The organism is Hydrogenophaga sp. (assembly GCF_026125785.1).
Taxonomy (GTDB): domain Bacteria; phylum Pseudomonadota; class Gammaproteobacteria; order Burkholderiales; family Burkholderiaceae_C; genus Hydrogenophaga.
Window position 1 is genome coordinate 53,431 of sequence record NZ_JAHCKL010000009.1, and the last position, 54,898, is coordinate 108,328.

Sequence of the window (54,898 nt, forward strand, 5' to 3'; positions counted from 1 at the left end):
TACATGCAGAAGGAAATCTTCGAGCAGCCGCGCGCGATCGGCGACACGCTCGAAGGCGTCGAAGGCATCACCCCTGAGCTGTTCGGAGACAGCGCCTACCGCGTCTTCAAAGAGATCGACAACGTGCTCATCCTGGCTTGCGGCACCAGCTACTACAGCGGCTGCACCGCCAAGTACTGGCTGGAGTCCATCGCCCGCATCCCGACCCAGGTGGAAGTGGCCAGCGAATACCGCTACCGCACCAGCGTGCCCAATCCGCGCACCCTGGTGGTGACCATCTCGCAAAGCGGCGAGACGGCCGATACCCTGGCCGCCTTGCGCCACGCGCAAGGCCTGGGCATGAAGCACACCCTGACCATCTGCAACGTGGGTACCTCGGCCATGGTGCGGGAATGCTCGCTCGCCTACATCACCCGCGCCGGTGTGGAAATCGGCGTGGCGTCCACCAAAGCCTTCACCACCCAGCTCGCCGGCCTGTTCCTGCTCACCCTGGCGCTGGCCCAGGTTCGCGGTCACCTGAGCGAGGAGGCCGAGGCCGAGCACCTCAAGGCCATGCGCCACTTGCCCGTGGCCCTTCAGGCCGTGCTGGCCCTGGAGCCGCAGGTGATCAGTTGGGCCGAAGACTTTGCCCGCATGGACAACGCGCTCTTCCTGGGGCGTGGCCTGCACTACCCGATCGCGCTCGAAGGTGCGCTCAAGCTCAAGGAGATCAGCTACATCCACGCCGAGGCCTACCCGGCTGGCGAGCTCAAGCACGGGCCGCTGGCCCTGGTGACCGCGGCCATGCCGGTGGTCACCGTGGCGCCCAACGACGCGCTGCTCGAAAAGCTCAAGAGCAACATGCAGGAAGTGCGTGCGCGCGGCGGCGTGCTCTACGTGCTCGCCGACGCGGACACCCGCATCGCCAGCAGCGAAGGCATCCACGTCATCCGCATGCCCGAGCACTACGGATCGCTCAGCCCGCTGCTGCACGTGGTGCCACTGCAGATGCTGGCCTACCACACCGCCCTTGCCAAAGGCACCGACGTGGACAAGCCGCGCAACCTGGCCAAGAGCGTGACGGTGGAGTAAGGCGAGGGGCTCGTTCGCCGGTTGCAGGGAACTCCCCCCGTTTGACAGGCCTTTCCCCCCTTCCTAGACTCGCCGCATGTTCCACCTGCCCGCCACCGCGACCCATGCCCGCAGCCTTGCGCGGCAGCGTGTGGCCTTTGTTCGCCGTTCGCAGGTCCAACCTGTGCTGCGCTGTGGCCTGCCCTGTCAGGCCGCAGATTCCCCGGCCCGGCGATAAACCCTCTCCCTCTCTCATCACGCACACCTTCCATCGCCGGGCCAGAGCTCCGTGCGAAACCTGCCGTGGCCTTCGACGTTCCGAGGGTCCGGTGTCTGGAAGGAGTAGTCCGTGTGGTCGTCCCTGTCCCTTGGAAGGCGTCTCGCCGTCCCGCCGCTCTCGCGTCCTCCGTGGCGCTCGCTGTTGCCGCAGACGGGTGATGGCCAAAGCGGCGTGCCCTTGCCACGCGAGTCCGGGCCCATGCGCCTGGCCGCACCGCCCGCGCGGTGGCTGGTGCTGACCACGCTGCGCGCGCGGACCGGTGAACACCTGCGCAAGGTGGCGCGCCATGCGGTGGCCAAGGGAGCCCATCTGGTGCTGGCCTACTACGAAGGCCAGCATCCCAGCGGGCTGGTCGATCCGCTGGCTCGCCTGGCCCAGCGTGCGCGTTTCCTGCGGAGGCGGCTGGGGGTCTGCGTCGACCTCGTGGACGGTGTTCTGCGCAGCCGCCGCGACCTGCTGGCGCTGGTCGACGGGGCAGACCTGGTCTGCCTCGTCGACGCCAATGAGCCGCCCGCGGCGCGGGCGCTCATGCCGGACCTGTTGACGGTGTTGCTGCGCGCTGGATCCGCGCCGGTGTGGGTGGTGCAGGATGCGTCGGAAACCCGCTTCACCACGCTGCACTGCTGCACCCGCCTGAGTCCGGCCGATGCCGTGTTGCTGCCCTGGGCGCAGGCACTGGCGCCTGCCCGCGGCATCCACCTGGTGCACGTCCTGGAAACCACCATGCCGGTGCCCGAGCCGCGGGAGAGTGCGCAGCACGTGGTGTTTGACCACATGTTGCGCCAATGGCGCATGCGGGCCTACCAGTCGCTGGAGCAATGGGCGTTGCCCTTGCGCGCGGCGGGGTGGCGGCCGATGCTGACGGTGCTGCTGGGCAACGTGGAAGAGGTGCTGGCGCAACATGCTCGCAGTGCCTGGCACGGCGTGGTGCTGTTGGGTCATCGCCGTCGCCGCTGTTGGCCGGGAGAACGGTCTTCGCTGGTGCACCGCGTTGCCGCGCTGGGCATCGACGTTCTGGCCGTGCCGCTGCCTCGTCAACCCTGGCCACGCCGGGCCGGACAAGCACTGGTCCGCTGGCTGGGTCTGCGGGCGGCGCAAAGCCGCGGGGCGGCATGGCCATGAGCGCTCTGGAGATCTCCCGTCGCCTGGTCAAGGCCAAGAACCCGTGCGCGCAGGGATTTCGCTGGCTGCTGCGCCACCACCCCGACGGGCACGACTACCAGCCGCTGCTCGACGCGCTCGTGGCCGATGGCCGCGTGGACGATGCCTGCTGGCTGCTCGACCAGTTTGGTCCCACCCATGCGGTGCTGCGCCTGGATCGTCTGGCGGGCGAGGCCATTGTGTTCGCTGGATCTCTCGATGTGCGCGGCGACATCGATGTGGGCACGGTGCTGCGTGTGGGACGCACGCTGCGTGCGGGGGGATATGTCCGCGTGGGTGGTGCGGCCAGGGCAGGGGGCGACATCGTGGTGGACGGTGGCCTGGAGACAGGGTCGATCGAAGCGGGTGGCGACGTGCATGCCCTGCGCCTGGACATCGAGGGTGCCGTGCGGGTGGAGGGTCAACTGCGCACGACGCAGGACGTGGTCTGTCAACAGGACCTGGATGTTCGCGGTCGGGTGGCCGTCGGTGGGGCACTGGTGTCTCGCGGCAGGGTGCACTGCGGCCGCAGCCTGCAGGTGCGCGGCGACCTGCAGGCGGACGGTGACATTCGCGCAGGCGAAGGCATTCTCGTGTGCGGGGCCGTGCATGCCGGCGCGCACCTGGATGCCGGCCAGGGCATCCGGGCCGGCGATTCCATCGCCGCGGGCGGTGCCATCCGCGCCGGCGAGAGCCTGGCCTCGCCGGAGACCATCACCGCCGGGCCGGGTTATGGCGTGTTCGCGGGCCTGTGCGTGCAGCAGGATGAGTGGCCAACCAGTGCCCGCGTGCAGGCCCGCGTCAAGCCCGAGGGCCTGATGAGCGGTTGGTGGGAGAGCGTGCAGAACGCCGCCGACGGACCGGCGCTGGTGCGGCCATGAACCGCACCAGGGTGCGGATCATCCAGTCGGCGCAGCGCTGCGCCAAGCACGCGGCCGGCTGCGCGCGGAGCGTGTCAGCCGGGGGATCCCGCAAGGCCAGATGCTCGAATGCCAGGGACTCCAGCGCGGCGCGCTCCTGGGGGCTGAACGCCGGGTCTCCCGGCGCCAGCACCACCAGCAAGGCTCGCACGCCGCGCACTCGCAAGGCCTGAGCCAGCGCGGGCAACTGGCTTCGGCGGGGAGACCAGAAGACGGCTTCGCGTTCGCTGCGTGGCCGGCCGGTGTGCAGGACCGCCATGTCCTGGTCGGGCAGACGGGACAGCCATACCGATGCCTCGGCCTCGTCTGTCGCCCAGCCCGACCGAAGGCGCGGCGAGACGGGGCGCAGCGGCTGGCGCGTGAGCACGGTGATCTGGTGCGCCGCCTCGCAGGTCCATGCATCGCGCAGCAAGCCGCCGCCCAGGGGGCCGGCCGCGCCAGCCACCAGCACCCTCAGCGGAGCTGCTTCCCGCATTGAAGACCACGCCCTGCCGCTCAAGCGGACGCAAACGGATTCGCCAGCGCAAACCATATACCCAGGGCGACAGAGATGATGAAGGCACCGTCGAGCAGGCCGGCCAGCAGGAATACCTTGGGTTGCAGGGTGTCCACCATTTCCGGCTGGCGTGCGGCAGCCTCCAGGTACCGGCCCGCCATCAGGCCGATGCCGATGCAGGAGCCCAGTGCCCCCAATCCGATCATGTGGCCTACCGCCACCGGAAGTGATGTGATGTCGTTCATGGACTTCTCCTTGTCGTGTGCCATGGCCTCACTGTGCATCCGGGTGCGCGGACGGTCCATGACGCGGGAGGTCATGCGGTAGCGCCATAGGCGGCATGCCTGTGCCTGAGGCGCGTGGCTTCGTGGCCCTCCGCGGGAGCTTGAGAACTTCTGCAGACGGTCCGGTCCGCCCCGCGTAGCCTGCGGTCCGGATCGAACTTCCGTGCCGGCTTGCCAAGCCTGCCGGAGAAGCAGGGACATGCCATGAGCCTCCAACATCTCGTGCAAGGTGCGCGCCGCTTCGGGGTGTTTCCTCCCGTGCGCATGCACGGACTCGTGGCCGGCGTGGTGTGGCTGGCGTTGTTTGCGGGCGCCAACGGCCGCTGCTTGGCTACCGAGGAGCGGCAGGTGCGCGAGCACGCCGTGGCCGACTGCGTGGAGGCGGCCAGCCGCCGGCATGGCGTCAACCCCGATCTGCTCCTGGCCATCCTGCGTGTCGAATCGGACCTTGTTCCGCATGCGGTGCGCCGCAACGCCAACGGTTCGATCGACGTCGGCATTGCGCAGATCAACAGCATCCATTTCTCTCGCCTGCGGGAATACGGTCTGGAGAGCGCTCACCTGCTCGATCCCTGTGTGGGCACCTACGTCGCGGCCTGGCACCTGAAGAACCAGATCCTGCGCCATGGCAATACCTGGTTCGCCGTGGGGGCGTACCACAGCGTCACGCCCCGTTTCAACCAGCGCTACCAAGTGCGCGTTGCACAGGAACTGCGCCGCATGGGGCGGCTTGTTCCCTGATCCGCGTGTACGCCATGTCGCTTGGCGCCCTCTACTCGCTCCTTCATTCATGCATGGCTGTGGTTCGTCACAAATGGAACGAAATGCAATGCCGCTCTATAGACTTTTTTCCACTGCTTCCCTCTTTGTTGCATACCGATTTTTCAACCCGCCATGCCTGTGTGACCCAGGGAGGTTCATGCGGTAGGGCATCACACCAGGAGATCGCGTCATGAAGACCACCATCCAAACGGTCATGCGTCCGTTCCACCAAGACGAAGGCGTCATGCGCCTGTTCATGCTGTTCGCCATCGCCATGCTGCTGCTGGTGGCCAGCGACATGTCGCATGCGGCAACCGCTGGGGATGCATTTGCGGGCTCCACGCTTTCCGAGGGGTTGACCAACCTCATTGCCACCTTGAATGGCACGGTGGCGCGGTCCCTGGCCATCGTCGCCGTCATCGGAGCGGGTATCGCAGGCCTGACCGGGAAGATGGAGTGGACCCGTGTGGTCGTGGTGGTGCTGGGAGTGGGCATCGTTTTCTCCGCGACCAGCGTGATCGACGTTCTCTTTGTCGATGTTGCCGGTGTCCGGTGACGGGGTGGCATGCATGAAAGCCTATGCCCTTGCCCTGTGCGTCCTGCTGTTGCAAGCCTGCACCAGCGCTGAGTTGAATGCGCCGACACCACCGTGTGCATCCGTGTCGCGAGACTGTGGACCCTCCCGTCCGCTGAACCAGTCCTTCGCGCAGGCGGACGTACTGGCGGACAGCGTCCAGCAATAGTCCCAGCAACAGATGTCCATCCGGATTCTGCAGGAGGTCCGTTATGTCCGACAACCAGATGCAGTGCGAAAGCGATGCGGTGTTTCTGGCGCTCGCCCGCCCGCCGATGATGTTTGGCGTTACCGACATCTACGCCGTGATGATGATGATCATGGTCATGCTGATCTTCCTGGGCATCGGCGGGGGGAAGGGCATGGTCTACGCGGCCTTGTCTGCCCCCGCGCTGTACGTCTTCGGCTATGCCATGTGCGAGCGCGACCCGCGGGTGTTCCAGCTCTGGGGCGTCAAGCTGGCGAACTTCTCGGCGGGCCAGCGGCGTTCGGCCTACTGGGGCGGGGTGTCGTTCGATCCGGGAGGCTGTGCCAGGCCCGATGCCAGGTCTTCGGGCCGGCGCTGAGGAGATAAGCATGTGGAGTGGATTGGGCGGCAAGGACAGCGATGCCACGTTGCGCAAGCTGGAGCAGGAAGCGCAGGCGGCACGGTGGTGCATTCCGTATGTGACGCACCTGAATGCGCACACGCTCAAAACCCTGGACGGCAGCCTGATGCAGGTGTTGCACCTGGGCGGGCTGCCGTTCGATACGGCGGACTCGGACGAGCTCGACATCTTCAAGCGGGTGCGCAACCAACTCTGGAAGACCTTCAGCAACTCCAACTTTGCGCTCTACCACCACTTCGTGCGCCGTCGCCGCCATGTGCTGCCTGAGGGCGATTTCCCCCGCGAAAGCTTCCTGAACGACTTGAACCGGGCCTGGTGCGACCGCCTGGCGCAGCGCCGTCTCTACAGCAACGACATCTACCTGACCCTGGTCTACAAGCCAGGGCAGGGCGTGGCCAAGCGACTCGACCACTTTGCCCGTACCTTGTCCCAACGGCTGGACGACCGCGAGCGGGAAGCGTACGAGATCAAGTCCCTGCAGGCTCTGGACGATGCGATGCGTGCATTGACCGAGGTGTTCAAGCCCTACCTGCCCCGCAGGCTGGGTGTGGCACCCACCAAGGATGGCGTGCCCTGCAGTGAGCTGATGCAGCTGTATGGCTTTCTGATCAATTTGCAGGAGCGCAACTACGCCGTGCCCGACCGGCCCGTGTCAGAGGTGTTGCCGGTGGCCAGGACCATCTTTCGCAACGAAGTGGTGGAGCTTCGCCATACCGCCCGCACGCTCTACGCGGGGATGATCTCGGTCAAGGAATACCCTTCGCAGTCGGCCGCCACGCTGTACGACGGCCTGCTCACGCTGCCCTTCGAGTTCTGCGCCACGCAGTCGTTCCGTTTCGAGGAACGCACGCGCAGCGAGGCCGCCATCAAGCAACAGCGCAACCGCCTGCTGAACGCGGGTGACTCGGGGCAGAGCCAGATCTACGCGCTGGACCTGGCCATGGAGGAAACCAAGGGCGAGGCCGGCTTCGGCCTGCACCACCATTCGTTGCTGGTGTGGGATGAGGACGACACCACCATCGCCCCCCGGCTGGCCGCCATCGACGCGGCGATGGCCGAGCAAGGGGTTACCTGCGTGCGCGAGGACGTCAACCTGGAGGCTGCGTTCTACGCGCAGTTGCCGGGTAACTTCCGCTTCATTGCCCGTGGCGCGCGCATCTCCACCAAGAACTTTGCGTCCTTCGCGAGCTGCCACAACTACCTGGGAGGGCGAGCGAAATCCGTCTGGGGGCCGGCCATCACCGTGCTGCCTACCGCATCGGGCACGGCCTACCACTTCAACCTGCATGTGTCCGACCGGGGCAATACGCTGGTGCTGGGCCCGACTGGCCAGGGCAAGACCCTGACCACCTCGTTCCTGTTTGCCCAGAGCCTGAAACTGGGCGGGCGCCGCGTCTTCCTGGACAAGGACCGCGGCATGGAGATCTTCGTGCGCGCCATCGGCGGCGACTACTTCCGCATCGAAAGCCAGCGGCCTACGGGTTGGAACCCTCTGCAGCTCCCGGACACGCCCACGGCCCGTGGCTTCCTGGTGGACTGGTTCGAGGCCCTGCTGACCGACGAGGGCGGCGAACCCGTGAACACGACCGACCGGCAGCGCATCCGCCAGGTGGTATCCGGAGCCTTCGATCTCGAGCCCGCTTTGCGGCAGCTCTGCCACGTCGCACCCATGTTTGGCAATGCGGAGCAGGACAAGCTGGGCAAGCGGCTGCTGGACTGGTACGACCACCCGCGCTATGGCCGCGGCCAGCACGCCTGGGTGTTCGACAACCCCAAGAATGCGCTGGACATGCAGAACCCGGTCATCGGCTTTGACATGACCTATGTGCTGGACGCCAAGCAGATCCGGCCGGCCGTGCTGACCTGGCTCTTCTACATCGTCGAGACCTTGCTCGACGGGCAGCCCATGGCCATCTTCGCCGACGAGGGCTGGCGCATGCTGGACGACGAGATCGTGGCCCGGCGCATCGAGAACTTCGAGTTCGTGATCCGCAAGAACAACGGTCTCCTGGTGTTCGCCACGCAGACGCCGGAGACCGTGATGCAGTCCCACATCTCGGCTGCGCTCAAGCAGCAATCGGAGACCTTCATCCTGTTTCCCAACCCCAAGGCCGAGGAGGACGTGTACCGCGGCTACCTGGGCCTGAACGCATCGCAGTTCGAGATGATCCGCAACGACCTGCCCATGCGGCCCGGGCGTGGCTGGTTCCTGGTGAAGAACAGCCTGGGCGTGAGCGTCTGCCAGCTCGACATGCAGGGCATGGACGAGCACATCGCGGTGCTGTCGGGGAACAAGAACACGGTGGCCTTGATGGACGAACTGATGGAGTTGCACGGCAGTTCGCCGCAGGCATGGCTGCCGCATTTCAGGACCCGCTACCAGCAAGCATCCGGGGCTGCGGCCTCAGGGGGGCGGTCATGATCTTCTTTGTGCTGGACCGGGTCGATACCGTTCTGCGCGAGGACGTGATTCACGTGGGGTATGAGGCCCTCAGCGATTTCGTGGCGGCACCCCTTCGCAGCGGCATGATATTGCTGGTGATTGCCTACGGCTTCCGCTTCATGAAAGGGAATATCCAGGGGGAGTCGCTGCTGGATGCGGGGTGGCTGGTGGTCAAGATGGCCGTTGTTCTGGAGTTGACCCTGAACTGGCCGCTATTTGACCAATGGGTGCTCTCCATCGTCTGGGACACCTATGGCGGCCTGGCCGGCGCCATGGCCCGCCCGCTCGAAGCAGGGGGTGTCATTCCGGGCGCACCCAAGCTGTTTGCTTTTGCCCTTCATTACGACGCACCCACGTCTACCTGGGTGACCAGGTTTGATGGCGCGGTACTGGACAGAGCGTTCATGGGTCAACTGGAGTCTGCTTACGCCAAGATTGTCGGCATTCCGGACTTCACCACCTTGACGACGATTGACATCCCGATTCCTGGGTCAGGGTTGTTCGGCGGGATCACGATTCCCCTTCCTGTGCCCTTCCCCAACATCATGGGGAACATCGCCGGTGTCATCCAGCTGGTGATGACCATCGTTCTGTACGCCAGCGTGTTCATCGTGCTGTTGCTTTCCCGCCTGGGCTTGACGAGTTGCCTGGCGGTGGCGCCCATCTTCATCGCCCTGGCGCTGTTCAAGCCAACGCGGTCGTACACGGACGCTTGGTTCCGCGGCATGCTGGGTTTCATCCTGACGCCGATGTTGCTGGTGCTGGTGCTGCTGGTCGGGGAGGCCGCCATCAACATCATGGAAACGCACGGAGAGACCGCCTGGAGCGTGACATGGTCGAGTGGAGCGTCGGCAACGCTCAGGCTCTTCGGGCCGATCATCGCCACGCTGCTGCTGTACTACGCCCTGGCCAAGTCCGTGGCGCAGGTGCCGCAGTTTGCCTCGGGTCTGGTGGGGTCGCTGCTGGCCAACCTGGGGGACGACGCTGCCAGAGGGTTGGTCGGGCAGATCCACAAGGGCGTGGACGCCGGCGTGGGAGCGATCAAGGGCGGCGTCATGGGTGCGGCCGGTGGCCCCGCCGGCATCAAGGCTGGCGCCATGAAAGGCGCGGCCAAAGGTTTGGGCGGAGGCTAGCGACATGCCCTCCATGAATACGAGCGAGCCATGGTCGAGATGGCCCACAACACCCTCGTCGAACTTCTAGCCAACAAAGGAACTGCCTATGCCTCCCACTGAGAACGCGGACGGACCGTCGCCGGAGTCGCTCTACTACACCGCGGCAGCTCGCTGGGATGCGGATTTCGTGCGCAGTTCCAAGGTGGCTCGCAACCGGGCCTACCTGTTCGCGGCGGTCAGTTGGCTGCTCACGATCGCTGCATCGCTGGCGATGTTCGTGGTCTTCTCCCGTGAAAAGATCGAGGTGGTGACCATCGCCTACAACGATGCCACGCAGACGGTCCGCCATGTCCGGTACGACGTGGACGACGCACAACGGTTGACCGGCATGGATGCGGTGCGCAAGTTCCACATCAACCAGTGGATCCTGGCGGCGGAGACCTGGAGCGATGCCGACGTCCGTCAACGTGCGGACACGGTGCGGATGTTCGCGGGACCGACGTTGGAGCCCCGGCTGTCTGCGCTCTTCGGTGGCAGTCTTCAGGATCGCTCCATGGGGCCTCGCCTGCGCCGCGCCGTCAAGGTGCACTCGATCTCCTTTCTCAAGGACGGTGTCGCCCACGTGCAGTTCCAGTCCGAGGAGTCTGTCGATGGCCGCGTCACCGGAACCTACGAATGGGCGGCGATCGTCGAGTTCCGCTTCACGCTCAAACCCACGCCCGCGGGTGAACTCCTCAACCCGTTTGGCTTCCAGGTGACCAATTACCGGCGCGACGCCTCCAATGTGCGCACGCCGTGATGCCCGTTCGTTTTCGTCACAACCACCCACTTTTCCAGGGTTCACCATGAAAAAAATCGCTTGCCTTCTTGTTGCTCTGTGCATGGCCTGTGGTGCCCAGGCTTCCGAAAAGCTGTTGCGCAAACCGGCCAAGATCGCGCCGCCGTCGGTGGTTTCGACAGGCGTCGAGAGCAAACCGGTGCGCGTGGACGAGCGCATCCGCATGGTCGCCTACGACCCAGATGCCGTGATCCGTTTGCTGGGGGCCTATGGGTATACCCTGGCGGTGGAATTCGGTGCCGATGAACGCATCGTCGCCGTCTCACTCGGGGACACCGCGGCGTGGCAGGCGGTCACGCGGGAGAACGTGCTGTACCTGAAGCCGCACGAGGACAAGGCCGAGACCAACATGCTGGTGCAGACGACCCGGCGCGCGTACACCTTCAACCTGCTCGCCTTCCAGCCGATGGGCGTGGACGACGGTCGCCTCACCTACCGCGTGCGGTTCCGGTATCCGCAGGACGAGGCGCGGCAGCTGGAAGTGCAGACCCAGGTTGCCACGGAGGCCGCCGTTCGCGAGGCCCGGACCACGGTCGGGGCTGGCACCGGGTTGTCCATCGGGCAGACCCCGCAGGCGCGGCGCAAGTCGCCCACGCAATGGAACTTCAGCTACTCCTTCAAAGGCTCGCGTGTGGCCGCGCCGCTGCAGGTGCTGGACGACGGCGAGTTCACCTACCTGCGCTTCGCCCACTACGAGAGCGTGCCTGCCGTGTTCGAGGTGGACACCCAGAAGAAAGAAACCCTGGCCAATTTCCGGCGCGAAGGCGAATGGCTGGTCATCGAGAAGGTCACGCGCCAACTGGTGTTCCGGCTGTCGGGCAACGCCGAGATCGCCTGTGTCTTCAACGATGCCTATCCAGAACGCCCGGAAAGCAGCCTGAAGGAGCGGTGAACCTGCGCAGGCAGACATCCCTGCTTCGGCCATCGGTTGCTTTTTTGGAGGACGGAACACCATGCAGACAGAAGACGAATTTCCACGTGAGCAAGGGCCCTTGTCGGCGCCACGAGAGCCCATCAACAAAGCAGTAAGGCGCAAGCCCGCCCTTCTGGGCAGGCTGGTCTGGCCCTTGGTGCTGCTGGCCACCGGTGTGATCCTCTACATGGTTTTCACATCCGGCGGCCGCAAGGATGAAAAGGCGGTCGCGTTGCCCGAGCCCGAGTTGCGGCCGGTGCCGCGCACGTCGCCGCCACCATCCCCGCAGCCTGTGGAGCCTGTGTTCAAACCCGTTCCCGTCGCCGCGCCGGCGGCGTCGGCCGCGGTACCCCCCCTGCCGCCCGGGACGGTCCTGCCACCGGTCGAACCCGCGGTGAAGGCCACCGCAGTGCCGCAGGACTCGGCGGCCCGGGATACCCGGCGCGAGCGCCGCATGGCGCCGCTGATGGTCTCAGGTTCTGACGGCGCGGCCGCGTCGGCACCACCGTCGAAGGATGCCGGGGTGGCATCTGGTGCTCCGCTGGTCGCGCCGATGCCGGTCCCTGCCGCATCGATGCCTGCCGCGGAGGATCCGAACGCCGTGGTCGCGGACAGCCATCCCGCCGTACTGGAAGAAGCCAGATCGGCACTGGAGATGCAAATCCTGGAAGGCAAGATGATCCCCGCCGTCCTGGAGACGGCCATCCACACGGATCTGCAGGGGGCCGCGCGCGCCATGGTGGACGAGGATGTCTATGGCGAGACCGGCCGCATGGTCGTGATCCCGAGGATGTCGCGCCTGGTTGGACGGTACCGGAAGGACGTCCGCCCGGGACAGACGCGGGTGCTGGTGATGTGGCAACGCGTCATCCTGCCCGATGGCCGGAGCCTGAAGATCATGAGTCCTGGCACCGATGGCCTGGGCCGCAGTGGCATGTCCGGCGAGGTCGACAACCACTTCATGGAGCGCTTTGGCGCTGCTTTCCTGATCTCCATGTTGGGTCTGGCGGCAGAGACCGCTGCCGACAGCGCATCCTCAGATCGGAATGGCTCGGTGGTTGTCTGGGGGAGCGAGTCGCGCAGCCAGTCGCTCAAAGGCTTGAACTCGACCGTCGAGGGTGTTCTCAAGGCGCAGGAGAACGTCGGCCCCACGATCCAGATTCCACAGGGCAGCCGTGTCCGGATTCTCGTGGCGCGTGACCTGGATCTCTCCAAGGTGGCGCTGCCGCGCTGAACACCCATGAGCACCGCCGCCCTGCTCTCCTACCTGGCGCCGCTCAAGCCTTTGCTGGACAGCGCGCACATCGAGGAGATCATCGTCAACCGGCCGCGCGAGGTGTACGTCGAGTCCGGTGGTGCCTGGGTGCCGCTCGAGATTCCCGAGTTTGACCAGCGGCGGCTGACGCAACTGGCCGATCTGATCGCCACCTACTCGCACCAGACGGTGGGCGCGCGCCAACCCCTGCTGTCGGCCCAACTGCCAGAGGGCCAACGCGTGCAGGTGGTCATGCCGCCGGGCTGCCTGCCGGAGATGTTCGGGCTGGCGATCCGCCTGCCGTCCCAGAAACGCTTCTCGCTGGATGACCTGGCGCGCAGCGGATCGCTGCGGATGCGGTCAGAGGGCCACGGGACCTCGGAGCAGAGCGACGCCGAACTCACGGCCATGCTGGATGGCGGGGATCTCGTCGGGTTCCTGCAAGGGGCGGTCCGTTTGCGCAAGAACATCCTGATCTCGGGCGGCACGTCCACCGGCAAGACCACCACCATGCGTGCCCTGACCGACGAGATGCGCAGCGACGAGCGCATCGTGACCATCGAGGACGTGCCCGAGATCTCGCTGTCCCAGCACAACAAGCTCTCGCTGATCGCCAGCAAAGGTGGCCAGGGCGTGGCGAAGGTCGGAGTGACCGATCTTCTGGAGGCCAGCATGCGGCTGCGGCCGGACCGCATTCTCCTCGGTGAGATCCGCGGCGCGGAGGCGGCCGATTTCCTGGAGCTGATCAACTCGGGGCACCCCGGCTCCATATCCACCATCCATGCGGACAGTCCGCGCCTGTGCTTTGAACGCCTGTGCTTCATGGTCAAGCGGCGCGAAGGTTTCCAGGCCATGAGCGGTCCCGCCCTGCTGGCCTACATCCAGTCGGTGATCGACGTGGTGATCCAGTTCAAGCGGTTTGACAACGGTTTCCGGGGTGTGACGCAGGTGTGGTTTGGTCCCCGCGACCGGCTCAGCGCGCCAGGTCCGGAGATCACCTGACGAGAGAGAGGCACTGCCATGCGGCTGTTCTGGTTGGCGCTGGGTGGCCTCCTGTGTGGCACGGTGTTGAGCACTGGCCTCTGGATGACCTGGGTGGCTGCGGCTTTCGAGCTCAAGCCCCCCATGGGTGCGAATCTCAAGGCCGCGGCCATGCTGGCGTTCAGCGCGTCCAACCTGCTGCCCATCACCATCGGCAGCCTGGCGGTGGGCTACGGTCTCAGTCTGGTGGGCGTCTGGTTGGCCTGGCTGCTGGGCAACCCTCACATGAAACCTTCGCGTCATGTGCGCGGCGCCACCTTTGCTTCGGTGCCGGTGCTCAAGCGCATGACCAACGAACAGACGGTGCGCAACCGCTTTCTGCGCGTGAAAGCGGCTTTCCAGTTCGCGCACGAGAAGCCGGGTCCGGCGCAGATCTGGCGCGATTTCTGGCGCCACGTGCCGCAAGCCACCGTGGGCGGTGTGCCCATTCCTGTCGCGGTGGAGCCGCTGCACATGCTGGTCGCGGGCACCACCGGAGCGGGCAAGTCCCAGGCCATCAAGGAGATTCTCGCCGGTGCGGTGAAGCGGGGTGACCGTGTGCTGGTCGTGGACCCGAATGGCGACTACTACTCCATCTTTGCCCGGCCCGGCGACCTCGTGCTCAATCCCTTCGACCGCCGCACGCCGGGCTGGTCCATCTTCAACGAGATCCGCTCCACCTACGACTGCGAGCGCTTCGCCCGCAGCGTGGTGCCGGACGGTACGGGTGACATGCGCGAATGGAACGGGTATGCCCAGTTCCTGCTCAAGGAGGTGATGAACAAGCTCTGGTCACAGGGCTGCCGCGAGACCAGCGTGCTCATCAAGTTCGTCTGCGAACTGCCCATTCCCACGCTGGGTGAGTACATGGCCGACACAGCCGCCGCGTCGATGTTCAGCGAAGGTGCCGAAAAGACCATGGGTTCCACGCGTTTCATCGCCACCAAGCACCTCGGTCCCCACAAGCACATGCCCCAGGGGGACTTCTCGCTGCGCGACTGGCTGGAACAGGCGTCCGGCAATCTCTACATCACCTGGCGCGAGGACATGGCCGATGCCCTGCGTTCGCTCATTTCCACCTGGTTCGACGTCGTCATCACGGCCACCCTGTCCGCGCCGGTCCATGGGCCGCCACGCCCGACCTGGTTCGTCTGCGATGAACTGGCCTCGCTGGAGAAGCTCAGCAGCCTGGAGGCCGGGCTGACGAAGGGGCGCAAGCACGGCGCGCGCTTTCTCTGCGGCATCCAGTCGACCGCGCAGCTCGATGACCTGTACGGCAAGGAGAAGGCGGTCACGCTGCGCAGCTGCTTTCGCAACCTGCTCTTCCTCAATATTCCGCATACCGATCCGGCAACGGCCGAGGAACTGAGCAAAGGCGTGGGCGAAATGGAGTTCGTTCGCAAGGAAACCCAGCGTTCGGTAGGCTGGTCGCTGAAGAACAGTTCGCGGACCATCTCGCGCCGCAACGTCACGGAGAAAGCGTTGTTGCCCAGCCAGATCCAGGACCTGCCCAACCTCAAGGCCTATGTGTCGTTCGCCGGGGACTATCCCATCACCAAGCTGTCGCTGGCTTCGCACCTGTTCCCCAAGATCGGCGTGCCCTTCGAGGCGCGGCTGGAGGCGCCGCCCGCCGACCCCGTCATGTCGTCGACGTACGCGTCCGGCACGTCATAGCCAGTACTCCCACAGGCGCGAAAACCCTTCCAGGAAGCGCAGGTCGAGCGGCCGGCGCTGCCATTGCGCCAGCGTGATTTCCTGCGAGGCGGCCAGGTCGCGCTCGAACATCGCCTGCACCTGCGCTCCGAAGTCGGCTCCCAGGATCACGGCATTGAGCTCGTGGTTGTGCAGGAAGCTGCGCCAGTCCAGGTTGGTGGAGCCCACCGTGGCCCAGACGCCGTCGATGAGGCCCGTCTTGGAGTGCAGCACCACGCCCTGGCGTTCGAAGAGGCGCACACCTGCCCGCAGCAGACGTTCGTAGTGCGCACGGCCCGCGTGGAACACCAGCCAGGAATCTGTCTTGCTGGGCAGGATGAGCCGCACGTCCACGCCGCGCCCGGCAGCGGCCTCCAGCGCGGCCAGCAGTTGCGGGTCGGGCGCGAAGTAGGCGTTGGTCAGGTAGACGCTGCTTTCCGCGCTGCCGATGGCCGAGAGCAAGGTGGCGTAGATCTGGCTGAAGGGTTCTTCGGGCGAACTGCCGATGGCCCGCACCACGTCATTGCCCATCTTGCGCGGCGTGGGGAAATGCTCGCCGGGCGCCATGGGATCGCCCTTCTGCGCCGCCCAGGTGGCGAGGAACAGTTTCTGGAACTCGGCCACCACCGGCCCTTCGATCTGCACGTCGGTGTCGCGCCAGGCCTCCTCGCCATGCAAGGCACCGCGGGAGAAACCACCGCCGAGCGAACCGCTGGTGTAGACGCCGCTGATGTTGATGCCACCCAGGAAGGCGATGCGCCCGTCCACGATGAGCAGCTTGCGGTGATCGCGCTCGTTGAGCTCCCATTCCTTGCGCGCCAAGGCGGGGTTGACGGGGTTGAACTCCAGCACCCTGACCCCTGCGTCGCTCAGGCGCTGGAAGAACGCGGCAGGTGTGTTGAGCGTACCGACGCTGTCGCGGATCAGGTGCACCTGCACGCCCTGGCGTTGCCGGTCGATGAGGGCCTGGGCAAAACGCTGTCCGACCTCGTCGTCGTCCAGGATGTAGGTCTCCATGTGCACATGGTCGCGGGCCGACTCGATGGCCGCGAGCATTGCCTGGTAGGTGGCCGGGCCGTCCTGCAGCAGGCGCACTTTGTTGCCCGTGATCAGCGGGCTGCCGACGATGGCTTCTTCCAGGGCCAGATGCCGGGCGAAGATGCCGGAGTCCTGGCCACTGGCTCGCAGCCGGTCGAGCACCGCCTTGCTTTGCGAGGCCGTGAGCGGCCCACGCGCGCCCTCCATCTGCACCGGCCGCTGAGGCAGGCGGGTGGCCAGGTCCGGCACCACCACGGGCAGGCTTTTGCAGCCGGCGAGCCCGAGCAGGCAGGCCAGCAGCACCAGGATCAGCGTGGGCAGGCCTCTGGCGCCGCGTGCCAGGGGCTTGCGTGGGTGGGGTACTTCCATTCAGAGCTTCCAGGACGCCGGAAGAATACCCCCGACTGGAGCACAGGTCGCGTCCGGAGTGTTACTGAAAATATCAGACCATTGTGACATTGGACATATTTTCCTTTACGATACCTCGTTGTTGAAAAATCAACCTAACAGGGTTTGAGGCGGTGGAGATACCCCGTCTTGGATTCGCCGATCCGCCCGATCGAACCGTTACGAAGGAGACCTTTCATGCTCGACCGCCGAACCCTCATCAAGGCCGCCGCCGCCAGCGTGGCCGCCCCTGCGTTGCCCGCTCTGGCCCAGAACGTGACCACGTTGCGCGTGCACACCTTCGTGCCGGCCACGTCCAATGTCTGGAGCCGCGTGATCGTGCCCTGGATGAAGAAGATGGAAACGGAGTCGGGTGGCCGACTCAAGTTCGAGGGCTATGCCTCCATGCAGCTTGGTGGCACGCCGCCCCAGCTCTTTGACCAGGCGCGCGACGGCGTGGTCGACATGGCCTGGTCGCTGGCTGGCTACACGCCAGGCCGTTTCCCGCGCTCGGAGGTGTTCGAGCTGCCGTTCTTCACCTACGACGGCGAGGGGTCGTCCAAGGCCGCCTGGGAGTACCTCACCACCCAGGCCGCCGACGAATTCAAGGAGGTCAAGGTGCTGGCCTTCCACACCCATGGCCTGAACATCCTGCACAACAAGCGCCGCGCCGTCACCAAGGCGGCCGACCTGCGTGGCCTGAAGATGCGCGGCCCGACCCGCATCGCCACGCAGATTCTCAGCGCCGTGGGCGCGACGCCCGTGGGCATGCCTCTGCCCCAGATTCCGGACGCCTTGTCCAAGGGCGTGATTGACGGCGCCATCCTGCCGTGGGACACCGTGCCTGCCGGCAAGCTGGATCAGCTCACCAACTTCCACACCGAGTTCGCCAAGGGCATGCCCGGTTTCAACAACAGCATCCAGTTCATGGTCATGAACCGGGCCCGCTACGACTCGCTGCCACCGGATCTCCAGAAAGTCATCGACAACAACGCAGGCCTGGAGACGTCGGGCATGTACGGCCGGGTGATCGCCGAGTACGACCCGGTGGTTCGCAAGGCGGTGGTGGATCGCGGCAACACCGTTAGCGTGATGGGCCGTGCCGAGACCGAAGAGTTCATCAAGCTTTGCGACCCCATCGTGAGCCAGTGGGTGGACGATATGAACCGCAAGGGACTGGACGGCAAGAAGCTGCTCGATGCCGGCCGTTCCCTGATCCAGAAGTACCGCCCCAAGGCCTGAGCGCTGGCGGTTCCTGCGGCGCTTTCTTTTTTCGGACCGGCTCAGGGAGCGGCGGCCGCTGCGCGCAGGAAGGCGTCGTTCTCCGCCTGCGTGCCGACCGTCACGCGCAGGCAACCCTGCAGACCGTGCAGGCGGTCCTGTCGCCGCACCAGCACACCCTGTGTGAGCAGCGCGTCGAAGGCGCGCTGCGCATCGGGTGTTCGCACCAGCAGGAAATTGGCCTGTGAGGGCATGACCTGCCAGGTCGGGTGCGAGCGCAGCGCCTGGGTCATGCGTTCGCGCTCCCGCAGCGTGTGGGCGACGCGCTCGCGCACATAGTCCGGGTGCTCCAGCGCCACCAAGGTGCTGACGGTCTGCAGCACCGATACGCCAAACGGCGGCACCAGCTTGCGAAGCTGCCGTGCCACGTCGTCGCTGGCCAGCGCATAGCCCATGCGCAGGCCCGCCAGGCCCCAGGCCTTGGAGAAGGTGCGCAGCAGCAGCACGTGCGGATGGCGGCACGCCAGGTCACGGGCATCGCCATCGGCAAAGTGGTGGTAGGCCTCGTCGATCACCAGCAGCCAGCCCTCACTGGCCTGCGCCAGCGCCTCCAGTTCGCCGAGTTCGCACAGCGCCCCGGTGGGGGCGTGCGGCCGGGGCAGGAAGATCACGCCGCCCCGTGTGGGTGGTTCGGCCAGTGCCGTCCGCAGGCCGTCCATGTCGAGCGAGAAGTCGGGTTTGAGGGGGACTTCGGTGAGCGCGGCACCCAGCAGGCCCGCGTCCAGACCATAGAGCGAGAAGTTGGGCTTGACCGTGAGCACGCGTGCGCCCATGCCGGCCAGTTGAACCAGCAAGGCGATGAGCACATTGCTGCCGGTGGTGACCACCGTTCCCCTGGGGGACCAGCTCTCGTGGCGCGCGACCGCTTCGCACAGGGCCTCGGCGTTGAGGTCGGTGTAGCGGTGCCAGGGCAGGTCGCGCAGGCGCTGCAGCGCCAGCTCCTTGAGCTCCGCCGGGAAGTCGGCAAAGGACTCGTTCTGGTCGAGCTTGACCGGCGCATCGATGGCGTGGAAGGGGTAGTCGGGGCTGGCCGCAACAGCGGGTCGGATGGGCAATGGCATGGGGCCATTGTCGCCTTGCATGTTCGACGTCAGGTGGGTGCCGCCGCCGCGGCGGGGCTGGGGCCGGTCAGTGTGAGCAGGATGTCGGCGTACCAGGCGCAGTTCAGGCCCAGGGACTCGTCCAGCACCTGGTCGCGGTTGCCCATGTCGAGTCGGGCCGAATGCACGCCCAGCAGTTTCCAGGGCAGCGCGGCCGTGGCCAGGCTGGGTGCCGCATCGCGCATCACCACCGGGGCGCCGCTGATGCCGCGGTGCGTGCGCGCGTCGGTGAGGAAGTAGCCCTCGCCCTGGAAGCGCACGCCGAAGGGCGATGCGATCACCGCGTGGCGCAGCACCGGCAGGTGGTGGCGCGCGTCGTGAAACCCCAGGGGAAAACCCACCACCAGCAGCGAGGTGTCTGCCGGCACCGCCGAATAGGCCGTCTGCAGGTGCGACGGTGTGAAGGCGCGGACGATGGCACCGGGCGGCAGGGCCGCCCGTTCGAGGGCCAGCACCGCCACGTCGATTTCGCCACCGCTGTCGCGGCCCTGGCGCCAGGTGGCGACGCCATCGGCGTACAGCGGCACCGAGAAGCCTGTGGTCTGAGTGAGATCGGCCGCGTCCAGGTGCAGGGTCACTTCGATGCGGTCGGGCTGGTGGCCGCTGTCTTCGTCGATCACCACATGCCGGCTGGTGACGAGGTGGAGGCGGCCTTCGCGTTCGAAGAAGAAGCCGCTGGCGTTGGTGAGCGCACGGTCGCCCAGGAAGGTGGCCACCTTGGGTGCGGCCAGGAACAGCGGATCGACGGGAGCGGGCGAGGTGATCGTGGTCATGGCGGCAGTTTGGCAGGTTTTCCGGATGCAGGCCGGGGTGGCATCATCGGGGGTCCCCTTGTCGTCCCAGGAGTGCCCATGCTGAAAATCCTCATCCCCGTCGATGGTTCCGAACAGGCCTTGCTGGCCGTTCACCATGCGTTGCGTCTGGTGGGCGAGGGACTCAGGGCGCGCTTCCTGGTGGCCAATGTGCAGGCCTCGGCCAATCTGTACGAGCTGGTGGTCGCCCACGACCCGGCTGTGCTGCAGCAGGTCAGCGATGCAGCGGGGCGCGATCTGCTGCGTCCGGCCGTGGCGCTGCTCAGCGCCGCAGGCCAGCAGGTGGAGAGCGTGGTGGCCAGCGGTGATCCGGCCCAACTGCTGGCCGAACTGCTGGAGAGCCACGCCTGCGATGCGGTGATCATGAGCGCGCGCGGCGGCGGCTTGCGCGCGGCGGTGCTGGGCTCGGTGTCTCAGGAACTGGTGCAGCGCGCCAGCGTGCCCGTCACCCTGGTCAAGGTGCCTGACGGCCTGCCTGCCCCGTGATACGGCTGTTCGCGGCCCTGGACGCCCTCGGCGCCATGCGCTTCATCGGCGAGGTGGAGCGCGGCGGCGACTGCGGCTGCGTATGCCCCGAATGCGGCAGCCCGCTGGTCGCGCGCCAGGGATCGGCCTACGACTGGCACTTCGCGCACGAAGCCGCGCACGAGCGGCCCGGGTGCGATGCGGGCGCCTTGCGCATGCTGCGCCGCCTGATCATCGAGCACCTGCAGGAGCAGGTCCGTGTGGGCGCGCTGGTGTTGCCGGCCTACCGTGAAACCGTCGCCCTGCAAGGTTCGCTGGTTCATCTGCGGGAGCAGGTGCAATGGGGCGCGCAGCCCATGGGCGAATGGCAGTGGCGGGTGGACGCGGAGCAGGACGGCCCGGTGGCCCGCGCGCGGCTGGACACCGGCGTGGACGTGCGGCTGGACGTGCGCACCGTCGAGACCGCATCGTCGCAAGACCTGCCGCCCGCAGGCGATCAGGGCGACACCAGCGCACGCCTGGTCTTCCAGTGCCGTGTGCCGCCGGTCCAGGCGTTGCGGGAGCGTGCGCAGGCCGTGCAGCACCTGCAAACCCACGGCGAACTTGTGTGGGCCCATCACCCGGACACCTTGGGTCTGGTGCAGGCCGCGCGTCAGCGCCTGGCCGAGCGTGGCCGCAAGATCTACGGCAACTGGCTGTCCATGGTGGACGCCCAGCGCCAGGCGGTGGCCGACGCCGCCGCGCCGGCCGTACCCCTGTTCTACGGTCCGGCCGCGCCAGCCAGCCCCGAGCGGGCGGGTGTTCACGCCTGCGCGCCTTTGCACGCCGCCAACGCGACCTTCACCTTCTACCGCCTGAACGACCAGGAGGCCTGGCTGCTCTACCTGCTGGAGCGCGTGGGGCCGTCAGACTGGCGCACCGCCCAGCAGAAGTTCTATGCGCTCGCGCCTTTCCCCGGGCCTTTCGAGGGCTGGTCCCAGGCGTTGCCGCCCGCCGTGGGCCAGGCCGACGAAGCCGCGGGCATCGTGCGCCTGCACGGTTTTCTCGACGCGGTGACCTACCTCTCGCGGCGCGCGCACACCACGCGCAGCAGCCGCAACCCGGCGGATTTCGACGGCCTGTAAGCCGTGGCGCTGCTGCACGCGCCAGAATAGGGCGCCATGGAACCGCACCACCTTGCCCACGCATGCTGAAGACGCAGCGCCGCGACCGCGTGCTCACCTGGGTGCTGCCGCTGCTGCCGGTCACCGTGGCCCTGGTGCTGCTCGGGCTGGTGCTGCTGGCGGCCGAGCGCACCGTGGGAGAGGAACTCACGCGGCGCGCCCACTACCGGGTCGAGCAGGCCGGCGGTCTCTACGCCGACCAGCTTGCGCGCCTGCTGGCACGCCGCTCCGCAGAACTGGAACTGCTGGGGGCGTTCTCCCGGACCAGCATCCGCGACGAGGCCTGGCGCGGCCAGATGCAGCGCCTCAAGGCCACCTCCGGCTCCTATGTCTGGATCGGCGTGACCGACGCCTACGGAGATGTCCGCGTGGCCACCGACGGCGTGCTCGAAGGGGCTTCCATCGACGACCTTCCGCTCTTCCAGCAGGGACGCAATGGCCTGTGGTTCGGCAGCCTGCATGCGCCGATGGCGCTGGCGGAGCCGCTGCGCAGCATCGGTCTTCCGGTGCCTGCGGAGCTGGCGGATATTGCGTCACCGCTGTTTGACGACGAAGGCCACTTCGCAGGGGTCATCGCGGCCCACCTGGACGCCAGCTATTTCGAAGAGCGCCGCCAGGGCGTGCTGGGGCCGGTGGCGGCGCGGCGCCTGCTCGAAGTCGCGCTGGTGGATGCCGATGGCCGGGTTCTGCTGGGTGGGCGTCCCGCCGTGCCCGAGAATGTCTGGCGCAGCGCGTTGCTGGGCATCGAGGGCGCGACCAGCGTGGTGACCGACATGAATGGCCAGGCCGTGCTGCTGTCCCGCGCGCCCGTGCGTCCCGCAGATTCGGCGCTGCGCACCACCTGGCAGGTGGTGGCCTGGCAACCGCTGGACGCCGCGCTGCAACCCGTCCACCAGCTCGAGCGCAGCCTGGCCACCTGGGGCGGGCTGACCGCCCTGGCCATCGGGCTGATCGGTTTCGCCGTGTCGCGGCGCCTGGCTCGCCCGTACTCCGAGTCCGAAAAGCACCTGCGCGAGCAGGGCGAAGTGCTGACGGCGGTGATCAATGCCGCCAGCGACGCCGTGATCAGCGTGGACGAGCACGGTCTGATCGAACTCTTCAACCCGGCGGCGGCGCGCATCTTCGGGCACCCCCCCGAGCGCATGATCGGCCGCCCGCTGGACACGCTGCTGCCACCGGGCACGCGCGCGTCCCACGTGGGTTACTTGCGCCGTTTCGCCGACGCCCAGGCGACCACGCGCCCCATGGGCGCGGGCCGCGTGGCCGGTCTGCGGGCCGACGGGGAGACGCTGGAACTGGAGGCCTCTATTTCGCAGATCACCGTGCGCGGGCGCAAGCTGCTCACCGCCATCCTGCGCGACGTGACCGAACGGGGGCGCGCGGAACGCGCGCTCGAACGCTACCAGCACGAACTCTCCGAACTCACGCAGCGCCTGCTGAACCAGGAAAAGCAGACCACGCGCCGGCTGGCGCAGACGCTGCACGACCAGCTCGGCCAGACGCTGGGCGCCATCCGTCTCTCGTACGACGCCTTCTCCGGCCTGGTGCCGCAGACGCTTTCTCCCAAGGCCCGCGAGCGCGAGCGCAAGCTCGGGGACCTGATTGACCAGGCCATCGCCGAAGTGCGCCAGGCGCTGGTGGCCCTGCGCCCGCCGCTGCTGGAGGAGGCCGGCCTGCTGGCCGCGCTGGACAACGAACTGCGCAGCCGCGCCGTCGGTGCCGAGCCGGTGGGCCTGCGCCTGGACGTGGCGCCCGGGGCTTCCCGCGTGCGCTGGCCCGCCGACGTGGAGTACGCCGCCTTCATGGTGGCGCGCGAGGCGCTGGCCAACGCCCTGCTGCATGCCGATGCGGCCGAGGTGGTGGTGCACATCGACGGCACCGCCCGCTGGCTGCACCTGGCCATTACCGACGATGGCGTCGGCCTGGATGCCTCCCTGGCCGCCGGCCGGCCCGGGCACCTGGGCATCGTCGGCATGCGCGAGCGCGCCCACGCCATCGGCGCGCAACTGGTCGCGCGCCGCTGTGCCGAGGGCGGCACCGTGATCTCCCTCACATGGGGACATCCTCCCGAGGGGACATCCCCCGGATAGGTCAGGGCGTCTGTGCCGGCATGCGCTATCCTGCCCGGTGCCATGAGCGACATCTATCTGGTTGACGACCACGCCATGATGCGGGACGGTCTGCGCGCGGTACTGGAAGGCGCGGGGCACCGCGTGGTGGGCGAATCCGACCAGCCCACACAGGCGCTGGCCGATATCCTGCGGCTTTCGCCTGGCGTGCTGCTGCTGGACCTGCACCTGGGCCTGCGCTCGGGGTTCGAGGTGCTGGAGCAGATCCAGAAGCGCCGGTTGGGTACCCGCACCATCCTGCTGACCATGTCGGCCCAGCCGCGCCACGTGGCCGAGGCCATGCGCCTGGGGGCCCAGGGCTATGTGCTCAAGGGCTCGCCCTCGCGGGAGGTGCTCAGTGCCGTCGAGGCGGTCTCCCAGGGGCGCAAGCACCTGGGCACCGGTGTGGCGGAGCTCGCTGTCGAGGGCCTCATGCAGGACGCCACGCCCGGCAGCATCGAGTCCCTCTCCGCCCGCGAGCAGCAGGTAATTCGCATGGTGGTCAATGGCATGACCAGCGTGGCCATTGGGGAACAACTGCATCTCTCGCCCAAGACGGTGGAGTCCTACCGCAGCCGGCTCATGGCCAAGCTGGGCGTGAGCGACCTGCCGGCCCTGGTGCGCCTGGCGATCCGCGAAGGCCTCATCAGCGCCGACGACGCCTGATTCCGACCGGCGATGTCGCGGACGGGACAGCTGCCGCATGCCAGGGTGTGGCGTTCGGGTCATTCCACCCCCGGGTATCCAGGTTTCCCGGCATGCGAATGGCCGCTCCGGCGGCACAGTGGGGTCCCCGCCCGGCATTCCGCCCGGGCTGCCTCGGAGTTGCCATGTACGCGTCCCACGAACCTGTCTCGCCCGGCTGCCTGCCCCTGAAGGTGCTGCTGGTCTGCCCGCGTGGGGAGTACGTGGATTCGATGCGCAAGCTGGCGCGCAACCTGCTGCCCGACACACAGGTCCTGTGGGTCGACAACGCCGATGAGGCGGTGCGCCGCGCGAACCATGCCGCGCCTCAACTGGCCATCGTGGACGCGCGCCTGGACCGCGCCAGCGGTTCATCGTTGGCCCGCCAACTGGAAGACTGTGGCGGCGGCATCGACGTGATGCGCTTTGACGAGCCGCAGGCCACGGCCGTCCGCGAGAACAGCGTCTGGCACTGGTCGGAGCTGCCGCGTGCCGTTGCCTGGTGGGTGCGCCACCAGCGCTTGCCGGTGCCGGCTCTGCTGGCCCGCTGAGCGCGCCGGCTGTACGGCGGACTCAGCGGAAGACGCTGACCGCCTCCACCAGCCGCTGCGCCTGCTGCTGCAGGCTTTGCGAGGCGGCGGTGCCCTGTTCCACCAGCGCCGAATTCTGCTGCGTCACCTGATCCAGGTGGCCCACCGCCTGGCTGACCTGCTGGATGCCGCCACTCTGCTCGATGGTGGCCGCGCTGATCTCGCTGATCAGGTCCGAGACGCGCTGGACCTGCACCACGATCTCGTCCATGGTCTTGCCGGCCTCATCCACCAGGCGCGTACCGGCCTCCACCGTGTCCACGCTGGCACCGATGAGCTGCTTGATCTCCTTGGCGGCTTCGGCACTGCGCTGTGCCAGGCTGCGCACCTCGCCGGCCACCACCGCGAAGCCCCGGCCCTGCTCGCCCGCACGGGCCGCCTCCACCGCCGCGTTGAGCGCCAGGATGTTGGTCTGGAAGGCGATGCCGTCGATCACGCCAATGATGTCGCTGATGCGGCGCGAGCTCTCGGTGATGCGGCCCATGGTGTCGACCACCTGGGACACGGCCTGACCACCGCGGCTGGCGGCTTCGCTGGCGGTGCTGGAGAGCTGGTTGGCCTGGCGCGAGGTGTCCGCGTTCTGGCGCACGGTGGCCGTCATCTGCTCCATGGAGGCCGCCGTCTGCTGCAGGCTGGACGCCGCCTGCTCGGTGCGCTGGCTCAGGTCGTTGTTGCCCTGCGCGATCTCGGTCACCGCGGTCTGCACCGTCAGCACCTGCTGGCTCACGTCGTCGATCAGCCAGCGGAACATCAGACCCAGTTGGCCGACCGTGCGCAGCGTCATGCCGATCTCGTCCACGCGGTCCATGTGCGCCACCTGCTGCGTATCACCGGTGGCCACGCGCAGCGCCTGCTCGCGCAACTGCTCCAGCGGGCCGGCGATCTGGCTTTCCAGGAACCAGCCCGCCAGGCCCACGGCCACCACCGACAGAGCCGCGAACGTGCCCCACTGGGCAGCGCCCAGTCCCAGGGCGGCGGCGCCACCGAGCAGCGCCACCAGCAACACCGCCAGCGGCAGGCGGATGCGGCTGCGCACGCGCATGGTCTTGAAGACGGACCTCAGGCCGGCCAGGCCCGTGCGCAGCAGCAGGCCCTTGTGCAGGCGCAGGTGGCCGGCGCGGCCCTCCCGCATGTCGGCGTACAGGCGTTCGGCCGCCGCGATCTCCTCGCGCGAGGCCTTGGTGCGCACCGACATGTAGCCCTGGTGCCGGCCCTGGCGGATCACCGGGACGGCGTTGGCGCGCACCCAGTAGTGGTCGCCGTTCTTGCGGCGGTTCTTCACCAGCGCGGTCCAAGGCTCACCGCCCTTGAGCGTGGCCCACATGTCGGCGAACGCTTCCCTGGGCATGTCCGGGTGGCGCACCAGGTTGTGCGGCTGACCCTGGATTTCCTCCAGGGTGAAGCCGCTCACCTCGACGAAGGCGGCGTTGGCGTACGCGATATGGCTTTGCGTGTCCGTGGTGGACATCAGCGTCGCGTTGTCTGGAAACTCAAATTCGCGCTGGGTGACGGGGTTGTTGACGCGCATGCGGGACCTCTCTGAAGACGTGGGGCGGATGGTTCTATTGGTATGTGTCTCTTCGGCCCGAGCCGGACTTTCTTGTGTAGGGGAACGCTGCACATGAAGGCCAACCGACGAGCGGTGACCTGAAGAGCGAAAAAGACCTCAAGTTCGCGCCCAGGCCGTCGACATCTTCGCCAGAACCCCGGGCTTGTCGCAGGTGACGGCGCGGGATTTGATCGAAGGGGAATGCCGTGATCCAACTGACAAGCACCCATGCCGTGTCCTGGCCGACGCCGCCGTCGGCCGCTGTCGCGCCCGTAGCGCCGGTGCCGGTCGTGCAAGCCCTGCCCGGTGGCGGGCAGGGCACGCAGACCGGCCTCGGTTCGGGTCGCGAGCACCACCGCGGGTTCGCCGTGGCGCAGCCGCGTGGCGACTCGCCCGGTGCGGGGCAGGGGGCCGCTGGGTCCCCCCGGGAGGCTGCGGTGGCCCAGGACGCCGCCACCACGCAGGCGACCGCGCAGGCACAGGCCAGCCAGCGACAGGCCGAGCAGGCCGCGCAACATGCGGAACGCGAGCGCGATCGCCAGGCCATGGAGCACCTGCGCAGCGTGCTGGCCAATGTCTGGCAGGCCAGCGCCTCGGTGGTCGACCGCGCGCTGGGCCGCGAAGACACCTCGTCCACGCCCGGCGCGCAGAGCGACACAGCGCCCGATCTCTCGCAAGTCGCCGCTTCGCTGGTTTCTCGGCGCACTTTGTTCCACCCGGGGGCACGCAGCGCCGCCAACCCAGCCCTGGCCTCGCCTTCCCAGGGCTGGACGCAGTCCGCCGAGCCCAGCGATGAGAGCAGCGCCGCGCTGGACCGGCGCGCACTGGGCGACGTGCAGGCCTACGACGAACGCGGCAACAGCAGCTTGGCGCCTCTCGAATCCGGTCGCCTGGTCAGTCACCGCGTCTGAGTGGCCGCGAGCGGCCGGCGCGCAACCGTGGCGCGCGTTGGCCCGCCAGGCCCGCGCATGCGGCGTTTCGTGAACGCGCGTCCGCGCAGGGCCCGCCGCACCTATGCTGGCCTCTCCGTGCATGGAGGCCACACATGCCCAAGATCGCACCCACGCCCGTCCTGCGGCACTACCTTGCCCTGACACCCCGCACCGGTGGGCGCCTGGCGCCCCTGCCCTGGCCTGGGAGCATGGCGCTGTATGCGCGGGACCTGCACCAGGCCGTGGGCGCGGTCGACCTGCCGCCTGTGCTGGCGGGGCGCTGGCGGACCACGGCACGCACACTGGAGCGGCTCGAAGAAATGGACCAGCTGTATGCGCTGGACATGGAAAAGCGCGGGGAGGTCAGGGACTATGCGGACTTCGTCATCGACCCCGACCGGAGAAAGGACCTCCAGGCCCGCGTGGACCGCCTGCGGGCCGACCCCGAGCTCTGGCAGGACCTCACGTCGCCGCAGGGGGCCGGCCTGAATGAAAGCCACCTGCTCGCCCTGATCGACCGCCTTCATTTCGGCCACATGGGCGTGTTCCAGGCCACCACGCCCGCGGCGCCGCTGTGGTGGCATGGCCAGCCAGCGCTGTTGCACGCGTTCGCGCCCTCGGTTCTCCTCGTGGAGCAGGCGCTGCAGGGAATGGCCGAAAGCGGCCGGTTTCCATTGGAGAAATCCCACTACCGAAGCAAGATGAGCTGCCTCTTCCGCGGCGTCGACAGCCTGGCTTCGGTGTTTCCCGAAGGCGAGCCCGCGCCGGGCGGCAGTGCGCTGGCGATGACGCTGCAGTCCTGCGCGGCGACACCCGGGGACTCCTTTGCCGCCACCAAGCCGCGCAAGCGCCCGCATGAACTGGTGATGCTCCAGCCCGACCGGGTACCCGCCGTGAACATGCGCCGGGTGATCGATGCCGGGTTTTCTGCCGAATTCTCCTGGAACGAGACGCTGCTGCCGATCCGCAGCAGCGGCCTCACCGTGGTGGCGGATCAGGCGCGGGCGCGGGCGGCGCTGGCGGCGGAAAACATCGAACCGAAGGGCCAGCGGCAGCTGTTCGTCACGCCCTTCACACTGCCCGAGGCGACCATGGAGGCGCTCACGAAGGAGCTCGACAAGGGCATGCGGCCGGGCGGTGCGGCGACCGCGGCGGCGGCCGGTTCCACGCCCACCTGGCAGCAGGTGCTGGCGCGCGAGGGGAGTGGTGGTGCCGCACCCTCGGGCGGCGCGGCCCGCGCGGCCGTGCTCTGAGGCGGCGGCAGGCCGCGGACCTCAGGCGGTGGCGGCCAGGGCGTCCGGTGAAAAGTGGGCCAACGCGTCCTGGGTGCGCGCCATGTCTTCCCGCAGCCGCTGGCGCAACGCCGTGGCGGGTTCACCGTCCTCGCGCAGTGCGCGCCGCTCGATCTCGCCGGCCGTCTCCTGTATGGCGCGAAAACCCAGCAGCATCGCCGTTCCCTTGAGCTTGTGGGCGTTGTAGGCGATGGCCGCGGGCTCGGCCCGGTCGAGCGCTTCGAGCAGCACATGCACCGTACCTTCCGGCGGAGCGAACAGGGTGTCCAGCAACTCGTTCATGGTGTCGGGCGGCATCATGCCCATGATCTCGGTGAAGGACTCGCTGTCGATCAGGCCGGCCACGCTGGCGTGTACGTCGGGCAGGGGCGCCGGTGGTTCCTGCGCGGTCGGCGCGCGCAGAGCGGCTTCGTCACCCGACAGGGGTTCCAGCAGGCCGCAGCGCTGCAGCGCGCGCTGGAGGTCCGCCGCCTGCAAGGGCTTGCTGGCGAATTCGTTGACGCCCACTTCCTGGGCGCGCTTGCGCGTGTCGTTGACCACGTCGGCGGTGACCAGGATCACCTTGACCTGCGCGGCCGGGCCATCGAGCGCGCGGATCGCCTCGGTGGTGGCCAGACCGTCGAGCACCGGCATGTGGTAGTCCAGCAGCACCACGTCGAAGTCGCGCTGCTGCAGCAACTGCAGTGCCTGCTGGCCGTTCTCGCAGAAGGTGGCGTCGTGCCCCATCTTGTCCAGCAGGATGTTCATGTACTTCAGGTTGATCGGGTGGTCCTCCGCCACCAGCACCCTCAGGCGGCGCTGGGTGGACGGCTCCGGCAGCGCGCCGAAGTCCGTGGCGGGCGGTTCGGCCAGAGGCAGAGGCAGGGTGACCACGAAGGTGGTGCCCTTGTTCAGTTCGCTGCTCACCTCGATGTGGCCACCCATCATCTGGGTCAGGCTGCGCGTGATCTCCAGGCCCAGCCCGGTGCCGCCCATGCGCCGGCGCAGCGAGTTGTCGGCCTGGTAGAAGCGGGTGAAGATCTGGCCCAGCGTTTCTTCGTCCATGCCAATGCCGGTGTCGCGCACCACGAGGCGTATGCCGTCCTTCATCTCCGGTGCCAGGCCGATGTCGGCGCGCACCTCGCCGGTTGGCGTGAACTTGACCGCATTGCCCAGCAGGTTGAAGAGAATCTGGCGCACGCGCGTGGCATCGGCCAGCACCCACTCGGGTACCTGGCTGGCAATGTTCACCTTCAGCACCAGGCCCTTTTCGCGGGCGGTCACGCGCATCAGGTCTTCCACCTCGTGCGCCACCTCACGCAGCTTCATGGGCGCCACCGACAGGCGCATGGTGCCCGACTCCATGGTCGAGACATCCAGGATGTCGTTGAGCACGCCCAGCAGGTGCTGGGCGGAGTCGCGTGCGGTCTGCACGTAGTCGCGTTGCTGGCCGGAGAGCCGGGTGTCGTCCAGCAGGTTGAGCATGCCCAGCACGCCCTGGAACGGCGTGCGGATCTCGTGGCTCATGTTGGCCAGGAACACGCTCTTGCCCCGGTTGGCGGCCTCCGCCAGGTCGCGCGCGGCGGCCAGTTCGCGGCTCAGGCGCTGCAGGCGCTCGTACTGCCGGTTCTGGTGTCGGATGTGGCGCACCAGCATGGCGACGAAGACCAGCATCACCGCGACCTGCACGGCGGCCAGCGTCATCACGAGCTGGCTCTGCTGGCGCAGTTGCTGGTTGCGCTCGTCGACGAAGCGCGCCACCGCCCGGTTGGCCTCGCGGGTCAGCTCGGACAGCGTGGGCAGCATCTGGTCGATGGCCAGGTGCAGCCGGCCCAGTTCCGTCGGGTTGTCCAGCAGCGCCTTGGGACTGGCGAACAGCGGGTCCGCCATGGACGCGAACGCCTTGAGCTGGTCGGTGGCCACCAGGTAGCTGGGCGAGGTCTCCAGCAGGTCGTGGCGGGGGATGTGGGTCAGCAGGTCGATGCGGCTGAGGAAGACCTCGTAGCGTTCGGCGAACTCGTCCGTGTCCACGTTGGCGCCGCTGGCCAGCGCGTTGTGCACGGATTCATCCAGACGGCCCAGTTCACGTTCGAGCTGGTAGGCCTGCCACATGATGGAGTCCACCTGGTGGGCGGCCACATCCTCCAGCAGGCGGTATTGCTGCCACTGGATCCAGCCCAATGGCGTGAGGGTGATCAGCAGCAGCGCGCTGATGGCGGCGGCCCACTGCCGCACACTCCAGCGCGCCATGCCCGTGGGCTGGGTGTTCATTGGATGTCCAGTGCCTTGAGTTGCCAGATCGAGCGCTCGTAGAAGGTGGAGGTGCGCAGCTCGGCCTTGCTGTCGAACGGATAGACCACGAACAGCGGCCCCTTCTCTCGCACCGGAATGGGCTGGCCGTCGATCAGGCGCGCCATGATGAGTTCGTGCTGGGTGGTGTCGGCCACTGGAATGCTGATCTTGTAGTCGTTGATCGCCACGGCGTTGATGGTGGCGCCACTGGCCTTGACCAGGGCCAGCACGTCGGCCAGCAGCGGCCCGGTGAACGTCACCGGCTTGTCGAACCAGGGCGTGCGGGTGGTGAAGCTGTGCTGGGGAAGCGCTTCCAGCATGGCCATGTCGAAGGCGGCGCGGCCTGGCTGGTTGGTCACGGCGATCTTGCCGGTGACGCTCAGGACGGCGCGGCCGGAAGGTGGTTTCAGCGAATCGGTGGGCGCGGCAAAGGCACTGCCGGCCAGCAGGCACAGCAGCGCGAACAGGCGACGGTTGAACATGGTGGTTCCAGAAAGGCGGGTGTGGAAGTCAGATGCGGTGGCGCACACCCGAGGGCGTCGCCGCAAGACGCGCCAGCAATGCGGGCGCGATCTGGGTCAGGGGCAGGACCTCGTGGGCCGCGCCGTGCTGTATGGCCATGCGCGGCATGCCAAAGACGACGCAACTGGCTTCGTCCTGCACATAGTTGTAGCTGCCGGCGTCCTTCATCTCCCGCATGGCCGCCGCGCCGTCGGCTCCCATGCCGGTGAGCATGATGCCCAGCGCGTTCGGGCCGAGCACGCGCGCGGCCGAGCGGAAAAGGACCTCCACCGAAGGCCGGTGGCGGTTCACGGGTTCGGTGTCTTCCACCACGGCCACGTAGTTGGAGCCGCTGCGGTCGATGCGCAGGTGGCGGCCGCCGGGCGCGATGTAGGCGTGACCCGGCAGTATGCGTTCGCCGTCGCGTGCCTCCTGCACGTGGATGCGGCACAGCGAGTTGAGCCGGTTGGCGAAGCTGCTGGTGAAGCCAGGGGGCATGTGCTGCGTGATCACGATGGCGGGCGCGTCCGCCGGCAGCGGCACCAGCACCTCGCGGATGGCTTCCGTGCCACCGGTGGAGGCACCGATGCACACCACCTTCTCGGTGGCCAGGCGCGGCAGCGCGGGCCGTGCCGGCTCCGGCGTCGCCGTGCCGGCGCCGGCGGAGGTGGGCGCCGTTGCCGTGGCTGGCGGCAGGCGCCGGACATGGGCGCCCGCCGCCGTGCGGATCTTGTCCACGATGTCGCCCGCCAGCTCGCTGAGCCCGCTGCTCACACCGATGCGCGGCTTGGCCACGAAATCGACCGCGCCCATCTCCAGCGCGCGCAGGGTGATTTCGGCACCCTGCTCGGTCAGTGTGGAGACCATCACCACCGGCATGGGGCGCAGGCGCATCAGACGCGAGAGAAACTCCAGCCCGTCCATGCGCGGCATCTCCACGTCCAGCGTGATGACATCGGGGTTGCGCTCGCGGATCATCTCCCGTGCCACCAGCGGGTCGCTGGCCGCGCCCACGCAGGTCATGTCGGGCTGGCGGTTGATGATCTCGCTCAGCAGGCTGCGCACCAGTGCGGAATCGTCCACCACCACCACGCTGATCTTCCTGGTCATGGTGTCGGTCCTCAGAACAGGTCGATGGAGCCGCCGGCCGTGGTCTTGGCCACGATGACCGCGCTGCCCTTGCGTTCCTGCGTTTCCAGGGTTTCGGGGTGCGAGTGCGCCAGGCGCTTGACCATGGCCTTGCCGGTGGATGGGAAGTAGCACACCTTGCGCGGGTGGATGTCCATCACGTCCTTGGAGACCACGGCGATGCGTTCGGTCTGCAGGTAGTCCAGCACGAAACGGGTGTTGCGCTCTCCCACGTTGAGCGTGGTGAAGCTGTGCATCACCTGGCCACCGCCAAACACCTTGGCCTGCATGGTCTCGCGGCGCGCGCCCAGCTTCATCATCTCGTTGATCAGCAGTTCCATGGCGTAGGAGCCATAGCGCCCGCCGGCGTCGCCGCCGCCCTCGGGCAGCATGAAGTGGTTCATGCCGCCCACGCGCACGCGCGGATCCCAGATGCAGGCCGCGATGCAGGAGCCCAGAACCGTCATCAGCAACAGGTCGTCGCCGGTGACGAAGTACTCGCCGGGCAGCACCTTGACCGCGTCGTGGTGGAAGTGGTGGTCGTGGTAGAAAAAACTGGCCTCGCCCGGTTTGCGGGGAGCAGCCTTGAGGCGGTCCAGCGGCGACGGCGATGCGACGATCATGCGGCGTCTCCGGGACTGCAGCGTTTACAACCGCTCATACACGGTCTTTCCGCGCAGCGCGAACAGGTTGCGCGCATCGCTGAAGTTTTCTGCATGGCCGACGAACAGCATGCCGCCGGGCTTCATCACGCGGTGGATGCGCTCCAGCACCTGCCGCTGTGTCGCCGCGTCGAAATAGATCATCACGTTGCGGCAGAACACGGCGTCGAAGGGTTCGTGGAACGGCAGTTCATGGATCAGGTTCACGGTCTGGAAGCCCATGTGCTTCTGGAGTTCGGGCTTGACGCGCATCAGGCCGGCGTTGCCGCCCTTGCCGCGCATGAAGAAACGCTGCATGCGCTCGGCGCTCAACCCCTTGACGCCATCGGCCTTGTAGATGCCGCGCTGCGCGGTGGCCAGCACCTGCGTGTCGATGTCGCTGTTGACGATGTGGAAACGGCCTTGCGGGCCCAGGGTTTCCGCAGCCGTCATGGCGATGGAGTAGGGCTCCTCGCCGGTGGAGGCGGCCGAGCACCAGATGCGCCAGTCGTGCGTGCGCCGCGCCGCCAGCAGATCGGCCAGGATGCCGAAATGGTGCTGCTCGCGGAAGAAGGCCGTGAGGTTGGTGGTCAGTGCGTTGATGAACTCCTGCCACTCCCCGCCGTCGTGCTGTTCCAGCCAGTCCAGGTAGCTCTTGAAGCTGCCGTGCCCGGTCTCCCGCAGTCGGCGAGAGACGCGGCTGTAGACCATGGCGTGCTTGCCATCGTGCAGGCTGATGCCCGCCTTCTTGTAGATCAACGCCTTGATGCGCGTGAAGTCCGCATCCGACCAGATGAACTCGCGCCCTTCGGCCAGCGGGCCATCGGTTGCCGCAGCTGTGGACCGCAAGACCGAAACGCGAGGAGAAACCGGCGCGAAGGTGTCCATATCAACCCTCACCCAAGACAAACCAACCAACGCCCAGCAGCAGCAAGAGAGAACCCCACCCCCGACCAGAGGCTTCAAGGGCCCGGCTCCGCCGGCCCGAGCGCCCCCCGCACCCAGAGGCTTCAAGGGCCCGGCTCCGCCGGCTCGAGCGCCACCCACACCCAGAGGCTTCAAGGGTCCGGCTCCGCCGGCCCGAGAAGCCGTCCCCCCTCCAAGCGCCAAAGGCGCGCCAGAGAGGGGGGAAGCCGCGCAGCGGCGCAGGGGGGTGTCTCATATCAATGACGCGAACGGCGCACCAGGCCAGATGTGTCCAGGATCAGGGCCACCTTGCCGTCGCCCAGGATGGTGGCGCCCGAGACGTTGGGCACCTTGCGGTAGTTGGATTCGAGGTTCTTGATGACCACCTGCTGCTGGCCCAGAAGCTCATCGACCATGAGGGCCACGCGCGATCCGTCCGCTTCCACCACCACCATGATGGGGCTGGCGCTGTTGTGCTCGAAGCGCGGCACGTCGAACACGCGCTCGAGTTCGATCACCGGCATGTACTCTTCGCGGACCTTCACCACCTGCGCGCCCTGCGCCATGGTGTTGATGTCACCGGGCTTGACCAGGAAGGACTCGACCACGTTGGACAGCGGCAGGATGTAAACCTCGTCGCTCACGCGCACCGACATGCCGTCCATGATGGCCAGCGTGAGCGGCAGGCGCACCGAGACGCGCAGCCCGTAGCCTTCGGCTGAATCGATCTCCACCGTGCCGTTGAGCGCGGTGATGTTCTTCTTCACCACGTCCATGCCCACGCCGCGCCCGGAGACGTCGGTCACCGCCTCGGCGGTGGAGAAGCCGGGGGCGAAGATCAGTTGCCAGACCTCCGCGTCGGTCATCGTGTCCGGCGCCTCGATGCCTTTCTCGCGCGCCTTCTTCAGCAGCTTCTCGCGCGACAGGCCCTTGCCGTCGTCGCGTACCTCGATGAGGATGGAGCCGCCCTCGTGCGAGGCCGAGAGGGTGATGGTGCCGTGTTCGGTCTTGCCGCGGGCCAGGCGCTCCTCCGGCATCTCGATGCCGTGGTCGCAGCTGTTGCGGATCAGGTGGGTCAGCGGGTCGGTGATCTTTTCCACCAGCCCCTTGTCGAGTTCGGTCGCTTCGCCCTGTGTGATGAGCTCCACTTTCTTGCCCAGCTTGCCGGCCAGGTCGCGCAGCATGCGCGGAAAGCGGCTGAACACCACCGACATCGGGATCATGCGGATCGACATCACCGCTTCCTGCAGGTCGCGCGTATTGCGGTCCAGGTCGGCCAGGCCGGCCAGCAGCGGGTGGCTGGCGTTGTCGCTGAGTTCGCGGCTCTTCTGCGCCAGCATGGCCTGGGTGATCACGAGTTCGCCCACCAGGTTGATGAGCTGGTCCACCTTGCTCACGGCCACGCGCAGCGTGGTGGAGTCCGGCGCGGCGCCAGTACCCGACCGTGCTTCGGCGCGCGTTGGCGCAGACGGGGTGTTTGCGGCTTCCCGTGCCGGTGCTGCAGTCGCCGCCACAGCCGGCAGGCCCGGCGCGCCTTCAAAGAAGCCAAAGTCCTTGCCTTCGCCGGCATCGGCCGCCGTGATGCGGATGTCGTCCTTGCCCACGTGGAAGGTGAACAGGTCCATCAGGTCGGCGTCGCTGGCGCTGGTGTGCGCGCGCCAGGCCCGGCTGGTGGCCATGTCGCAGGGCAGGGGCTCGACGCGGCCCAGGCCCGGAATGTCGCGGAACAGTTCGGCGATGCCATCGGCCGAAGCCGGGTTCTGCAGCGGGCCGATGTGGATGTCCAGCATGCGTTCGGCCTTGCCGGCCACCGGCGCAGCCGGGGCTTCGGCGGCGGGTGTCGCCACTGGTGCGGCGGCGGCGCGTGGCGCGGTCAGCGGTTCGGTCGCGCTGCCGTGGGCCAGTGTCTCGATGCGGCGCACCAGCTCCCCGGTGGGCGGCGGTGTCACGTCGCGGCCCTGGTGGCGCGCCAGCAGGCCGCGCAGCGCGTCGGTCGATTCCAGCAACACGTCCACCATCGCGGTGGTGGGTTGCAGTTCATGGCGGCGCAGCTTGTCCAGCAGCGACTCCATCTGGTGCGTGAGTTCGGCCACGTCGGCAAAGCCGAAGGTGGCCGCGCCGCCCTTGATCGAATGCGCGCAGCGGAAGATCGCGTTGAGTTCTTCGTCGTCGGCGTGCGCCACGTCCAGCGCAAGCAGCATCTGCTCCATCTGGTCCAGGTTCTCACCCGCTTCCTCGAAGAAGATCTGGTAGAACTGGCTCAGGTCGATGTCGTCTCCGACATGGTGCCCTTCATTCATCATTTCACCCATGGTGAAACTCCTTGGCAACTGCAGGGGCTCATCGGATCACCTTCTGGATGACCTCGATCAGGCGGCCCGGATCAAAAGGCTTCACCAGCCAACCCGTGGCGCCCGCGTTGCGGCCAGCCTGTTTCATCTGGTCGCTGGACTCGGTGGTGAGGATCAGGATGGGTGTGCTCCTGAAGCGGGGGTGCTCGCGCAGCTTGCGCGTCAGGCTCAGGCCGTCCAGGCCGGGCATGTTCTGGTCGGTCAGCACCAGGTCGATGCTGTGGTTCTGGGCTTTTTCGTAGGCGTCCTGGCCGTCCACGGCCTCCACCACATGAAAGCCCGCCCCCGTGAGGGTGAACGACACCATTTTTCGCATGGAGGCCGAGTCGTCTACGGCAAGGATCGATCGCATGGAGTGCTCCGTGTTGGGTCAGGTATCGGCCGTTTCGGGGTCGACTTGAATCCTGGGGTGTGCGCTTCTGCTCAGAAGAGTTCGATGGACCCAGCATCCATCTCGCTCTGGGTGACCGGGCTCGGACGCTGCGGCATGGGCGCCAGTCCCAGGGGCTGTTCGTCTTCTTCCGGCGCCATGGTTTCCTCCGCCAGGCGCCAGGCGCAGCCCTGCAGGACCTTGCCGGTGTGCACGATGAGCTGGGTGGCCATGTCGTGGAACTGCAGCTCCGTCACCGCCTGGTGCAGAGCCTGGCGCACCGGCGCCAGGTCCGACGCACCGGCTTCGGCCGCCGACGCACCCAGCAGGCGGTTGGCGGCGCCAAAACGCTCCAGCAGGTTGGCCGTGGCATGGTCCAGCAAACCTTCTAGGCGCTGCAGGTCGGTCATGGCCATGAGCAGCGCGTCCTGCACCTCCGCGGCCACGTGCACGGGCAGCGAGACGGTCGGCATGGCGGGCGGCAGCGTCGGGTAGGACATGGCGGGGCCTCGGGGCTGAAGATAGAGGGGCGGGTATTACAATTTTCAGGATTCGCTGTCTTGGTTATCGGCCGATAACGGCCCGAATTCAGCCCCTTTTGCCGCCCAAACTGCCACCCAAGTCGCCTCCGGGACGCCCGGGGTGTGCAGCCTCCCACACCCCGACCCTGCCATGAGCGCCCTGCCCGAGACGTTGGACAACCCGGCGGAGAAACGCCCGGTCCGCATCCTGCATCTGGAGGATTCCCGGGTCGACCATGCGCTGGTGAAATTTGCCCTGCAGCGCAGCCAGCTTGCGAGCGAGCTGGTGCTGGTGGACACGGTGGACGACTTCCGCCGCGAACTGCAAGGCGGGCACTACGACATCGTGCTGGCGGACTACCACCTGCCCGGCTTCACCGGCATGGACGCGCTGGACGTGCTGCACGAACTGCAATTGGACGTGCCTTTCGTGATCCTCTCGGGTGCCATCGGCGAAGCCGCCGCGGTCGATGCCATGCACCGCGGTGTGAGCGACTACCTGCTCAAGGACAGCATGCACCGGCTCTCGCACGTGATCCAGCGGGCCATCGAGGTGCACGAGACCCGCCACGCCAAGGCCCTGGCCGACGCCGAGCTCGCCGAGTCGCGGCAGCGCCTGGCCGAACTGGCGGAACACCTGCAGACCGGCATCGAGCAGGAACGCGCCGACATTGCGCGCGAGATCCACGACGACATCGGCGGCGCGCTGGCCGCCGTCAAGCTCGACCTGGCCTGGGTCGGCCGCCGCGCCGCCGACGACGACATGCGCCGGCACGTGAGTTCCGCGCTGGAGATGCTGCAGCACGCGCTGGATGCCAGCCGCCGCATCATGACCAACCTGCGCCCGCCCATCCTGGACCAGGGGCTGGTGGCCGCCGTGGCCTGGCTGGCCTCGGGGTTCGAGCGCCGCACCGGCCAGCGTGTGATCGTGCGCCGCTCCTCCGAACAGATCGAGGTGCCGCGCGACGTGCAACTGGTCGCCTACCGCACCGCGCAAGAGGCGCTCACCAACATCACCAAGCATGCGCAGGCCACGGCGGTGGACATCGACCTCAGCGACCGCGAAGGCGTGCTCACGCTGGAGGTCACCGACAACGGCAAGGGCCTGGACGCACAGGCCCTGCGCAAGTCCAATTCCTTTGGCCTGCTGGGTCTGCGCGAGCGCGCTGCCAAGGTGGGTGGCTGGCTGGACGTGAGCTCATCCCCCCGGGGCACCTCGGTCATTCTCTCGGTGCCTCTGCAGTCTTCTCCGAACCCGGACCACCCGGCGCAAGCCGACAAGGACTCCCATGATCAAAGTGATTTTGTGTGACGACCACGCCGTGGTGCGGCGTGGCATCCGCGACACGATTTCAGAGGCCACCGACATCCAGGTGGTGGGCGAAGCCGGCAGTTACCCCGAACTGCGCGAACTCATGCGCAAGGTCGATTGCGACGTGCTCGTGCTCGACCTCAACATGCCCGGGCGCGGCGGCCTGGAGGTGCTGGCCACCCTCAAGGAAGAAGGCTCCACCGTGAAGACGCTGGTGGTTTCCATGTACCCGGAAGACCAGTACGCCATACGCTGCCTGCGCGCTGGCGCGCGCGGCTATGTCAACAAGGCCGGCGAGCCCGCCGAGCTGGTGGGTGCGATCCGCACGGTGCAGCAGGGCCGCAAGTACGTCACGCCCGAAGTGGCGCAGATGCTGGTGGACACGCTGAGCGCACCCGAAAGCGAGGAACTGCACGCCAGCCTGTCCGAGCGCGAACTGCAGACCCTGCAGAAGATCGCCTCCGGCAAGAAGCTGTCCGACATTGCCGAGGAACTCATGCTCAGCCCCAAGACCGTGAGCGTCTACCGGGCGCGCGTGCTGGAAAAGCTGCACCTGGCCAACAACGCCGAACTCACCGTCTATGCGATCCGCAACGGCATCGTCTGAGCCCTGCCGCCCCGTTCCGGGGCGCTGCGGAATAATGGCCGCATGAGCACCGCCACATCCATCTGGAGCCCTCTGCGACAGCCCGCCTTCCGCGGGCTGTGGCTTTGTGGCGGCGTGTTTTTCATCGGCAGCGGCATGCAGTCCATGAGCGCCTCATGGCTGATGATCGAGCAGACCGGTTCCTCCTTCCTCGCCGCGCTGGTGCAGACGGCGGTGTTCCTGCCCATGTTCCTGCTGGCACTGCCGGCCGGCGTGCTGGCCGACACCACCGACCGCCGCCGACTGATTTCCGGCGCGCTGATCGCCCAGGTCGCGGCGTGTGCCCTGCTGGCGCTGCTGGTGCTGTCCGGGCGCGACGGCCCGGCCTCCGTGCTGTTCCTGGTCTTCATGTGCGGTTGCTGTACCGCCGTGCTGACTCCAGCCTGGAACTCCTCCGTGGTCGATCCCGTGCCGCGCGAGGAGTGGCCGCAGGCCATCACCGCCATCAGCATCGCCTACAACGCCGCACGCGCCATCGGCCCCACGCTGGCCGGCCTGCTGTTCGCCTGGCTGGGGGCAGGCTGGGTGTTCATGGTCACTGTGTTCACCACGCTGGTGATGTGGGCGTCCATCCGCCGCTGGCCACCGCGTGCGCACCCACCCTCCAGCCTGCCGCCCGAGCGCCTGTGGGGCGGCACCCTCAGCGGCCTGCGCTTCGCCTGGCACTCGCGCATCATCCTGGCGCAACTGGTGCGCGTCATGGCCTACAGCGCCGCCGGCTCCGCGCTGTGGGCCTTGTTGCCCGTCATCGCGCAGCGCCAGCTCGGCGCGGGCGCCGAGGGCTTCGGGCTGCTCATGGGCTGTCTGGGTATCGGCGCCGTGGCCTCCGGCCTTTTCATCGGTCGCCTGCGCGCGCGCTTCGGGCTCGATGCCCTGGTCGTGGTCTGCTGTGTGCTGTTCGCACTCGTCATGCTGCTGGCCGCGCTGGTGCGCGTGCCCGCTGTCATCTACATCGCCATGGCGGTTGGCGGCGGGGCCTGGATGTCGGCCATGTCCACCCTCAACGCCGCCACCCAGGCCAGCGCCCCGCCCTGGGTGCGCTCGCGCGCCGTGGCCCTGCACATCGTGGCCGCTCTGGGCGCCTTCTCGCTCGGCTCCGCCTTCTGGGGCGCGGTGTCCGACATCGCCGGCCTGCCGGCGGCGCTCATCGCGGCCAGCGTGCTCATGGCCGCCGGCCTGCTGCTGGTGCGGCCGTTTCCGCTGCGCGTGGGCGGCGACCAGGACGTCACGCAGGGCACGCCCTGGGACGAACTCTTCGTCGATGCCGAACCCGCGCCCGAGGCTGGCCCGGTGGCGGTCGAGGTGGGTTACCGCATCCGTCCTCATGAAGACCGTGCCTTCCTCGACGCCATCAGCCACCTCAAGGCGCCGCGGCGGCGCGACGGCGCCACCTTCTGGCGCGTCTACAAAGACCTGGGGGAACCCTCGCGCTACGTGGAGCGCTTCATCGTCGAGTCCTGGGCCGACTACCTGCACCAGCGCGCCCGCGCCACCGTGGCCGACCGCGCGCTGGAGGCCGAGGTGCGCGCCTACCTCGCACCCGGCGAGAGTGCGCGCATGTCGCACTACATCGCGGAGCGCTGAGGCCATCGGGCCACCGGCTACCCTCATTCCACATGGGACCTTCCAGCGCCTCCACCCTGGTCACACTGGCCCTGGTGCCGCTGATCGCCTGGCGCGTCGTCGTGCGCTGGCGCCGCGCGCGTGGCCGCCAGCGCCTGAGCCGCTACCGCGGGCCCATCAGCCTGGTGCTGTACACCACGCTCATCCTCGCCCTGGCCTTCGCCAACCGGGCCTACCCGATCCATCTGCTGGGCCTGGCGCTGGCACTGCTGGCCGGCATGGGCCTGGGAGCCTTCAGCCTGGCGCGCACGCGCTTCGAGGCCACGTCACAGGGCCTGTACTACGAACCTCACGCGCCCATCGGCGTGGCGCTGTTCGTGCTGCTGGTGGCCCGGCTGGCGTACCGCGCCGTCGAGGTGTACGTGTGGCATCCGGGCACGCCGCGCAGCTGGGCCGAGTTCGCGCACGGACCGCTCACGCTGGGTGCGTTCGGCCTCATGGCCGGCTATGCCGGTTGGACCGCGCTGGGCCTGATGCGATGGCGCCGGCAGGTGTTGCGGCGCAAACGGGCGCGTGAAGCGGCAGCGCACGCGCCCGAAGAGCGCCGCTGACGCAGCGCCTCTCTGGTGATCAGGACTTCGCCTGCGCCGAAGGCGGCGGCGTGGTCACCACCTGGCCATCCTTCACCGGCAAAGTGTCGCCGGGCTTGAAGGAGGTGCGCACCGTGCCATCCTGCCCGTTGAGGCGGTAGGTCACGTCGTAGCCCTTGAGCTTCTGCGACTTCTCGTTCACCGTGCGGCAGCGCTGCTCCACGGACGAGACCACGTCCTTCTGCTGCATGTTCTTCTGCACCTGGTTGCCCGCGTAGCCACCGGCCATGCCCGGATTGGACTGGCGCCGCCGCGCGAGAAGTTCTCGCCGACGCGTCGCGAAGCCACGGCCATTGCGTCCGTATTTGTCGGAGAATGGACAATGCAGTTGAACGCACTGCGCATGACGAAGTGGCTGATGATCGATCTGGAGAAACTCAAATTGCTGCTGGCTGTGGTGGATGCGGGCGCCATTTCCAAGGCGGCCGTCTACCGCGGGGTGCCACAGTCGAATGTCAGCCGGCAGATCGCCAGCATCGAGCGCGAATACGGTGGTCATCTGCTGACTCGCAATGGACGTGGTGTTCAGCTCACCGAATTCGGTGTGGAGGTGCTGCCGCAGATCCGTGAGCTTGTGCTGGCAGCCGAGCGCCTGGAAACCAGTCTGCGCGAGGAATCGCGGGTGGTTCGAGGCGAGGTTCGCGTCGGCATCCTGACTACATTCGTGGGGTCCATGGCCGCACGCCTGTGGTCAGCGGTCGCGCAACAACTGCCGGAGGTTCAACTAAAGATCCTCGAAGGCATGAGCGGACAGCTGGAGGAATGGGTGGCGTCAGGCCGTACCGACGTATCGCTGGTACTGCGAAGCCAAGGCAGCATGCCGGCCGACATCATTATGCCGGCCAGCATCGTCTTCCACGTCGTCGGGCGAAAGGGCAGCCGACCAGTCTCCAGGCCGACCATCTCCCTCGCGGAGCTTGCCACTCTACCTCTGGTCTTGCCGGGTCAGCAGAGCAGCATGCGTACGACCCTTGAGCAAACCATCCGCAAACGTGGCCTGCAGCTTAATGTGGCGCTGGAGACAGACTCCTTTCTCACGCAGCTCCATGTGGCCGCAACTGGCGGGGCCTATGCCGTGCTCGGTCCCTTCGCGATGGTGTCAGGCTTGGCGACCGGCCGCACGCAGTCGTCTCGTCTGGTCGAACCGGAGATTCGACGTGATATCGGACTGGCGTTCACGACCGTCAGACCCGCCAGTTCTGCTGCACGGGAAGTCGCACGCATCATGCGGGGCGTCGTGATTGATGTGTTGCATGAGATCGGCGCGAATGCCCAGACCGACCTCAATGACCCGGCAAGCTGAAGCCGGATGTCAGCGCCTTGATCGTGTGCGGGCGTAGGCCGCCAGTTTCCCGACGGCACGTCCGGTGCGGGATGGCGTCGTCAGTACGGGAATACCTGCTTTACGAAACAGGTGGTGAGCCCCGGGTGCGATCTCCGGCCGTGTGCTGAAGCAGACGACCACCGGTTTGTCCTGGCTTTGACGGATACGGACGATATCGGCAGCTGCCACCTCCGCCACTGCATCTGGCAGTGCGGCCAGCATCACGACCAAAATGTCGTGGGCTGGATTGTCCACCAGCTCTTGCAGTGCGGCTGCGAACAGATGGGGTGTATTGAAGGCTGCCGCGGTAATATCCACCGGGTTGCCACAACTGACGTAGGGTGGCAGCAATCCGGCGAGACGTTGCCGAAGGTGAGGATCGGGGAGAGGGAGTTCGCAGCCATGCTGGACAAGTGCATCCGCCACGGCCACGCCGGCCCCACCGGAAACGGTGAGAACCGCCACGCGATCACCCTTGGGCATTGTGCAACCCGAGAATACCTGCACCAAGTCCACGATTTCCTCGTTGTCCGAGGCGCGCACGATGCCAGCCTCGCGGAACAGGTTGTTGTACATATCATCGTCCCCGCTCTGGCTGCCCGTATGGGCTGCGGCAGCGCGGGCACCTTCCGGCGATACACCGACCTTCCAGGCAATGATGGGCTTGCCTGCATCCAGCGCGCGTCGACCAACGTCGAGCAGCGCGCCAGGTCTGCGCAATCCTTCGATGTAGGTCGCCATCACGCGGGTTCCGGGATCCTTGATGCAGTGGTCCAGGACGTCGACCAAGCCCAGGTCGGCTTCGTTTCCCGTTGATATCACCTGGGCGATGCCAAGACCTTGTTCGTCAGCCATGCTGGCGATAGACATGCCGAAGCCGCCGGACTGCGATGCCACCGATAGCCCGCCGCTTGCATAGGTGAGTGCCATCGGACCGCCGAAGCCGGCGTACACGTTGGATGATGTGCTGATCATCCCCTGGCAGTTGGGACCGATCAGTCGGATGCCGTGCCGCGCGGCGACCTGGACCATGGCCTGCTGGGCTTTCGCGCCTTCATCACTGAGTTCCGCGAAACCTGAGCTCAGCACGATGGCGATGCGCACATTGCGCGCTCCACACTGTTCCAGTACGGCGGGCACCTGATCCGCAGCCACCGCGATGACCGCCAGATCGGGTGAGTCCGGCAAGACAGTCACGTCGGGGTAGCAGGCAATGCCGTTGATTTCGTTCACGGAAGGATTGACCGCGTACAGCTTGCCGGCGTAGCCATGAGTCACCAGATGGTGCAGTGGTTGGCCGGAGATGCTGCGGGGATTTCGAGAAGCTCCCACGACGACGATGGACCGGGGTTGGAACAGAGGGCGAAGGTCGGCGAACTGGGTCATGACGCGATGGTTTCCTGGGGTGTCGCCCGAATCAGGGCGTGATCTTCAGGTTGGTGGCTTTGGCCAGTTGCTTCCACTTGGCGATGTCTTTGTGGATGAATGCTTTGAACTCTTCCGCGCTGCCGCCGATGGGCGTCGCGCCCGACTTGCCAACAGCCGCCAGCAGGTCAGGGTTTTTCAGGATGTCGTTGATCTCGGTGTTGAGCCGCCTGACTATGGCTGGCGGAGTACCCGCCGGCGCTACGAGTCCGAACCAAGCGAAGCCGTCCATGCCATCCACCCCTCCTTCAGCAAAGGTCGGCACGCCGGGTAACAGATCGGTGTGCTGGTTGCCGGTCATCGCGAGCACGCGCAGCTTGCCGTCGCCGACATGCGGAACCGGGGTCCCCAGCGACACGAACGCGGCAGGAATGTGCCCGCCCAGCAAGTCCTGGATGGCCGGCACATCGCCCTTGTAGCCCACCTGGCTGACCGACAGCCCGGCGGAGTGGATGAACTGCAGCGCCATCAGGTGGGGAATCGAAGCCGTCCCTGAGTAGCCCACGGTAGCTTGCTTGGGGTCCTGTTTCGCAAGCTTCACATACTCCGCTGCAGTTCTCGCCGGCGACGAAGCGGGCACCACGAGAACTGCCGGCAAGGCAAAGGCCTGCACCACGGGCTCGAAGTCCTTCTCGGTGTCATAGCCAAGGTCATCGAAGAATGCAGCGTTGGTCGTGTGGATGGCCGCCGTCCATAGCAGGGTATAGCCATCGGGCATCGACTTGGCCACCTGGCTGGAGGCGATGCGGCCACCCGCGCCAGGTTTGTTTTCCACGATGACGGCGGTATTTAGGCGCTTGGCCAGTTGTTCGCCAACCAGTCTCGCGGCGAGATCGCTGGTACCACCGGTGGCGTACTGGGTGACCAGCTTTATCGGGCGGCTGGGCCACTGCTGCGCTTGGGCCGATACAGCTACCATGGCCAGCGCACCGGCCATGCCGAAAAGAACTTTCCTGCGGATAGGGTGACTCATGTTGTCTCCTGAATAGTTCACTGAGTGGGACGCTCGGTCCGATGGGGACTGTAGGAGCATCGAACGGCATGGGAAACATCCTCTGGCGGAAAGCTGATATGCATGAAAGCTGCATATCAGGTTTGCACCGAGGAGCGGCACGGTCGCCGGATACTCGCTGCTCTCGCACACCACCATACGGAGACACGAAGGAAAACCATGGGCCCACTTGCAGACCTGAAGATCGTTGAATTCGCCGCTATCGGACCGGTGCCGATGTGCGGCATGCTGATGGCCGACGCTGGCGCAACCGTGCTGAGGATCGACCGGACCAAGGACGTGGAGCTTGGCACCAGGCGTCCACCACGTTTCGAGCTGCTCAAGCGCGGACGAACGTCCGTTGCACTGGATGCGAAATCGCCCGAGGGCCGGGCACTCATCCTGGAGATTGTGCGCAATGCCGACGTTTTGCTGGAGGGATTCCGTCCCGGCGTGATGGAGAGGCTTGGGCTGGGTCCTGAGCCATGTCTCGAAGTCAATCCCCGGTTGGTCTACGCCCGCATGACGGGCTGGGGCCAGACCGGGCCCCTGGCCCACGTCGCCGCGCATGACATCAACTACGTCGCGCTGACTGGCGCACTGGCCGCCATGGGGCGCAAGGAAGGCGCACCCGCCGTGCCGCTCAATCTTGTGGGTGATTTTGGCGGTGGTGCCCTGTATCTCGCCTTTGGGGTACTGGCAGCAGTGATGGAGGCGCGCGGTTCCGGACGTGGCCAGGTCGTCGACTGCGCGATCACCGACGGCGTGCTTTCTCTCATGACGATGTTTTTCGGCGCCCGCGCAGCGGGAATGTGGAACCTTGCGCGCGCAAGCAACGTGATCGACTCCGGCGCACCCTTCTACGATGTCTACGAGTGTGCGGATGGAGGATGGGTTTCCATCGGCGCCATAGAAACGCGTTTCTATGACGAACTGGTCACCCGGATGGGCTTGAACGCAAGCACGTTGCCGGATCGCTCGGACCGTCAGAACTGGACGGAACTGCGCCAGATTTTCGAGCAAGTCTTCCGGCAGAAGAGCCGCGATCAATGGTGCGAGATTCTGGAAGGAACAGATAGCTGCTTTGCCCCTGTGCTCGACATGGACGAAGCGCTCGTGCACCCCCATTTAAAGGCCCGGGCTGCGTTCGAGTCTGTGGATGGCGTGGTTCAGCCCGTACCCGCACCACGCTTCAGCAGAACGCCAACGGCGGTCTCTTCCACCGTGCCGCGCCTCACGGGACGCGAGGCGCTGCGAGCGTGGCTGGGCGAGGAGCGTCTGGTGCAGTTCGAGAACGAGAACCTGTTGGCGCCGTTGTGAGAAACCCCTAGGCTGGGGCAAGCCCTTCTTCATCCCTGTGCCGGATCTGGTGGCCAGGATGCCGGGCGGTGAAGGGCGACTACGTTGCCTGGAATGCCTTTGCCGATATCTGCCGATCTGGCACCCATTCGTGCCAGATCAAGACAGCGGCTCGCCAGAACCGGACATGGTGTTCCCGGATGACGACCTACAGTGGCTGTGGCCAGCGAGATACCGGTGCCGATCCCTGGCCATCCACATACATCCAAGGGCGAAAGTGCGCGCATGTCGCACCACCTCGCGGAGCGCTGAGGCCCCGTCAGGACCTCGTGGCCTGTTGCGCCGAAGGCGGCGGCGTGGTCACCACCTGGCCATCCTTCACCGGCAAAGTGTCGCCGGGCTTGAAGGAGGTGCGCACCGTGCCATCCTGCCCGTTGAGGCGGTAGGTCACGTCGTAGCCCTTGAGCTTCTGCGACTTCTCGTTCACCGTGCGGCAGCGCTGCTCCACGGACGAGACCACGTCCTTCTGCTGCATGTTCTTCTGCACCTGGTTGCCCGCGTAGCCACCGGCCACGGCGCCCGCAATGGTGGCCACCGTGCGGCCGCTGCCATTGCCCACCGCGCTGCCCAGCAGGCCGCCGGCCAGGCCGCCGATGGCCGTGCCCGCGATGCGGTTCTGGTCCTTCACCGGCGCCTGGCGCTGCACCTGCACGTTCTCACACTGCTCACGCGGCGTGGTCACGGTCTCCATGACTTCCTTCACCGCCACCACTTCGGCCACCTTGGGCTCCATCAGCGTCTTGTAGCCGGAGACGGCGCCCGCACCGAGCACCACCATTGCCAGGCCGCCCACGGCGATGCCTTTCATCATTGACTTGTCCATCGCTCTCTCCTTTCGGTTTGTCGTACGGACAAATCTAGCCGCGCGCCGCCGCCGACCTGTGACAAGAGGTGTCACCGTCTCGCGGGGGATTGCCGGTGCGCCATCGCACAACGAGGCACCTTGGTAAACAGTCTGTATACCCTTGAGAGGTTTGGTTGCAGGATTCACCCACGCTTCACGACGCGGGTGCACGCTCATACCAGCCGCGCGAGCGGTTCACCACCGCCACCACGGCCAGCATGAGTGGGACTTCGATCAGCACACCGACCACCGTCGCCAGCGCCGCACCCGACTGCAGGCCGAACAGGCCGATGGCCGTGGCCACCGCGAGCTCGAAGAAGTTGCTCGCGCCGATGAGGGCCGAGGGGCCGGCCACGCAGTGGCGCACGCCAAGCTGGCGGTTGAGGACATACGCCAGGCCTGCGTTGAACACCACCTGGATCAGGATGGGCACGGCCAGCAGCGCGATGACCCGTGGCTGGGCCAGGATGGATTCGCCCTGGAAGGCAAAGAGCAGCACCAGCGTGAGCAGCAGCGCAGCCATGGAGGCCGGCCCGAGGCGCGCCGCCACGGCGTTGAAGTGCCCGGTGCCGCGCCGCAGCAGGACCTTGCGCCAGAGTTGGGCGCCGATGACCGGTGCCACGATGTACAGCGCGACCGAGGTGAGCAGCGTGGCCCAGGGGACGGCGATGGACGACAGACCCAGCAGCAACGCGACGATGGGCGCGAAAGCCACCACCATGATGCTGTCGTTGAGGGCCACCTGCGACAGCGTGAAGTAGGGGTCACCACGGCAGAGCTGGCTCCAGACGAACACCATGGCGGTGCACGGCGCGGCGGCCAGCAGGATGAGCCCGGCCACGTAGCCGTCGACCTGCTCCGGCGGCAGCCAGGGGGCGAACACATGCCGGATGAAGACCCAGGCCAGCAGGGCCATGGAGAAGGGCTTGACGGCCCAGTTGATGAACAGCGTGACGCCGATGCCGCGTGCGTGGGTTCGCACCTGGCCAAGTGCCGCGAAGTCGATCTTCAGCAGCATGGGCACGATCATGACCCAGATCAGCAGGCCGACCGGGATGTTCACCTGTGCCACCTCCATCGCGCTCAGCGCCAGGAAGAGGCCGGGCTGCCACTGCCCCAGCGCGATGCCGGCGACGATGCACAGGCACACCCAGAGGGTGAGGTAACGTTCGAAGAAGCCCATGCCGTTCAGCGCCCCGCGAGTTCCCGCGCCGTTTGCTGCAAGGCCAGGCGGTTGACCCCGGCCAGAGGCAGGTTGACCAGCAGTTCCAGGCGCCTGCGGATGGCCAGCAAGGTATGCGCGAAGGCTTCGCGCTGCTGATCGGGCGCACCCTTGGCCTCCGAAGGGTCTGCGTAGCCCCAGTGTGCGGTGGCCGGCTGGCCGGGCCAGAAGGGGCAGGTCTCGCCCGCGGCGTTGTCACAGACCGTGATGACGAGGTCCATGTGCGGCGCACCAGGCCGGCCGAACTCGTCCCAGCTCTTGCTGCGCAAGCCGTCGGTCGGTACGCCGGCCTTGGCCAGTGCCTCCAGTGCCAGCGGGTGGGGCTGCTGGTTCGGGCGCGGGCTGCTGCCGGCCGAATAGGCCTGAAAGCGGTGGTGGCCCAGGTGGTTGAGCAAGGCTTCGGCCAGGATGCTGCGCGCGGAATTGTGGGTGCAGAGAAACAGCACGTTCAAGGGAGCGGGTTCGGTCATGGTGTTCAAGGGTTTGAAGACGTTGAAGAGGGCTTGCGCACGTCGGCCAGAGCGTGTTCGCCGGGGACGGGGCGCGCGATGCGTGGCATGCCGTGTCTCAGCAGGTGCATGCGTCGCCGCCTTCGGTGCTTGCCGCGCAAGGCGCGCCCTGGCAGCAGTTCTCCGTCAGGTAGGCCAGCAGCCCGTTCATGTGCGCATACGCGGCGCGGTAGATGAGGTGGCGCCCGTCGCGCTGCTGCGTCACCAGCCCGGTCGCGGTCAACTCCTTGAGGTGGAACGACAGCGTGGTGGCTCCGACTTCGAGCTGACTCGCCAGCACGCCCGGCGTCAGGCCTGCGTCGCCTGCCACCACCAGGGTCCGGAAGATGCGCAGGCGGTGTGCGTGGGCCAGCGCGCTCAAGGAACGTATGACGTCGTTTTCCAACATGATTCAAATATAGTTGAAATATTGAAATAAATGATGAAAAACAGATGACAACGCCCGGAAGACCGAGGACTGCCAGCCTGAGTCGCACGGCGGCTCCGGTTCATGGAAGGTGCGTGTTCTTGTTGTATATGATTCATAGTCTTTTCATATATATTCGCCGCCATGGGTATCGTCAAAATCTCCGATCAGATGCATGAGAACCTGAGGGTGGCGGGCCAGGCCTTGAGCCGTTCCATCAACGCCCAGGCCGAGCACTGGATGCGTGTGGGCATGCTGGCCGAGATGCACCCGGACCTCGATCACCGGGCCATCAGCCGGATGCTGGTGCAGGCGGAATCCGAAGGCGGATTCCACATCGCAGCGGTGGTGGCCGAGCCGGCGACGCGCAGGGCGCGCGCACCCATGGCGGGCCGGCGCTGAGGGTGCGCGGCATGGTCATCAAGTCCGTGGAGGAGATCGCCATGGCGCGGCGCGCGGGCCAGTTCGCCGCCGAGGTGCTGGCCGTCGTCGAGCCTCATGTCGTGCCCGGTGTGAGCACGGACGCGCTGGACCGCATCTGCCACGACCACATCGTCAACGTGCAGGGCGCCATTCCGGCCAACCTGGGCTACCACGGGTACCCGAAGACCATCCTCACTTCGGTGAACCAGGTGGTCTGCCACGGCATCCCCTCCCCTGGGAAGATCCTGCGCAAGGGGGATATCGTCAACATCGACGTCGCGGTCAACAAGGACGGCTGGTTTGGCGACACCAGCCGCATGTTCTTCGTCGGTACACCCGGCACGCAGGCGCGCCGCCTGGTGGAGACCACCTATGAGGCGATGTGCGCGGGCATCCGGCAGGTCAGGCCCGGCGCCACGCTGGGTGACATCGGCCACGCCATCCAGACGGTGGCCCACCGCGCCCACTTCAGCGTGGTGCGCGAATACTGCGGTCACGGCATCGGCCGCGTGTACCACGAGAAGCCCGACGTGCTGCACTACGGCCAGCGGGGCGAAGGCCTCCGGCTGGAGCCCGGCATGGTCTTCACCATCGAACCCATGATCAACGCGGGTCGGCGCGAGACCCGTCTGGGACCCGACGGCTGGACCGTGATGACCCGGGACCGTTCGTTGTCCGCCCAGTGGGAGCACATGGTGGCGGTGACGGCGGACGGTCATGAGGTGCTCACGCGCTGGCCTGGAGGCACGGGAAGCTATGCGCCTATCTGAACGCTGAGGCCATTCACCTCATTCACAGTAGGAAGTTCATGCCATGCACCGGAACGCCGGCGCTCCGCAGGCGCTGGCCCGGCTGGAGGTCTTTCCGTCGTATGTGGCGGTGGCGCAGGTTGACCACAAACGCCAGCAGCCCTGGTGGGCGCGTGGCATGGGCGCGGGCCTTGTGCCGATCCAGCTCGGAGGCCATCAGGTCGCCATGGTCCGGCGCGCACAGGGCCGCGGCCACCATGGCGTCCAGATCCTGTGGTGAGGGTGGGGGGTGGCGCAATCGCCGGGGCGAGATGGAACGGCGCTCCAGCAGTGGCGCCAGCAGGCGCTCGCGCGCGGGCGCGGAGGACGGTGTGCGCGTGCGGCCTGGCGGCCTCAGACGAGTACCGTCCCAGGTTCTATGCCCGCCACCTCGGCCACCAGTTCCTGCAGCAATTGGGTGGTGTTCAGCAGGGCGTTGACCTGCGTGTCCATCTGGTGTGCCTGGATCTGGGTGGCCTCTCTCAGGGTCTGGCGCAGGCGGGCCACTTCCGGGGTGTCCGACGCGCTGGGACGCAGGACCATGTCGACGAGCCCGGTGCTGGCGCGCAGGAGGTTCGCGAGTTCACCGGCTTGCTGGCGGGCCACGATGGAGCGGGCAATGATCGCGGGGTGGATGGAGAAGTGCTCTCGGTCGTACTCTGCCGTGATGTGCGGCGCAGGCTTTGCCATAGGGTCTCCCTGACCTTTCTTTGATATGACGGGGCGCAGTATAGCCATGGGCTTTGGCGTTCGCACAAGCGCGCGGCTTCGCGCAATCTGGCGCGTCGGTCTGTGCGGTTTTCCCGGGTGCGCACCTCGTTCGTCGCGGACGCGACTGACCCGGGGTCAAGAACCGGAACGGCGCTGCCGAAGTACCTGGCGCATTCGTCCGCAACCCCGGTCATGCACCGCGACCTTGTCTTGAGTGGTCCAGGTCGGTAGTGGCTTCAGTCTTGATGTCCGCCGTGGTGCCCGATGCCTGACCGCCACCCTGCCGGCGTCACCGGCCTCTGTTTGCAGCGAATGGGAGAGCACCACGATCGACCGCTCATGACCGTGACAGCCAGACGCATTTGCCGCGTCGCTGTCGTTCCATTTGAAAGATTCCAACATGTTCAAGCATCTCAAGATCGGTCAGCGACTGGGTCTGGGGTTTGGCCTTCTGTTGACCCTCATGGCCATCCTCACGGGGGTCGCTGTCATGGAGATGGGCAGTCTCTTCGACAACACCATGTACTACGCGGACAACCAGGTGCCCACGTCGCAGGCCCTGGCCAAGATTTCCGGCGGCGTCGAGGGCATTCGTCGCCTCGGGCTGAACCACCTCCTGAGCAACACCGAGACCGAGATGGACCAGATCGAGTCCCGGCTGGCGGAGGAGCGGCGCGGCCTGGACGCCGCGTTCGTGGACTATGAGCAGAAACTGGTTTCCGACGAGGAGGACCGCCGTCTCATGCAGGCCACGCGCGCCGCGGTGGCCAGCTATGTAGCGGAGTGGGAGAAGGTCAGGCCGGTGTCCCGCCTGACGGCCCGTGACCCCGGCAAGACCGAAGAAGCGAATGCGCTGATGATGGGCGCCGCGAACGAAGCGTTCCAGGCGGTTCATACCGCGGTCGACGCCTGGCTCCAGTACAACGTCGCGCTGTCGGCGAAACAGGGAAAGGCCGCGATGTCCACCTTCCAGTCGGCGCGCTGGGTCATGGGTGGGGTGGCGCTGCTGGCCTTCGTCACCGGGATTGCCGTCGCCATCCGCATCACGCGTTCGATCACCGTGCCGATCGGCGAGGCGCTGCACCTGGCAGGACGGGTGGCCGCAGGGGACCTGACATCCCAGGTCCGCGTGGACGGGAACGACGAGACGGCGAAGCTGCTGCGCTCTCTGCAGGAGATGCAGGAAAGCCTGTCCAAGGTGGTGGGCGAGGTGCGGCGCAACGCCGACAGCGTGGCCACCGCTTCGACGCAGATCGCGCAGGGCAACCAGGACTTGTCTGGCCGCACCGAGGAACAGGCCAGTGCGCTGGAGGAAACCGCGGCAACGATGGAGCAACTCGGCAGTACCGTGCGCCACAACGCGGAGAACGCCCAGCAAGCCAGCGAACTCGCCCGGACCGCCTCCGGGGTGGCCACGCGGGGAGGCGAAGTGGTCGGCCAGGTGGTGTCGACCATGGACGGCATCAACGAGTCGAGCCGCAAGATCGGCGACATCATCGGCGTGATCGATGGCATTGCCTTCCAGACCAACATCCTGGCTCTGAACGCCGCGGTGGAAGCGGCCCGTGCCGGCGAGCAGGGCCGGGGCTTTGCGGTGGTGGCCGGCGAAGTGCGCAGTCTCGCGCAACGCAGCGCCGAGGCGGCCAAGGAGATCAAGAGCCTGATCGCCAACAACGTGGAGCAAGTGGAGCAGGGCGCCGCGCTGGTGGGGGAGGCGGGCCGGACCATGGACGACATCGTCGGCTCGATCAAGAGGGTCAGCGACATCGTGAGCGAGATCAGCTCGGCCACCTCGGAACAGAGCAGCAGCATCCAGCAGGTCGGTGAGGCCGTCGGGCAGATGGACCAAGTCACGCAGCAGAATGCCGCGCTGGTCGAGGAAAGCGCGGCCGCGGCGGACAGCCTCAAGAGCCAGGCTCTGCGGCTGGTGGATGTGGTGTCTGTCTTCAGGCTGGGGGAGGGTCCCGGCGCCGTCTCGGCGCCTCCCAGGGCTGTGGTGACGGAGAGCAAGACCGCCACTCCACGGCCCGTGGCCCGGAGCCAGACGGGTGGTGCGGGCACCGCCAAGCCCAGGACTTCGGCCCCGGCCGTCGCCGTGGCCAGCAAGCCGGTGACAGCCAGCACGGCGTCTCTGGACGCTCAGGAGTGGGCTTCCTTCTGAGCCGCGCGTGCATGGCATCCGATCGGCCGCTGCTTTGCAGTCGGGTCGTCTGACGGCATGATCGAGAAGCAGAACACCGTGCCTTTGCATGAGCGCCAGGGCCGGTGAAGGAGACAGACCTGCTGGGCCGCGAGACGCCGGAGTCTGCGAAGGCGGTGGCCCGCGTGCTGTCCCGGGTTCTGCCGAATGTGCGCATGCACGAGGAACCCGGTTGGGGGCACATGGCGCCGCTCACGCACCCGCAGGCGGTGAACGCCCGCGTGGTGGCCTTTCTGCGCGGGAGACAGGGCGGGTGACCCTGGCGAACCCGCGCCGCTTTCCTACGAGGGTGCTTCGCCCGGCACGAGGGTGAGGCATGTGATCCGCGTGCCGATGGCGACCCGCACGTCCAGCGGCAACGCACCCGGCGGCACGGCGGCGGCGGTGAAGCTGCGGGTGGCGGGGATGAAGCGCAGCCAGTCGGGCAGCGGCGCGCCGTTGGGCAGCGTGGCGCGGACGGGAGGCTCGCCGGCCATGCCGTCGCTCAGGCGCTCGGACAAGGTGTACCGGAAGCCGTGGGTGGTCGCCTCTTCGGGCACCGGCACACGGAAGCGGCCCGCGCCGTGGTGGCCGGGCATAGGGCCGTGGGTGCTGGTGTTCACGGAAGTCCGCCTGTCCATGGGAATATCCAGGGTAGCTGGGTTCATCTGACTGCTGTGTGAGCCGGGCTGGGCGCTGCGCGTCAGGGTTGTATGTCAATCGGGGCGTGAAACCGGAAACCCACGCCCCGCAAGGTGGTGATGGGCAGGTTCAGGCCGCAGGCTGCCTCGACCTTGCGGCGCAGCCTGCGCATCTGGGTGTCCAGACGCCTCTGGTCGTAGTCGAACCAGTTCTCGCCCATGGCCTTGACGATGGCCTCGCGCGTGACGCTGGCGCCGCCGACGGCCAAGGCATGGAGCACGGTGTAGTCCTGCCCCGACAGTGGGATGGGGGCGAAACCTGGCGGCACGAGCTGGCGTGGCGAGCCTTGCAGCCGCCAGCGTGGCTGCTCCTGGATGTCCAGGCGGCGCGCCAGCGCGCTCACCGTCGCGGCCAGTTCGTCCAG

Annotated in this window: 56 protein-coding genes (2 of these 56 running past the window's edge); 32 read left to right on the plus strand and 24 right to left on the minus strand. The window is 67.0% G+C overall.

Translation table 11 applies throughout. The features are described from left to right. The 3 genes from glmS to KIT53_RS10910 form a co-directional block, all read left to right on the plus strand. A protein-coding gene (gene glmS / locus KIT53_RS10900; RefSeq protein WP_297752024.1) for a glutamine--fructose-6-phosphate transaminase (isomerizing) crosses the window boundary here: on the plus strand, window positions 1–1,071 show its 3' portion. 783 nt of this gene lie to the left of the window's left edge; the window shows 1,071 of its 1,854 coding nt (coding positions 784–1,854); its start codon lies off the left edge, out of view; the stop codon is at window positions 1,069–1,071. A 328-nt stretch (window positions 1,072–1,399) separates the two neighbouring features. Beyond that, window positions 1,400–2,452, plus strand: coding sequence for a hypothetical protein (locus KIT53_RS10905; RefSeq protein ID WP_297752027.1), 1,053 nt, complete (start codon window positions 1,400–1,402; stop codon window positions 2,450–2,452). Further along, window positions 2,449–3,351 (plus strand): hypothetical protein, encoded by a 903-nt coding sequence (locus KIT53_RS10910; RefSeq protein ID WP_366521912.1) that lies wholly within the window; start codon window positions 2,449–2,451, stop codon window positions 3,349–3,351. The genes KIT53_RS10905 and KIT53_RS10910 overlap by 4 nt, the downstream gene beginning before the upstream one ends. On the opposite strand, the gene KIT53_RS10915 is transcribed toward KIT53_RS10910, so the two are convergent. Both KIT53_RS10915 and atpE read right to left on the minus strand, forming a co-directional pair. Further along, the gene (locus KIT53_RS10915) at window positions 3,272–3,865 is read right to left on the minus strand and encodes a hypothetical protein (RefSeq protein WP_297752030.1); all 594 of its coding nucleotides are present in this window, start codon (window positions 3,863–3,865) and stop codon (window positions 3,272–3,274) included. The genes KIT53_RS10910 and KIT53_RS10915 overlap by 80 nt on opposite strands. A 20-nt stretch (window positions 3,866–3,885) precedes the next feature. Next, complete coding sequence (atpE, locus tag KIT53_RS10920; protein ID WP_297752033.1) at window positions 3,886–4,131, minus strand: F0F1 ATP synthase subunit C; 246 nt, start codon at window positions 4,129–4,131, stop codon at window positions 3,886–3,888. Between the two features lie 243 nt (window positions 4,132–4,374). Here atpE and KIT53_RS10925 point away from each other — a divergent pair, with 243 nt between their 5' ends. The 10 genes from KIT53_RS10925 (at window position 4,375) to KIT53_RS10970 (ending at window position 15,372) form a co-directional block, all read left to right on the plus strand. After that, complete coding sequence (locus KIT53_RS10925; protein ID WP_297752036.1) at window positions 4,375–4,911, plus strand: lytic transglycosylase domain-containing protein; 537 nt, start codon at window positions 4,375–4,377, stop codon at window positions 4,909–4,911. A gap of 211 nt (window positions 4,912–5,122) precedes the next feature. After that, window positions 5,123–5,488, plus strand: coding sequence for a TrbC/VirB2 family protein (locus KIT53_RS10930; protein WP_297752039.1), 366 nt, complete (start codon window positions 5,123–5,125; stop codon window positions 5,486–5,488). A 230-nt stretch (window positions 5,489–5,718) separates the two neighbouring features. Further along, complete coding sequence (locus KIT53_RS10935) at window positions 5,719–6,072, plus strand: VirB3 family type IV secretion system protein (RefSeq protein WP_297752042.1); 354 nt, start codon at window positions 5,719–5,721, stop codon at window positions 6,070–6,072. Window positions 6,073–6,082: 10 nt separating this feature from the next. Next, entirely contained in the window at window positions 6,083–8,536 is a 2,454-nt protein-coding gene (locus KIT53_RS10940) for a hypothetical protein (RefSeq protein WP_297752045.1), read from the plus strand. Next, window positions 8,467–9,690 (plus strand): type IV secretion system protein, encoded by a 1,224-nt coding sequence (locus KIT53_RS10945; RefSeq protein ID WP_297752047.1) that lies wholly within the window; start codon window positions 8,467–8,469, stop codon window positions 9,688–9,690. Before KIT53_RS10940 ends, KIT53_RS10945 begins: the two co-directional genes overlap by 70 nt. An 88-nt stretch (window positions 9,691–9,778) precedes the next feature. After that, the gene (locus KIT53_RS10950; RefSeq protein ID WP_297752050.1) at window positions 9,779–10,471 is read left to right on the plus strand and encodes a type IV secretion system protein; all 693 of its coding nucleotides are present in this window, start codon (window positions 9,779–9,781) and stop codon (window positions 10,469–10,471) included. A gap of 82 nt (window positions 10,472–10,553) precedes the next feature. Next, a complete protein-coding gene (locus tag KIT53_RS10955) occupies window positions 10,554–11,402 on the plus strand; it encodes a TrbG/VirB9 family P-type conjugative transfer protein (RefSeq protein WP_297752053.1) in 849 nt (282 codons plus the stop codon). Between the two features lie 178 nt (window positions 11,403–11,580). Next, window positions 11,581–12,657: a TrbI/VirB10 family protein gene (locus KIT53_RS10960; RefSeq protein WP_297752258.1), complete on the plus strand. Its 1,077-nt coding sequence runs from the start codon at window positions 11,581–11,583 to the stop codon at window positions 12,655–12,657. A gap of 6 nt (window positions 12,658–12,663) precedes the next feature. Then, entirely contained in the window at window positions 12,664–13,680 is a 1,017-nt protein-coding gene (gene virB11, locus KIT53_RS10965; RefSeq protein ID WP_297752056.1) for a P-type DNA transfer ATPase VirB11, read from the plus strand. Between the two features lie 18 nt (window positions 13,681–13,698). Next, window positions 13,699–15,372, plus strand: a complete 1,674-nt coding sequence (locus tag KIT53_RS10970; protein ID WP_297752059.1) for a type IV secretion system DNA-binding domain-containing protein — start codon at window positions 13,699–13,701, stop codon at window positions 15,370–15,372. On the opposite strand, the gene cls is transcribed toward KIT53_RS10970, so the two are convergent. Then, window positions 15,367–16,797 (minus strand): cardiolipin synthase, encoded by a 1,431-nt coding sequence (gene cls / locus KIT53_RS10975; protein WP_297752062.1) that lies wholly within the window; start codon window positions 16,795–16,797, stop codon window positions 15,367–15,369. The two genes, KIT53_RS10970 and cls, sit on opposite strands and share 6 nt — an antisense overlap. A gap of 216 nt (window positions 16,798–17,013) precedes the next feature. On the opposite strand from cls, the gene KIT53_RS10980 reads away from it, so the two are divergent. Further along, window positions 17,014–18,057, plus strand: coding sequence for a TRAP transporter substrate-binding protein (locus tag KIT53_RS10980; protein ID WP_297752065.1), 1,044 nt, complete (start codon window positions 17,014–17,016; stop codon window positions 18,055–18,057). Between the two features lie 41 nt (window positions 18,058–18,098). Here KIT53_RS10980 and KIT53_RS10985 read toward each other — a convergent pair whose 3' ends face one another. Together KIT53_RS10985 and KIT53_RS10990 are read right to left on the minus strand one after the other, a co-directional pair. Next, window positions 18,099–19,157 (minus strand): histidinol-phosphate transaminase, encoded by a 1,059-nt coding sequence (locus KIT53_RS10985; protein ID WP_297752068.1) that lies wholly within the window; start codon window positions 19,155–19,157, stop codon window positions 18,099–18,101. Window positions 19,158–19,186: 29 nt separating this feature from the next. Further along, the gene (locus KIT53_RS10990) at window positions 19,187–19,969 is read right to left on the minus strand and encodes a trypsin-like peptidase domain-containing protein (RefSeq protein WP_297752071.1); all 783 of its coding nucleotides are present in this window, start codon (window positions 19,967–19,969) and stop codon (window positions 19,187–19,189) included. Between the two features lie 78 nt (window positions 19,970–20,047). On the opposite strand from KIT53_RS10990, the gene KIT53_RS10995 reads away from it, so the two are divergent. The 5 genes from KIT53_RS10995 to KIT53_RS11015 all read left to right on the plus strand — a co-directional run bounded on the left by KIT53_RS10995 (window position 20,048) and on the right by KIT53_RS11015 (window position 24,979). After that, window positions 20,048–20,494: a universal stress protein gene (locus KIT53_RS10995; RefSeq protein ID WP_297752073.1), complete on the plus strand. Its 447-nt coding sequence runs from the start codon at window positions 20,048–20,050 to the stop codon at window positions 20,492–20,494. Further along, window positions 20,491–21,597, plus strand: a complete 1,107-nt coding sequence (locus tag KIT53_RS11000) for a hypothetical protein (RefSeq protein ID WP_297752075.1) — start codon at window positions 20,491–20,493, stop codon at window positions 21,595–21,597. The genes KIT53_RS10995 and KIT53_RS11000 overlap by 4 nt, the downstream gene beginning before the upstream one ends. A gap of 62 nt (window positions 21,598–21,659) precedes the next feature. Further along, window positions 21,660–23,726 (plus strand): PAS domain S-box protein, encoded by a 2,067-nt coding sequence (locus KIT53_RS11005; RefSeq protein ID WP_297752078.1) that lies wholly within the window; start codon window positions 21,660–21,662, stop codon window positions 23,724–23,726. A gap of 42 nt (window positions 23,727–23,768) precedes the next feature. Beyond that, window positions 23,769–24,410: a response regulator transcription factor gene (locus tag KIT53_RS11010; protein WP_297752081.1), complete on the plus strand. Its 642-nt coding sequence runs from the start codon at window positions 23,769–23,771 to the stop codon at window positions 24,408–24,410. A gap of 164 nt (window positions 24,411–24,574) precedes the next feature. Next, window positions 24,575–24,979 carry a hypothetical protein gene (locus KIT53_RS11015; RefSeq protein ID WP_297752084.1) on the plus strand — a complete coding sequence of 135 codons (405 nt, stop codon included), beginning with the start codon at window positions 24,575–24,577 and terminating at the stop codon, window positions 24,977–24,979. 22 nt (window positions 24,980–25,001) lie between these two features. On the opposite strand, the gene KIT53_RS11020 is transcribed toward KIT53_RS11015, so the two are convergent. Then, on the minus strand, window positions 25,002–26,546 hold the full coding sequence (locus KIT53_RS11020) for a PAS domain-containing methyl-accepting chemotaxis protein (RefSeq protein WP_297752088.1): 1,545 nt from the start codon (window positions 26,544–26,546) through the stop codon (window positions 25,002–25,004). 227 nt (window positions 26,547–26,773) lie between these two features. On the opposite strand from KIT53_RS11020, the gene KIT53_RS11025 reads away from it, so the two are divergent. Together KIT53_RS11025 and KIT53_RS11030 are read left to right on the plus strand one after the other, a co-directional pair. Continuing rightward, the gene (locus KIT53_RS11025; RefSeq protein WP_297752091.1) at window positions 26,774–27,478 is read left to right on the plus strand and encodes a hypothetical protein; all 705 of its coding nucleotides are present in this window, start codon (window positions 26,774–26,776) and stop codon (window positions 27,476–27,478) included. Window positions 27,479–27,612: 134 nt separating this feature from the next. Next, window positions 27,613–28,752: a hypothetical protein gene (locus tag KIT53_RS11030; protein ID WP_297752094.1), complete on the plus strand. Its 1,140-nt coding sequence runs from the start codon at window positions 27,613–27,615 to the stop codon at window positions 28,750–28,752. A gap of 21 nt (window positions 28,753–28,773) precedes the next feature. On the opposite strand, the gene KIT53_RS11035 is transcribed toward KIT53_RS11030, so the two are convergent. From KIT53_RS11035 to KIT53_RS11070, 8 genes are all read right to left on the minus strand, one after another. Beyond that, on the minus strand, window positions 28,774–31,041 hold the full coding sequence (locus tag KIT53_RS11035) for an ATP-binding protein (RefSeq protein ID WP_297752097.1): 2,268 nt from the start codon (window positions 31,039–31,041) through the stop codon (window positions 28,774–28,776). Beyond that, window positions 31,038–31,544 (minus strand): hypothetical protein, encoded by a 507-nt coding sequence (locus KIT53_RS11040; RefSeq protein WP_297752100.1) that lies wholly within the window; start codon window positions 31,542–31,544, stop codon window positions 31,038–31,040. Before KIT53_RS11040 ends, KIT53_RS11035 begins: the two co-directional genes overlap by 4 nt. 28 nt (window positions 31,545–31,572) lie before the next feature. Next, entirely contained in the window at window positions 31,573–32,673 is a 1,101-nt protein-coding gene (locus KIT53_RS11045) for a chemotaxis response regulator protein-glutamate methylesterase (protein WP_297752103.1), read from the minus strand. An 11-nt stretch (window positions 32,674–32,684) separates the two neighbouring features. Further along, window positions 32,685–33,314, minus strand: a complete 630-nt coding sequence (cheD, locus tag KIT53_RS11050; protein ID WP_297752106.1) for a chemoreceptor glutamine deamidase CheD — start codon at window positions 33,312–33,314, stop codon at window positions 32,685–32,687. Between the two features lie 24 nt (window positions 33,315–33,338). Beyond that, window positions 33,339–34,181 carry a CheR family methyltransferase gene (locus KIT53_RS11055; RefSeq protein ID WP_297752108.1) on the minus strand — a complete coding sequence of 281 codons (843 nt, stop codon included), beginning with the start codon at window positions 34,179–34,181 and terminating at the stop codon, window positions 33,339–33,341. 314 nt (window positions 34,182–34,495) lie between these two features. Then, window positions 34,496–36,550: a chemotaxis protein CheW gene (locus KIT53_RS11060; RefSeq protein ID WP_297752111.1), complete on the minus strand. Its 2,055-nt coding sequence runs from the start codon at window positions 36,548–36,550 to the stop codon at window positions 34,496–34,498. A 28-nt stretch (window positions 36,551–36,578) separates the two neighbouring features. After that, entirely contained in the window at window positions 36,579–36,941 is a 363-nt protein-coding gene (locus KIT53_RS11065; protein WP_297752114.1) for a response regulator, read from the minus strand. A 71-nt stretch (window positions 36,942–37,012) separates the two neighbouring features. Further along, a complete protein-coding gene (locus KIT53_RS11070) occupies window positions 37,013–37,459 on the minus strand; it encodes a hypothetical protein (RefSeq protein ID WP_297752117.1) in 447 nt (148 codons plus the stop codon). A 172-nt stretch (window positions 37,460–37,631) separates the two neighbouring features. On the opposite strand from KIT53_RS11070, the gene KIT53_RS11075 reads away from it, so the two are divergent. The 4 genes from KIT53_RS11075 to KIT53_RS11090 are packed head-to-tail and all read left to right on the plus strand — an operon-like array spanning window position 37,632 to window position 41,612. Further along, window positions 37,632–38,792 carry a response regulator gene (locus KIT53_RS11075; RefSeq protein ID WP_297752120.1) on the plus strand — a complete coding sequence of 387 codons (1,161 nt, stop codon included), beginning with the start codon at window positions 37,632–37,634 and terminating at the stop codon, window positions 38,790–38,792. After that, complete coding sequence (locus KIT53_RS11080; protein WP_297752123.1) at window positions 38,770–39,399, plus strand: response regulator transcription factor; 630 nt, start codon at window positions 38,770–38,772, stop codon at window positions 39,397–39,399. Before KIT53_RS11075 ends, KIT53_RS11080 begins: the two co-directional genes overlap by 23 nt. A 42-nt stretch (window positions 39,400–39,441) precedes the next feature. Then, complete coding sequence (locus KIT53_RS11085; RefSeq protein WP_297752125.1) at window positions 39,442–41,022, plus strand: MFS transporter; 1,581 nt, start codon at window positions 39,442–39,444, stop codon at window positions 41,020–41,022. A gap of 32 nt (window positions 41,023–41,054) precedes the next feature. Then, complete coding sequence (locus KIT53_RS11090) at window positions 41,055–41,612, plus strand: CcdC protein domain-containing protein (RefSeq protein WP_297752127.1); 558 nt, start codon at window positions 41,055–41,057, stop codon at window positions 41,610–41,612. Window positions 41,613–41,631: 19 nt separating this feature from the next. Here KIT53_RS11090 and KIT53_RS11095 read toward each other — a convergent pair whose 3' ends face one another. Further along, window positions 41,632–41,880, minus strand: a complete 249-nt coding sequence (locus tag KIT53_RS11095) for a hypothetical protein (RefSeq protein ID WP_297752129.1) — start codon at window positions 41,878–41,880, stop codon at window positions 41,632–41,634. Between the two features lie 93 nt (window positions 41,881–41,973). On the opposite strand from KIT53_RS11095, the gene KIT53_RS11100 reads away from it, so the two are divergent. Beyond that, complete coding sequence (locus tag KIT53_RS11100; protein ID WP_297752132.1) at window positions 41,974–42,954, plus strand: LysR family transcriptional regulator; 981 nt, start codon at window positions 41,974–41,976, stop codon at window positions 42,952–42,954. A 9-nt stretch (window positions 42,955–42,963) separates the two neighbouring features. On the opposite strand, the gene KIT53_RS11105 is transcribed toward KIT53_RS11100, so the two are convergent. Both KIT53_RS11105 and KIT53_RS11110 read right to left on the minus strand, forming a co-directional pair. Further along, complete coding sequence (locus tag KIT53_RS11105) at window positions 42,964–44,361, minus strand: CoA-binding protein (protein WP_297752135.1); 1,398 nt, start codon at window positions 44,359–44,361, stop codon at window positions 42,964–42,966. Between the two features lie 31 nt (window positions 44,362–44,392). Next, window positions 44,393–45,373 carry a tripartite tricarboxylate transporter substrate binding protein gene (locus KIT53_RS11110; protein WP_297752138.1) on the minus strand — a complete coding sequence of 327 codons (981 nt, stop codon included), beginning with the start codon at window positions 45,371–45,373 and terminating at the stop codon, window positions 44,393–44,395. 198 nt (window positions 45,374–45,571) lie between these two features. On the opposite strand from KIT53_RS11110, the gene KIT53_RS11115 reads away from it, so the two are divergent. Next, a complete protein-coding gene (locus KIT53_RS11115; protein ID WP_297752141.1) occupies window positions 45,572–46,711 on the plus strand; it encodes a CaiB/BaiF CoA-transferase family protein in 1,140 nt (379 codons plus the stop codon). A gap of 298 nt (window positions 46,712–47,009) precedes the next feature. On the opposite strand, the gene KIT53_RS11120 is transcribed toward KIT53_RS11115, so the two are convergent. From KIT53_RS11120 to KIT53_RS11135, 4 genes are all read right to left on the minus strand, one after another. Further along, the gene (locus KIT53_RS11120; protein ID WP_297752144.1) at window positions 47,010–47,573 is read right to left on the minus strand and encodes a glycine zipper 2TM domain-containing protein; all 564 of its coding nucleotides are present in this window, start codon (window positions 47,571–47,573) and stop codon (window positions 47,010–47,012) included. A gap of 175 nt (window positions 47,574–47,748) precedes the next feature. Then, the gene (gene arsB / locus KIT53_RS11125; RefSeq protein WP_297752147.1) at window positions 47,749–48,777 is read right to left on the minus strand and encodes an ACR3 family arsenite efflux transporter; all 1,029 of its coding nucleotides are present in this window, start codon (window positions 48,775–48,777) and stop codon (window positions 47,749–47,751) included. A gap of 5 nt (window positions 48,778–48,782) precedes the next feature. Beyond that, window positions 48,783–49,286: an arsenate reductase ArsC gene (locus KIT53_RS11130; protein WP_297752151.1), complete on the minus strand. Its 504-nt coding sequence runs from the start codon at window positions 49,284–49,286 to the stop codon at window positions 48,783–48,785. Window positions 49,287–49,383: 97 nt separating this feature from the next. After that, window positions 49,384–49,713 (minus strand): metalloregulator ArsR/SmtB family transcription factor, encoded by a 330-nt coding sequence (locus tag KIT53_RS11135; protein ID WP_297752154.1) that lies wholly within the window; start codon window positions 49,711–49,713, stop codon window positions 49,384–49,386. A gap of 162 nt (window positions 49,714–49,875) precedes the next feature. Between KIT53_RS11135 and KIT53_RS11140 the strand changes: the two genes are divergently transcribed. Genes KIT53_RS11140 through KIT53_RS11150 form a run of 3 tightly spaced genes read left to right on the plus strand, consistent with a single transcriptional unit; the run spans window position 49,876 to window position 51,183 of the window. Further along, window positions 49,876–50,133: a ParD-like family protein gene (locus KIT53_RS11140; RefSeq protein ID WP_297752157.1), complete on the plus strand. Its 258-nt coding sequence runs from the start codon at window positions 49,876–49,878 to the stop codon at window positions 50,131–50,133. A gap of 11 nt (window positions 50,134–50,144) precedes the next feature. Then, window positions 50,145–50,924 carry a type I methionyl aminopeptidase gene (gene map, locus KIT53_RS11145; RefSeq protein ID WP_297752160.1) on the plus strand — a complete coding sequence of 260 codons (780 nt, stop codon included), beginning with the start codon at window positions 50,145–50,147 and terminating at the stop codon, window positions 50,922–50,924. 43 nt (window positions 50,925–50,967) lie between these two features. Beyond that, on the plus strand, window positions 50,968–51,183 hold the full coding sequence (locus tag KIT53_RS11150; protein ID WP_297752164.1) for a hypothetical protein: 216 nt from the start codon (window positions 50,968–50,970) through the stop codon (window positions 51,181–51,183). Window positions 51,184–51,296: 113 nt separating this feature from the next. On the opposite strand, the gene KIT53_RS11155 is transcribed toward KIT53_RS11150, so the two are convergent. Next, a complete protein-coding gene (locus KIT53_RS11155) occupies window positions 51,297–51,632 on the minus strand; it encodes a hypothetical protein (RefSeq protein WP_297752167.1) in 336 nt (111 codons plus the stop codon). A gap of 421 nt (window positions 51,633–52,053) precedes the next feature. Here KIT53_RS11155 and KIT53_RS11160 point away from each other — a divergent pair, with 421 nt between their 5' ends. Together KIT53_RS11160 and KIT53_RS11165 are read left to right on the plus strand one after the other, a co-directional pair. Further along, a complete protein-coding gene (locus tag KIT53_RS11160; protein WP_297752170.1) occupies window positions 52,054–53,814 on the plus strand; it encodes a methyl-accepting chemotaxis protein in 1,761 nt (586 codons plus the stop codon). A gap of 104 nt (window positions 53,815–53,918) precedes the next feature. Further along, complete coding sequence (locus KIT53_RS11165; RefSeq protein ID WP_297752173.1) at window positions 53,919–54,110, plus strand: alpha/beta hydrolase; 192 nt, start codon at window positions 53,919–53,921, stop codon at window positions 54,108–54,110. Between the two features lie 24 nt (window positions 54,111–54,134). Here the strand turns inward: KIT53_RS11165 and KIT53_RS11170 are convergent, their stop codons facing one another. Together KIT53_RS11170 and KIT53_RS11175 are read right to left on the minus strand one after the other, a co-directional pair. After that, window positions 54,135–54,500, minus strand: a complete 366-nt coding sequence (locus KIT53_RS11170; RefSeq protein WP_297752176.1) for a hypothetical protein — start codon at window positions 54,498–54,500, stop codon at window positions 54,135–54,137. A gap of 35 nt (window positions 54,501–54,535) precedes the next feature. Beyond that, on the minus strand, window positions 54,536–54,898 hold the 3' portion of the coding sequence (locus KIT53_RS11175; protein WP_297752179.1) for a response regulator transcription factor. Its footprint extends 315 nt past the window's final position; 363 of the gene's 678 nt are visible here — the last part of the coding sequence; its start codon lies beyond the right edge, outside the window; the stop codon is at window positions 54,536–54,538.

Coding starts and splice junctions, on each gene's coding strand:
- KIT53_RS10910 (WP_366521912.1), top strand. CDS start 2,449: ATGAGCGCTCTGGAGATCTCCCGTCGCCTGGTCAAGGCCAAGAACCCG.
- KIT53_RS10915 (WP_297752030.1), bottom strand. CDS start 3,865: ATGCGGGAAGCAGCTCCGCTGAGGGTGCTGGTGGCTGGCGCGGCCGGC.
- atpE (WP_297752033.1), bottom strand. CDS start 4,131: ATGAACGACATCACATCACTTCCGGTGGCGGTAGGCCACATGATCGGA.
- KIT53_RS10925 (WP_297752036.1), top strand. CDS start 4,375: ATGAGCCTCCAACATCTCGTGCAAGGTGCGCGCCGCTTCGGGGTGTTT.
- KIT53_RS10930 (WP_297752039.1), top strand. CDS start 5,123: ATGAAGACCACCATCCAAACGGTCATGCGTCCGTTCCACCAAGACGAA.
- KIT53_RS10935 (WP_297752042.1), top strand. CDS start 5,719: ATGTCCGACAACCAGATGCAGTGCGAAAGCGATGCGGTGTTTCTGGCG.
- KIT53_RS10940 (WP_297752045.1), top strand. CDS start 6,083: ATGTGGAGTGGATTGGGCGGCAAGGACAGCGATGCCACGTTGCGCAAG.
- KIT53_RS10945 (WP_297752047.1), top strand. CDS start 8,467: ATGGCTGCCGCATTTCAGGACCCGCTACCAGCAAGCATCCGGGGCTGC.
- KIT53_RS10950 (WP_297752050.1), top strand. CDS start 9,779: ATGCCTCCCACTGAGAACGCGGACGGACCGTCGCCGGAGTCGCTCTAC.
- KIT53_RS10955 (WP_297752053.1), top strand. CDS start 10,554: ATGGCCTGTGGTGCCCAGGCTTCCGAAAAGCTGTTGCGCAAACCGGCC.
- virB11 (WP_297752056.1), top strand. CDS start 12,664: ATGAGCACCGCCGCCCTGCTCTCCTACCTGGCGCCGCTCAAGCCTTTG.
- KIT53_RS10970 (WP_297752059.1), top strand. CDS start 13,699: ATGCGGCTGTTCTGGTTGGCGCTGGGTGGCCTCCTGTGTGGCACGGTG.
- cls (WP_297752062.1), bottom strand. CDS start 16,797: ATGGAAGTACCCCACCCACGCAAGCCCCTGGCACGCGGCGCCAGAGGC.
- KIT53_RS10980 (WP_297752065.1), top strand. CDS start 17,014: ATGCTCGACCGCCGAACCCTCATCAAGGCCGCCGCCGCCAGCGTGGCC.
- KIT53_RS10985 (WP_297752068.1), bottom strand. CDS start 19,157: ATGCCATTGCCCATCCGACCCGCTGTTGCGGCCAGCCCCGACTACCCC.
- KIT53_RS10990 (WP_297752071.1), bottom strand. CDS start 19,969: ATGACCACGATCACCTCGCCCGCTCCCGTCGATCCGCTGTTCCTGGCC.
- KIT53_RS10995 (WP_297752073.1), top strand. CDS start 20,048: ATGCTGAAAATCCTCATCCCCGTCGATGGTTCCGAACAGGCCTTGCTG.
- KIT53_RS11005 (WP_297752078.1), top strand. CDS start 21,660: ATGCTGAAGACGCAGCGCCGCGACCGCGTGCTCACCTGGGTGCTGCCG.
- KIT53_RS11010 (WP_297752081.1), top strand. CDS start 23,769: ATGAGCGACATCTATCTGGTTGACGACCACGCCATGATGCGGGACGGT.
- KIT53_RS11015 (WP_297752084.1), top strand. CDS start 24,575: ATGTACGCGTCCCACGAACCTGTCTCGCCCGGCTGCCTGCCCCTGAAG.
- KIT53_RS11020 (WP_297752088.1), bottom strand. CDS start 26,546: ATGCGCGTCAACAACCCCGTCACCCAGCGCGAATTTGAGTTTCCAGAC.
- KIT53_RS11030 (WP_297752094.1), top strand. CDS start 27,613: ATGCCCAAGATCGCACCCACGCCCGTCCTGCGGCACTACCTTGCCCTG.
- KIT53_RS11035 (WP_297752097.1), bottom strand. CDS start 31,041: ATGAACACCCAGCCCACGGGCATGGCGCGCTGGAGTGTGCGGCAGTGG.
- KIT53_RS11040 (WP_297752100.1), bottom strand. CDS start 31,544: ATGTTCAACCGTCGCCTGTTCGCGCTGCTGTGCCTGCTGGCCGGCAGT.
- KIT53_RS11045 (WP_297752103.1), bottom strand. CDS start 32,673: ATGACCAGGAAGATCAGCGTGGTGGTGGTGGACGATTCCGCACTGGTG.
- cheD (WP_297752106.1), bottom strand. CDS start 33,314: ATGATCGTCGCATCGCCGTCGCCGCTGGACCGCCTCAAGGCTGCTCCC.
- KIT53_RS11060 (WP_297752111.1), bottom strand. CDS start 36,550: ATGGGTGAAATGATGAATGAAGGGCACCATGTCGGAGACGACATCGAC.
- KIT53_RS11065 (WP_297752114.1), bottom strand. CDS start 36,941: ATGCGATCGATCCTTGCCGTAGACGACTCGGCCTCCATGCGAAAAATG.
- KIT53_RS11070 (WP_297752117.1), bottom strand. CDS start 37,459: ATGTCCTACCCGACGCTGCCGCCCGCCATGCCGACCGTCTCGCTGCCC.
- KIT53_RS11075 (WP_297752120.1), top strand. CDS start 37,632: ATGAGCGCCCTGCCCGAGACGTTGGACAACCCGGCGGAGAAACGCCCG.
- KIT53_RS11080 (WP_297752123.1), top strand. CDS start 38,770: ATGATCAAAGTGATTTTGTGTGACGACCACGCCGTGGTGCGGCGTGGC.
- KIT53_RS11085 (WP_297752125.1), top strand. CDS start 39,442: ATGAGCACCGCCACATCCATCTGGAGCCCTCTGCGACAGCCCGCCTTC.
- KIT53_RS11090 (WP_297752127.1), top strand. CDS start 41,055: ATGGGACCTTCCAGCGCCTCCACCCTGGTCACACTGGCCCTGGTGCCG.
- KIT53_RS11095 (WP_297752129.1), bottom strand. CDS start 41,880: ATGGCCGGTGGCTACGCGGGCAACCAGGTGCAGAAGAACATGCAGCAG.
- KIT53_RS11100 (WP_297752132.1), top strand. CDS start 41,974: ATGCAGTTGAACGCACTGCGCATGACGAAGTGGCTGATGATCGATCTG.
- KIT53_RS11105 (WP_297752135.1), bottom strand. CDS start 44,361: ATGACCCAGTTCGCCGACCTTCGCCCTCTGTTCCAACCCCGGTCCATC.
- KIT53_RS11110 (WP_297752138.1), bottom strand. CDS start 45,373: ATGAGTCACCCTATCCGCAGGAAAGTTCTTTTCGGCATGGCCGGTGCG.
- KIT53_RS11115 (WP_297752141.1), top strand. CDS start 45,572: ATGGGCCCACTTGCAGACCTGAAGATCGTTGAATTCGCCGCTATCGGA.
- KIT53_RS11120 (WP_297752144.1), bottom strand. CDS start 47,573: ATGGACAAGTCAATGATGAAAGGCATCGCCGTGGGCGGCCTGGCAATG.
- arsB (WP_297752147.1), bottom strand. CDS start 48,777: ATGGGCTTCTTCGAACGTTACCTCACCCTCTGGGTGTGCCTGTGCATC.
- KIT53_RS11130 (WP_297752151.1), bottom strand. CDS start 49,286: ATGACCGAACCCGCTCCCTTGAACGTGCTGTTTCTCTGCACCCACAAT.
- KIT53_RS11135 (WP_297752154.1), bottom strand. CDS start 49,713: ATGTTGGAAAACGACGTCATACGTTCCTTGAGCGCGCTGGCCCACGCA.
- KIT53_RS11140 (WP_297752157.1), top strand. CDS start 49,876: ATGGGTATCGTCAAAATCTCCGATCAGATGCATGAGAACCTGAGGGTG.
- map (WP_297752160.1), top strand. CDS start 50,145: ATGGTCATCAAGTCCGTGGAGGAGATCGCCATGGCGCGGCGCGCGGGC.
- KIT53_RS11150 (WP_297752164.1), top strand. CDS start 50,968: ATGCACCGGAACGCCGGCGCTCCGCAGGCGCTGGCCCGGCTGGAGGTC.
- KIT53_RS11155 (WP_297752167.1), bottom strand. CDS start 51,632: ATGGCAAAGCCTGCGCCGCACATCACGGCAGAGTACGACCGAGAGCAC.
- KIT53_RS11160 (WP_297752170.1), top strand. CDS start 52,054: ATGTTCAAGCATCTCAAGATCGGTCAGCGACTGGGTCTGGGGTTTGGC.
- KIT53_RS11170 (WP_297752176.1), bottom strand. CDS start 54,500: ATGAACCCAGCTACCCTGGATATTCCCATGGACAGGCGGACTTCCGTG.